General features: G+C 69.9%; 45 protein-coding genes, 1 tRNA gene and 1 pseudogene. 29 read left to right on the top strand and 18 right to left on the bottom strand.

Annotated features, from left to right (window positions below; translation table 11 throughout):
- Nucleotides 1-245, top strand: a pseudogene (locus tag ACFE87_RS17215) (recombinase family protein); the annotation flags it as partial.
- A gap of 276 nt (nucleotides 246-521) precedes the next feature.
- Here the strand turns inward: ACFE87_RS17215 and ACFE87_RS17210 are convergent.
- Both ACFE87_RS17210 and ACFE87_RS17205 read right to left on the bottom strand, forming a co-directional pair.
- Nucleotides 522-597 (bottom strand) — tRNA-Ala (locus tag ACFE87_RS17210).
- Nucleotides 598-756: 159 nt separating this feature from the next.
- Nucleotides 757-1,149, bottom strand: a complete 393-nt coding sequence (locus ACFE87_RS17205; RefSeq protein ID WP_375460878.1) for a TIGR02300 family protein — start codon at nucleotides 1,147-1,149, stop codon at nucleotides 757-759.
- 190 nt (nucleotides 1,150-1,339) lie between these two features.
- On the opposite strand from ACFE87_RS17205, the gene ACFE87_RS17200 reads away from it, so the two are divergent.
- From ACFE87_RS17200 to ACFE87_RS17140, 13 genes are all read left to right on the top strand, one after another.
- Entirely contained in the window at nucleotides 1,340-1,840 is a 501-nt protein-coding gene (locus ACFE87_RS17200) for a universal stress protein (RefSeq protein WP_375460877.1), read from the top strand.
- Nucleotides 1,841-1,942: 102 nt separating this feature from the next.
- The gene (locus ACFE87_RS17195; protein WP_375460876.1) at nucleotides 1,943-2,503 is read left to right on the top strand and encodes a NifU family protein; all 561 of its coding nucleotides are present in this window, start codon (nucleotides 1,943-1,945) and stop codon (nucleotides 2,501-2,503) included.
- A gap of 11 nt (nucleotides 2,504-2,514) precedes the next feature.
- Nucleotides 2,515-3,198: a tRNA (adenosine(37)-N6)-threonylcarbamoyltransferase complex dimerization subunit type 1 TsaB gene (gene tsaB / locus ACFE87_RS17190; protein WP_375460875.1), complete on the top strand. Its 684-nt coding sequence runs from the start codon at nucleotides 2,515-2,517 to the stop codon at nucleotides 3,196-3,198.
- Nucleotides 3,195-3,707 (top strand): GNAT family N-acetyltransferase, encoded by a 513-nt coding sequence (locus tag ACFE87_RS17185; protein WP_375460874.1) that lies wholly within the window; start codon nucleotides 3,195-3,197, stop codon nucleotides 3,705-3,707. The genes tsaB and ACFE87_RS17185 overlap by 4 nt, the downstream gene beginning before the upstream one ends.
- The gene (locus tag ACFE87_RS17180; protein ID WP_375460873.1) at nucleotides 3,704-4,594 is read left to right on the top strand and encodes a lysophospholipid acyltransferase family protein; all 891 of its coding nucleotides are present in this window, start codon (nucleotides 3,704-3,706) and stop codon (nucleotides 4,592-4,594) included. The genes ACFE87_RS17185 and ACFE87_RS17180 overlap by 4 nt, the downstream gene beginning before the upstream one ends.
- The gene (miaB, locus tag ACFE87_RS17175) at nucleotides 4,591-5,970 is read left to right on the top strand and encodes a tRNA (N6-isopentenyl adenosine(37)-C2)-methylthiotransferase MiaB (RefSeq protein WP_375460872.1); all 1,380 of its coding nucleotides are present in this window, start codon (nucleotides 4,591-4,593) and stop codon (nucleotides 5,968-5,970) included. Before ACFE87_RS17180 ends, miaB begins: the two co-directional genes overlap by 4 nt.
- 11 nt (nucleotides 5,971-5,981) lie before the next feature.
- Entirely contained in the window at nucleotides 5,982-7,085 is a 1,104-nt protein-coding gene (locus ACFE87_RS17170; RefSeq protein WP_375460871.1) for a PhoH family protein, read from the top strand.
- Nucleotides 7,082-7,582 carry an rRNA maturation RNase YbeY gene (ybeY, locus tag ACFE87_RS17165; protein WP_375460870.1) on the top strand — a complete coding sequence of 167 codons (501 nt, stop codon included), beginning with the start codon at nucleotides 7,082-7,084 and terminating at the stop codon, nucleotides 7,580-7,582. Before ACFE87_RS17170 ends, ybeY begins: the two co-directional genes overlap by 4 nt.
- On the top strand, nucleotides 7,579-8,613 hold the full coding sequence (locus tag ACFE87_RS17160; protein ID WP_375460869.1) for a hemolysin family protein: 1,035 nt from the start codon (nucleotides 7,579-7,581) through the stop codon (nucleotides 8,611-8,613). The genes ybeY and ACFE87_RS17160 overlap by 4 nt, the downstream gene beginning before the upstream one ends.
- On the top strand, nucleotides 8,613-10,220 hold the full coding sequence (lnt, locus tag ACFE87_RS17155; protein ID WP_375460868.1) for an apolipoprotein N-acyltransferase: 1,608 nt from the start codon (nucleotides 8,613-8,615) through the stop codon (nucleotides 10,218-10,220). The genes ACFE87_RS17160 and lnt overlap by 1 nt, the downstream gene beginning before the upstream one ends.
- A gap of 93 nt (nucleotides 10,221-10,313) precedes the next feature.
- Complete coding sequence (locus ACFE87_RS17150) at nucleotides 10,314-10,667, top strand: helix-turn-helix domain-containing protein (RefSeq protein ID WP_375460867.1); 354 nt, start codon at nucleotides 10,314-10,316, stop codon at nucleotides 10,665-10,667.
- A 106-nt stretch (nucleotides 10,668-10,773) separates the two neighbouring features.
- Nucleotides 10,774-11,964 carry a methionine adenosyltransferase gene (gene metK / locus ACFE87_RS17145; RefSeq protein WP_375460866.1) on the top strand — a complete coding sequence of 397 codons (1,191 nt, stop codon included), beginning with the start codon at nucleotides 10,774-10,776 and terminating at the stop codon, nucleotides 11,962-11,964.
- 15 nt (nucleotides 11,965-11,979) lie between these two features.
- Entirely contained in the window at nucleotides 11,980-12,681 is a 702-nt protein-coding gene (locus ACFE87_RS17140) for a tRNA (guanine(46)-N(7))-methyltransferase TrmB (protein ID WP_375460865.1), read from the top strand.
- On the opposite strand, the gene ACFE87_RS17135 is transcribed toward ACFE87_RS17140, so the two are convergent.
- Complete coding sequence (locus ACFE87_RS17135) at nucleotides 12,668-13,789, bottom strand: DUF2336 domain-containing protein (protein WP_375460864.1); 1,122 nt, start codon at nucleotides 13,787-13,789, stop codon at nucleotides 12,668-12,670. The two genes, ACFE87_RS17140 and ACFE87_RS17135, sit on opposite strands and share 14 nt — an antisense overlap.
- A gap of 238 nt (nucleotides 13,790-14,027) precedes the next feature.
- Between ACFE87_RS17135 and ACFE87_RS17130 the strand changes: the two genes are divergently transcribed.
- The 5 genes from ACFE87_RS17130 (at nucleotide 14,028) to ACFE87_RS17110 (ending at nucleotide 18,323) form a co-directional block, all read left to right on the top strand.
- A complete protein-coding gene (locus tag ACFE87_RS17130) occupies nucleotides 14,028-14,528 on the top strand; it encodes a YbjN domain-containing protein (RefSeq protein ID WP_375460863.1) in 501 nt (166 codons plus the stop codon).
- A 59-nt stretch (nucleotides 14,529-14,587) separates the two neighbouring features.
- A complete protein-coding gene (gene proC, locus ACFE87_RS17125) occupies nucleotides 14,588-15,355 on the top strand; it encodes a pyrroline-5-carboxylate reductase (protein ID WP_375460879.1) in 768 nt (255 codons plus the stop codon).
- Nucleotides 15,356-15,418: 63 nt separating this feature from the next.
- Nucleotides 15,419-16,237, top strand: a complete 819-nt coding sequence (locus tag ACFE87_RS17120; protein ID WP_375460862.1) for a TetR/AcrR family transcriptional regulator — start codon at nucleotides 15,419-15,421, stop codon at nucleotides 16,235-16,237.
- 101 nt (nucleotides 16,238-16,338) lie between these two features.
- On the top strand, nucleotides 16,339-17,331 hold the full coding sequence (locus ACFE87_RS17115) for a Bug family tripartite tricarboxylate transporter substrate binding protein (RefSeq protein WP_375460861.1): 993 nt from the start codon (nucleotides 16,339-16,341) through the stop codon (nucleotides 17,329-17,331).
- Nucleotides 17,331-18,323, top strand: coding sequence for a D-2-hydroxyacid dehydrogenase family protein (locus ACFE87_RS17110; RefSeq protein ID WP_375460860.1), 993 nt, complete (start codon nucleotides 17,331-17,333; stop codon nucleotides 18,321-18,323). The genes ACFE87_RS17115 and ACFE87_RS17110 overlap by 1 nt, the downstream gene beginning before the upstream one ends.
- 41 nt (nucleotides 18,324-18,364) lie before the next feature.
- Here ACFE87_RS17110 and ACFE87_RS17105 read toward each other — a convergent pair whose 3' ends face one another.
- A complete protein-coding gene (locus ACFE87_RS17105; RefSeq protein ID WP_375460859.1) occupies nucleotides 18,365-18,817 on the bottom strand; it encodes a hypothetical protein in 453 nt (150 codons plus the stop codon).
- 170 nt (nucleotides 18,818-18,987) lie between these two features.
- On the opposite strand from ACFE87_RS17105, the gene putA reads away from it, so the two are divergent.
- From putA to greA, 3 genes are all read left to right on the top strand, one after another.
- Nucleotides 18,988-22,746 (top strand): bifunctional proline dehydrogenase/L-glutamate gamma-semialdehyde dehydrogenase PutA, encoded by a 3,759-nt coding sequence (gene putA / locus ACFE87_RS17100; RefSeq protein ID WP_375460858.1) that lies wholly within the window; start codon nucleotides 18,988-18,990, stop codon nucleotides 22,744-22,746.
- 220 nt (nucleotides 22,747-22,966) lie between these two features.
- The gene (locus ACFE87_RS17095) at nucleotides 22,967-24,040 is read left to right on the top strand and encodes a hypothetical protein (RefSeq protein WP_375460857.1); all 1,074 of its coding nucleotides are present in this window, start codon (nucleotides 22,967-22,969) and stop codon (nucleotides 24,038-24,040) included.
- A 253-nt stretch (nucleotides 24,041-24,293) separates the two neighbouring features.
- Nucleotides 24,294-24,767, top strand: coding sequence for a transcription elongation factor GreA (greA, locus tag ACFE87_RS17090; RefSeq protein WP_375460856.1), 474 nt, complete (start codon nucleotides 24,294-24,296; stop codon nucleotides 24,765-24,767).
- 12 nt (nucleotides 24,768-24,779) lie between these two features.
- Here the strand turns inward: greA and ACFE87_RS17085 are convergent, their stop codons facing one another.
- From ACFE87_RS17085 to ACFE87_RS17070, 4 genes are all read right to left on the bottom strand, one after another.
- The gene (locus ACFE87_RS17085) at nucleotides 24,780-25,697 is read right to left on the bottom strand and encodes a transglutaminase N-terminal domain-containing protein (protein WP_375460855.1); all 918 of its coding nucleotides are present in this window, start codon (nucleotides 25,695-25,697) and stop codon (nucleotides 24,780-24,782) included.
- A gap of 12 nt (nucleotides 25,698-25,709) precedes the next feature.
- Nucleotides 25,710-26,228 (bottom strand): DUF2937 family protein, encoded by a 519-nt coding sequence (locus ACFE87_RS17080; RefSeq protein WP_375460854.1) that lies wholly within the window; start codon nucleotides 26,226-26,228, stop codon nucleotides 25,710-25,712.
- A 74-nt stretch (nucleotides 26,229-26,302) separates the two neighbouring features.
- Nucleotides 26,303-27,313: a WD40 repeat domain-containing protein gene (locus ACFE87_RS17075; protein ID WP_375460853.1), complete on the bottom strand. Its 1,011-nt coding sequence runs from the start codon at nucleotides 27,311-27,313 to the stop codon at nucleotides 26,303-26,305.
- Between the two features lie 139 nt (nucleotides 27,314-27,452).
- Nucleotides 27,453-28,412, bottom strand: coding sequence for a CobW family GTP-binding protein (locus ACFE87_RS17070; RefSeq protein ID WP_375460852.1), 960 nt, complete (start codon nucleotides 28,410-28,412; stop codon nucleotides 27,453-27,455).
- Between the two features lie 163 nt (nucleotides 28,413-28,575).
- Here ACFE87_RS17070 and ACFE87_RS17065 point away from each other — a divergent pair, with 163 nt between their 5' ends.
- Complete coding sequence (locus ACFE87_RS17065; protein WP_375460851.1) at nucleotides 28,576-29,007, top strand: hypothetical protein; 432 nt, start codon at nucleotides 28,576-28,578, stop codon at nucleotides 29,005-29,007.
- A gap of 16 nt (nucleotides 29,008-29,023) precedes the next feature.
- Here the strand turns inward: ACFE87_RS17065 and ACFE87_RS17060 are convergent, their stop codons facing one another.
- Both ACFE87_RS17060 and ACFE87_RS17055 read right to left on the bottom strand, forming a co-directional pair.
- Entirely contained in the window at nucleotides 29,024-29,422 is a 399-nt protein-coding gene (locus ACFE87_RS17060; RefSeq protein WP_375460850.1) for a VOC family protein, read from the bottom strand.
- An 18-nt stretch (nucleotides 29,423-29,440) separates the two neighbouring features.
- The gene (locus tag ACFE87_RS17055) at nucleotides 29,441-31,195 is read right to left on the bottom strand and encodes an IlvD/Edd family dehydratase (RefSeq protein ID WP_375460849.1); all 1,755 of its coding nucleotides are present in this window, start codon (nucleotides 31,193-31,195) and stop codon (nucleotides 29,441-29,443) included.
- 281 nt (nucleotides 31,196-31,476) lie between these two features.
- On the opposite strand from ACFE87_RS17055, the gene ACFE87_RS17050 reads away from it, so the two are divergent.
- Both ACFE87_RS17050 and ACFE87_RS17045 read left to right on the top strand, forming a co-directional pair.
- Nucleotides 31,477-32,397 (top strand): dihydrodipicolinate synthase family protein, encoded by a 921-nt coding sequence (locus ACFE87_RS17050; protein ID WP_375460848.1) that lies wholly within the window; start codon nucleotides 31,477-31,479, stop codon nucleotides 32,395-32,397.
- Nucleotides 32,398-32,434: 37 nt separating this feature from the next.
- A complete protein-coding gene (locus ACFE87_RS17045) occupies nucleotides 32,435-34,438 on the top strand; it encodes a capsular polysaccharide biosynthesis protein (RefSeq protein ID WP_375460847.1) in 2,004 nt (667 codons plus the stop codon).
- 33 nt (nucleotides 34,439-34,471) lie between these two features.
- Here ACFE87_RS17045 and ACFE87_RS17040 read toward each other — a convergent pair whose 3' ends face one another.
- Genes ACFE87_RS17040 through ACFE87_RS17030 form a run of 3 tightly spaced genes read right to left on the bottom strand, consistent with a single transcriptional unit; the run spans nucleotide 34,472 to nucleotide 37,105 of the window.
- Nucleotides 34,472-35,257, bottom strand: coding sequence for an ABC transporter ATP-binding protein (locus ACFE87_RS17040; RefSeq protein ID WP_375460846.1), 786 nt, complete (start codon nucleotides 35,255-35,257; stop codon nucleotides 34,472-34,474).
- A complete protein-coding gene (locus ACFE87_RS17035) occupies nucleotides 35,257-36,114 on the bottom strand; it encodes an ABC transporter permease (protein ID WP_375460845.1) in 858 nt (285 codons plus the stop codon). The genes ACFE87_RS17040 and ACFE87_RS17035 overlap by 1 nt, the downstream gene beginning before the upstream one ends.
- A 13-nt stretch (nucleotides 36,115-36,127) precedes the next feature.
- On the bottom strand, nucleotides 36,128-37,105 hold the full coding sequence (locus ACFE87_RS17030; protein WP_375460844.1) for an aliphatic sulfonate ABC transporter substrate-binding protein: 978 nt from the start codon (nucleotides 37,103-37,105) through the stop codon (nucleotides 36,128-36,130).
- A 497-nt stretch (nucleotides 37,106-37,602) separates the two neighbouring features.
- Between ACFE87_RS17030 and ACFE87_RS17025 the strand changes: the two genes are divergently transcribed.
- The 4 genes from ACFE87_RS17025 to ACFE87_RS17010 all read left to right on the top strand — a co-directional run bounded on the left by ACFE87_RS17025 (nucleotide 37,603) and on the right by ACFE87_RS17010 (nucleotide 42,570).
- On the top strand, nucleotides 37,603-39,363 hold the full coding sequence (locus ACFE87_RS17025) for a cache domain-containing protein (protein WP_375460843.1): 1,761 nt from the start codon (nucleotides 37,603-37,605) through the stop codon (nucleotides 39,361-39,363).
- 1 nt (nucleotide 39,364) lies between these two features.
- The gene (locus tag ACFE87_RS17020; protein WP_375460842.1) at nucleotides 39,365-40,840 is read left to right on the top strand and encodes a mechanosensitive ion channel family protein; all 1,476 of its coding nucleotides are present in this window, start codon (nucleotides 39,365-39,367) and stop codon (nucleotides 40,838-40,840) included.
- A gap of 99 nt (nucleotides 40,841-40,939) precedes the next feature.
- Entirely contained in the window at nucleotides 40,940-42,169 is a 1,230-nt protein-coding gene (locus ACFE87_RS17015) for a PLP-dependent aminotransferase family protein (RefSeq protein ID WP_375460841.1), read from the top strand.
- On the top strand, nucleotides 42,166-42,570 hold the full coding sequence (locus ACFE87_RS17010) for a carboxymuconolactone decarboxylase family protein (protein ID WP_375460840.1): 405 nt from the start codon (nucleotides 42,166-42,168) through the stop codon (nucleotides 42,568-42,570). Before ACFE87_RS17015 ends, ACFE87_RS17010 begins: the two co-directional genes overlap by 4 nt.
- Nucleotides 42,571-42,668: 98 nt before the next feature.
- Here ACFE87_RS17010 and ACFE87_RS17005 read toward each other — a convergent pair whose 3' ends face one another.
- The 5 genes from ACFE87_RS17005 to ACFE87_RS16985 all read right to left on the bottom strand — a co-directional run bounded on the left by ACFE87_RS17005 (nucleotide 42,669) and on the right by ACFE87_RS16985 (nucleotide 47,812).
- On the bottom strand, nucleotides 42,669-43,889 hold the full coding sequence (locus ACFE87_RS17005; protein ID WP_375460839.1) for an MFS transporter: 1,221 nt from the start codon (nucleotides 43,887-43,889) through the stop codon (nucleotides 42,669-42,671).
- Nucleotides 43,890-44,004: 115 nt separating this feature from the next.
- Complete coding sequence (gene rlmN / locus ACFE87_RS17000) at nucleotides 44,005-45,267, bottom strand: 23S rRNA (adenine(2503)-C(2))-methyltransferase RlmN (protein ID WP_375460838.1); 1,263 nt, start codon at nucleotides 45,265-45,267, stop codon at nucleotides 44,005-44,007.
- A 51-nt stretch (nucleotides 45,268-45,318) separates the two neighbouring features.
- The gene (locus tag ACFE87_RS16995; RefSeq protein ID WP_375460837.1) at nucleotides 45,319-45,534 is read right to left on the bottom strand and encodes a hypothetical protein; all 216 of its coding nucleotides are present in this window, start codon (nucleotides 45,532-45,534) and stop codon (nucleotides 45,319-45,321) included.
- A 248-nt stretch (nucleotides 45,535-45,782) separates the two neighbouring features.
- Complete coding sequence (locus ACFE87_RS16990; protein ID WP_375460836.1) at nucleotides 45,783-45,992, bottom strand: cold-shock protein; 210 nt, start codon at nucleotides 45,990-45,992, stop codon at nucleotides 45,783-45,785.
- A 260-nt stretch (nucleotides 45,993-46,252) separates the two neighbouring features.
- A complete protein-coding gene (locus tag ACFE87_RS16985; RefSeq protein ID WP_375460835.1) occupies nucleotides 46,253-47,812 on the bottom strand; it encodes a 2-isopropylmalate synthase in 1,560 nt (519 codons plus the stop codon).
- Nucleotides 47,813-47,922: the final 110 nt, after the last annotated feature.

The following is a 47,922-nucleotide window of genomic DNA, read 5'->3' as shown; positions in this document are numbered from 1 at the left end:
CAATCGCGACGGGACGATCCTGGAACGCAGATCTCCTCGCCTCCCGCATCGCTGGCACGGATGCGCTCGCCGCCCGCGAGGACCTCACCGAGCGGTCGGTCCGGATGACGGTTTCGCTCGCGAATCTCTCGCCGGCCATCGTCCGTGCCATCCTCGACGGCCGGCTGCCACGCGGCATCGGCATCGCCCGCTTGGCTGAGCTTCCAGCTTCCTGGGCCGAACAGCATCGAGAACTCGGGCTGTAGCATCGCGTCCGGTTCGCGCGCTGGACCGAGTCCGGGAACGCGCTCTTACGCCCATATCTGAGCTTCGCTGGCCAGAGGTGCTTGTCGATCCGAGCGCATCGCCTTCACATCCGCGGAAACGAGGATGCGAGCATCAGAGACACGGCCGCTTATCGGGCCGGATTGGTCGTCTGAGACGGGCAGAGACCGGTAGGAGAGCTACGAGCCCGAGCTAAGTTACGGATACTGCGGAGAAACTCCGGACCGCCACAAGCTAGCGAGTTTAGGTAGACTGTGTGGTGGAGCCAAGCGGGATCGAACCGCTGACCTCGTGAATGCCATTCACGCGCTCTCCCAACTGAGCTATGGCCCCGACCTCTGTGCGGCGTTGGGTCCGCACCGGCCGCCGCAGCGGCGAGGGGCCTCTATAGAGAGGCTGGCTTGCGGGTTCAAGCCTTACTCGAAGCGAAGAAGCTCCCGACGCCACATGCGATGACCGGCGAGGCCGGTGAATCCGAACCGGGCCGGATCGTCAGCTTTCCTCGTCGTCCTCGATGTCGCTGTCGACGAGACCGACGACGTCGCCGCCCTCGCCCTCTTCCTCCTCTTCCAAGAAGGTGTCGTCCGCCGCGCCCTCTTCGCCGAGGACGGTCTCGTCCTCCACGACGCCGGCGGTTTCCTCCTCAGCAGCGCCGACTTCTTCGAGGGAGACGGTCTCCGGTCCGGCAGGAGCCACCGCCTCGTCGTCCTCGACCGGAGCCCTGGACGCACGGGACGCACCCCGCGCCGGAGGCTGCGGTTCGAAACTCGCCCGGGAGAGCGCTTCGCCCGTATAGGGCGATACGATCGGATCCTGGTTGAGGTCGTAGAATTTGCGCCCCGTCGTCGGGCAAACGCGTTTTGTGCCGAGCTCTGGTCTGGCCACGGGGAAACCTTGGAATCGGGATGAGAGAGGCGGCCCGTTAGGCGGCCCCCTGGTTCATGTCAAATCGGCGATGCGGGGCTCCGGTGCAACCCCCGGGCCGCACCGGAGCCCCGTTTTCGCGCGATCGCGGTCGCCGGCTTGCCCCGCTCCGAGTGCTTCGCCATGCTCGCCGGCGCGGCGGAGCGGGACGATGAGCAGAGCGAAACGGCGGTCCTTCGAATCGGGACACCGGCCGAAATTCCTCGTCGTGGCGGATGGCACGACCGAGAGCGGACGCGCCATCCATTTCGCGGCCCGGCGCTCCGCCCGGACCGGGGCCAGCATGATCGTGCTCGGCGTCGTCACGCCGCCCGAGGGCTTCGAGTGGCTCGGCGTCGGCGACGCGATCCGGGCCGAGGCCGAGGAGGAGGTCGAGACGCTGCTCGACCAGGCGACGGCGACGGCCAAGGCCGCGGCCGGCGTCGACCCCGAACGCGCCGTGCGGGAGGGCGATCGGCCCGAGGCGATCCTCGCCCTCATCGAGGAGGATCAGGACATTTCGTTTCTGGTCCTTGCGGCCGCGACCGACAGCTCCGGCCCCGGCCCCCTGGTCGCGAACATCGCCGGCAAAGGCTCCTCCACCTTTCCGATCCCGATCGTGATCGTGCCGGGGAATCTCGCCGACGAGGAGATCGACGCCCTCGCCGGCTGACCACCGGGCGCTTGGATTCGGGTGCACGGGCGCACACATCAAGCGTGAGCCGTGCTATGGGCGGGCAACGCCGCTGCACAGCCCGCGACCAGAGGGTCCATCATGTTCATCCAGACCGAAGCGACGCCGAATCCGGCGACCCTGAAATTTCTCCCCGGCCGCGTCGTGCTGCCGACCGGGACTTTCGACGCGTCGAATGCGGAAGCCGCAGCGGGCTCGCCTCTCGCTTCCCGCCTCATCGCACTGCCCGAGGTGACGGGCGTGTTCCTCGGCTACGACTTCGTCACCGTAACCAAGCGCGACGGCGAGTGGCAGCAGCTGAAGCCCGCGATCCTGGGCGAGATCATGGAGCATTTCCTGTCCGGCGCGCCCGTGCTGGTCGAGGGCGGCGCGCAGCCGACCACCGACGCCGAGGAATTCTTCGATCCGGCCGACAGCGAGACGGTGACGACGATCAAGGACCTGCTCGAGACGCGCGTCCGCCCGGCCGTCGCCGGCGACGGCGGCGACATCACTTTCCGGGGTTTTCGGGACGGCGTCGTCTATCTCAACATGAAGGGCTCGTGCTCAGGCTGCCCGTCCTCGACGGCGACCCTGAAATACGGCATCCAGAACCTGCTCCGGCATTTCGTCCCCGACGTGCGGGAAGTCGAAGCAGTCTGAGCGGACGGACGATGCGGGTTCTGGCGATCGATACGGCGCTCGGTCAGTGCGGGGCCTGCATTCTCGAGACGGACGATCCTGAACCGCTGAGCGCCGAATCGCTCGCCATGGAGCGCGGCCACGCGGAAGCGCTTCTGCCTCTTATCGATCGGGTCGTTTCGCGGGTCGAGGGATCCTTCTCCTCCCTCGACCTCGTGGCCGTGACCATCGGACCCGGCAGTTTCACGGGATTGCGGGTCGGGATCGCGGCTGCGCGGGCCATCGGTCTCGCGGTGCCCTGCCCCGTCGTCGGCGTGACCACGCTTTCGGCCCTGATGGCGCCCATCCTCGAGGACGCGCCCCGTCGGCTCGTCGTCGCCGCCATCGATGCCCGCGGCGGCCGCGTCTATGCCCAAGCCATCGCCGCCTCGGGCCGACTGATCATCCCGCCCTCCGTCCTAACGATCCGGGAGGTCGTGCGCTCGCTCGGCTCCGGCCCCGTGATCGTGGTCGGATCGGGCGCGGCCGCGATCGTGACCGACGCGGTCGCCGTCGGGGTCGATGCCCGGGTCCATCCGGCGCTACCCGTGCCGGATCTTGCCTGGGTCGCGAGGCTCGGGGCGGTGGCGGATCCTGACGAGGCTCTGCCGCGTCCGCTCTACCTCGTCTCGCCCGACGCCCGCCCGCAGGACGGGGCGCGGCTTCCGCTTCAGTGAACTGGTTCAAGCGCTTCGGCGCGGCGCGCGGCGCCCTCCGAATCGGGCCGGTTTCGGACCATGCCGAGCGCCTGGCCGAAATTCACGCGGGCGCTTTCGCGAGGCCTTGGGGGGCGGACGAGTTCGAGACCTTCCTGGCCGACCGAGCCATCCGGATCGACGGCCTGTTCGTCGGGCGGGCCCGCCTGCCGGCCGGTTTCGCGGTGTCCCGGCTCGTGCTGGACGAGGCCGAGATCCTGAGCGTCGCCCTCGCCCGCCCATTCCGGGGCCATGGCCATTCCCGCACGCTCCTCGCCTATCATCTCCAGGCGCTTGCCCATGCCGGAATCGCCCGGGTCCATCTCGAGGTCGAGGAGGGCAACCTGCCCGCACTCGCCCTCTATCGCCGGCTCGGCTTCCGCCAGAGCGGGGTCAGGCCGGGCTATTACGCGCGGCCGGACGGGACGCGAGCCTCGGCCATGTCGATGACCAAGATCGTGTCGGGGCCGGCACTCGGGCCGTCTCCGTGAGGCTGCCCGGGATCGCTTGGCGCCTCGTCGTCCTGGGCCTCGTCTTCCTGGCGGTCGTTCCCCTGCAATATGCCGGCACCCGCTGGAACTGGCGCCTGGCCGGGCGGCTCCCGATCGCGTTTCACCGGCTCTTCCTGCGGCTGTTCAGCGTTCGGGTCACGGTTCTTGGCGCCCCGCCTTCCGCCGCGACGCCTTCGCTCGTGCTGGCCAACCACGTCTCCTGGCTCGACATCTCGGTGATTTCGAGCCTCGTCCCGCTCTCCTTCATTGCCAAGCAGGAGATCGCCGGCTGGCCCCTCGTCGGAGCGCTCGCCCGGCTGCAGCGCTGCGTCTTCCTCGACCGGGGTCGCAAGGCCGCGACCGCCGAGGTCAACGCGGTCGTCGCGCGCCGCCTTGCCGCCGGGGACCATATCGTCCTGTTTCCGGAAGGAACGACCGGCGACGGCCTTCGCCTGCTTCCGTTCCGGTCCTCGCTCGTCGGCGCTGCCCGAGCCGCCCTCTCCGAGCCGAGCCTCGACACGATCCGGCTCCAGCCGCTCGCCATCGTCTATACGGCCCGGAACGGGCTGCCGGTCACGCGGCGCGAGATGCCGGACATCGCCTGGTATGGCGACATGGAGCTCGCGCCCCACCTCTCCGCCTTCGTCCGCCATGGCCCGCTCGACGTGGTGGTGGTCTGGGGCGACCCGATCCTCTTCGACGCCGCGACCGACCGGAAGCGGGCGAGCGCCGAGGCGGAGAACGCCGTCCGGTCCGCCCTCCGGCAGGTCCGCACCGGCTCGCCGCTCGTTCCCATGCGTGCGGTCGGCAGCTATTCTCTTGAGGCCGGGGCTGGCGTAGAGATGAAGCGGATCGAGACCATCGGGACCAGGCAACGCCGCGCGTGAAAACCGTCTTCGTGAAATCCTATGGCTGCCAGATGAACGTCTACGACGCGGCCCGCATGGCCGACGTCATGGCCGGCGAGGGCTACGGGGAGGCGGCGAGCGTGGAGGAGGCGGATCTCGTCATCCTGAACACCTGCCACATCCGGGAGAAGGCCTCCGACAAGGTCTATTCCGAGCTGGGGCGCCTGCGCGTCCTCAAGGCCGAGCGTCGCGCCGAGGGCCGCTCGGCCGAGATCGTGGTCGCGGGTTGCATCGCCCAGGCCGAGGGCCGCGAGATCATCCGGCGCCAGCCGGCGGTGGATGCCGTCGTGGGCCCGCAGAGCTATCATCGCCTGCCCGCTCTCCTGGCCGAAGCCCGGCGCACCGGGTCGGCGGTCGACACCGATTTCCCGGCCGAGGGCAAGTTCGGCGCGCTGCCGCCCGTCTCCGCCGCGCGCCGGCGCGGCGTCTCCGCCTTCCTGACGGTTCAGGAAGGCTGCGACAAATTCTGCACCTTCTGCGTCGTCCCCTATACCCGAGGGGCGGAAATCTCACGCCCGGTCGCGGCGATCCTCGACGAGGCGAAGCGTCTGCTGGACGCCGGCATCCGCGAGATCACGTTGATCGGCCAGAACGTGAATGCCTATCACGGGCTGGACGAGGCGGGCCGGCCCGCGACGCTCGCCCGGCTCTTGGAGCGCCTGGCCGGCTTCCCCGGCCTCGCGCGGCTCCGCTACACGACGAGCCACCCGAACGACATGAGCGACGACCTCATCGCGGCCCATCGCGAGCTGCCGGTGCTGATGCCGTTCCTGCACCTGCCCGTCCAGGCCGGGTCCGACCGGGTTCTGGCCGCGATGAACCGCCGCCACACGGCGGACCATTACCGCCGCATCGTCGACCGGATCCGGGCGGTCCGGCCCGACATCGCGCTATCCTCCGACTTCATCGTCGGCTTCCCGGGCGAGACCGAGGACGAGTTCGAGGCGACGCTCCGGCTCGCGGCCGAGATCGGCTTCGCCTCGGCCTATGCGTTCAAATACTCGCCCCGGCCCGGCACGCCGGCAGAGGAGCGTGCCGGCCAGGTGCCCGAGGTCGTGAAAGCCGAGCGCCTCGCCCGCCTCCAGGCCGTGCTCGACGCCGACCGGAAGCGTCTCGACCGCGAGACCGTGGGCCGGCAGGTCGAGATGATGATCGAGAAGCCCGGCCGTCATCCGGGCCAGCTGGCCGGGAAGTCGCCCCAGCTCCAGGCCATCCAGGTCCAGGGGCTGGAGGCCGAGATCGGCGATGTGGTGCCGGTTCTCGTCACCGCGACGGGCCCGAACAGCCTGTTCGCGATTCCGGCGGTCGCGGGACGAGGCGAGGCCGTCCTGGCCGGCCTCACGGCGGCCGCGTGAGGCGAACCACCATGCGTCCCGGCGGAAACCTGCCTGTGCGCGATGCGCGCGGATTCGAGACGATCGTCCCGTCCGCGCTCGATGTGCCGGCGGGCCTTGCGCCGGCCGGTATCGGCGAGGTCGCGGAGATCACGCTCACCTTCGACGACAATTCCGCGGCCGGGCTCGTCTTCGGCCATTACGACCAGAATCTCGCCCACATCGAGCGGCGGCTCGGCGTGCTCCTCAACGCGCTCGGCAACCGCGTCGTCGTGAAAGGGCCGCCGGACCTCGCGGCCCGGGCGCGCCGGATCCTGGAAAACCTCTACGAGCGGGTCCGCAAGGAGGGCGCGCTCACGCTCGGCGACGTGGACGGAGTCATCCAGGAGAGCGCGCTCCAGGGCAGCCTGTTCCCGCAAGCCGAAGCGCCGCCCAGCACGGATCGGAGCCGCTTCGAGCAGATCGCGACTCGCAAGCGCGGGCCGGTCCGGGCCCGCAACGCCGCCCAGGACGCCTATCTCCGGGCCCTGCGCGAGAACGAACTCGTCTTCGCCGACGGACCGGCCGGGACCGGCAAGACCTGGCTGGCGGTCGGCTATGCCGTGTCGCTGCTGGAGGCCGGGCAGGCCGAGCGCCTCATCCTGTCTCGGCCCGCGGTCGAGGCGGGCGAGCGGCTCGGCTTCCTGCCGGGCGACATGCGCGACAAGGTCGATCCTTATCTCCGGCCGATCTACGACGCGCTCTACGATTTCATGGAGGCCCGTCATGTCGAGCGCGGGCTCCAGACCGGCATGATCGAGGTCGCGCCCCTCGCCTTCATGCGCGGCCGGACGCTCACCAATGCCGTGGTTCTTCTCGACGAGGCCCAGAACACCACTTCGATGCAGATGAAGATGTTCCTGACCCGCCTCGGCGAAGGCTCTCGCATGATCATCAATGGCGACCCGAGCCAGATCGACCTTCCGGCGGGGCAGCGCTCCGGCCTGATCGAGGCGGTCCGCATCCTCGAGGGGGTCGAGGGCGTAGGACGCGTCAAGTTCCGCGACGTCGACGTCGTCCGGCACGACCTCGTGCGCCGCATCGTCACCGCCTACGAGAGCGCGAGCCGGACGGATCCGGGACCCCCGCGGCCGTGATCGCGCTCGAGGTCGAGATCGAGGCCGAGAGCTGGAACGTGCTGAGCGACGTCGAGGCGCTGTGCAGCCGTGCCGCGACGGCGGCGCTGGCGGCGCTGCCGGACGGACGCTCCGGGGACGATCTCGCGGCGACGCTCCTCCTCGCCGACGACGCGGCCGTCCGCGAGCTGAACCGGGCCTGGCGCGACCAGGACAAGCCGACCAACGTCCTGTCCTTCCCGGCGCCGCCGCTGCCCGGTTCGCCGCGTCACCTCGGCGACATCGCCCTCGCCTACGAGACCGTGGCCCGCGAGGCGGAGGCGGACGGGAAGTCGGTCGCCGACCACGCCTCGCATCTCGTCGTGCACGGCCTTCTCCATCTCCTCGGCCACGATCACGGCAATGACCGCGAGGCCGAGATCATGGAGGGGATCGAGATCGCGGCGCTGGCCCGGCTCGGCATTCCGGACCCGTATCGCTCCGGTGCGGCCGTCGAAGATCGGCGCGCGGCACCATGAGCGACGATCGCGGCGAGCAGCGCCCGAACGAGATCGAAGTCCCCCGCGAGGGATGGCTCGAGCGCCTGATCGGACGCTTCGGCCACCGGCCCCGCGAATCCATGCGGGACGACCTCCAGGAGGTCCTGTCGGACGCGACCGAGGCCGCCGACCTCTCGCCGCGCGAGCGGCTCATGCTGAAGAACGTGCTCGGCTTCCATCGTATCCGGGTGAGCGACGTGATGGTGCCGCGGGCCGACATCATCGCGGTCTCGTCCGACATGACGCTGGGCGAGGTGCTGCAGATCTTCCGCACGGCCGGCCATTCCCGCCTTCCTGCCTATGGCGAGACGCTCGACGAGCCGCTCGGCATGGTCCACATCAGGGACTTCGTCGACCATCTCGCCAAGGCCGGCGTCGCGCAGCCTCCGCCCGAGACGGTCGGCCCCGAGCCGCCCCCGGCCGAGCTCTCCGTGGACCTCTCCGTGACGCTCGCCAGCGCCGACATGCTGCGCCCGGTCCTCTTCGTGCCGCGCTCGATGCCGGCGATCGACCTTCTCGGCCGCATGCAGGTGCAGCACACGCATATGGCGCTCGTCATCGACGAATATGGCGGGACCGATGGCCTTGTCTCGATCGAGGACCTTGTCGAGACGGTGGTCGGCGATATCGAGGACGAGCACGACGAGGTCGAGCATATGATCGTCGTCGAGGAGGCCGGCACCTTGCTGGCCGATGCCCGGGCCGGGCTCGACGAGGTCTCCGAGGCGCTCGGGGGCGAACTCGGCGTCGCGGCCGAACACGAGGGCGTGGATACGCTGGGCGGCTTCATCGTCGCCCGGATCGGCCGCGTCCCGGCCCGGGGCGAACTCATCGCCGGCCCGGACGGGCTCGAATTCGAGGTGCTGGACGCCGATCCGCGCCGCCTGAAGCGGGTGCGCATCCACCGCCGCTCGGCCGCGACCGAACCCGCTGCGACGACCGCAGGCGAGCCCGGCCCGGCCACGCGTCCGGACAACGGCCCTGCCGGAGACCGGGACCTGCGCAGCTGATGCGGGCCATCGCCGACCGCATCATCCTGCTCGCAGGATGGCGCCGCGCGCTCGTCGCCACCCTGGCCGGCGCCGTCGGCGCCCTGTCGATGCCGCCTCTCGGCATCTGGCCCGCCTTGGCGATCTCCCTGACGGCTGCCGTCTGGCTCCTCGACGGGTCGGCCGCCGGCAACTCGGCCGGCAGGGCCGCGACCCTCCGGCGCGCCGCGATCGTCGGCTGGTTCTGGGGGTTCGGCTATTTCGTGGCCGGGCTCTGGTGGATCGGTGCGGCCTTCCTGGTCGAGGCCGACGTCTTCGCCTGGCTGCTGCCGGCAGGGGTCCTCGGCCTCCCGGCGGTCCTCGCCTTGTTTCCTGCGTTCGGCTTCGCGCTCGCCCGGCTTCTCTGGTCGCGTGGGCCGGGGCGGCTCTTCGCGCTCGCTGTCGGACTGACCGTCTCCGAGTGGCTGCGCGGGCATCTCTTTACCGGCTTTCCCTGGAACACGCTCGGCCTCGCCCTTGGCCAGAACGAGTGGCTGATGCAATCGGCCTCGGTACTCGGCCTTTGGGGTCTGACCCTGGTCGCCGTCCTGGCGCTCGCGACGCCCGCCACCCTCGGGACCGAAGACACGCGGGCCGGCCGCGCCGCGGCGCCTGTCCTCGCGACCGCGCTCCTCGCCGTCATGGCCCTGCTAGGGGCCCAGCGCCTCGCCACGGGCGAGGTTCCGGCGGTCGCCGGCGTCAAGCTCCGTGTCATGCAGCCGAACCTGCCCCAGGATGCCAAATTCCGGCCGGCCAACGGCTCCAAGATCCTGCGCGATTACTTGGCGCTGAGCGACCGGGCCACCTCGCCCGACAGGACCGGGCTCGGCGACATCACCCACCTGATCTGGCCCGAATCCGCCTTCCCGTTCTTGCTCCATCGCGAACCGAACGCGCTCGCCCAGATCGCCGCAATGCTGCCGCGTGGTGGGATCCTGGTCACCGGCGCCGCCCGGCAGGGGGAGGGTCTCCCGGGGGAGGTCGGCGGCCGCTTCTACAATTCCATTCAGGCGATCGGGTCGGACGGAGCCGTGGTCGCCACCTACGACAAGGTCCATCTCGTGCCGTTCGGGGAATATGTTCCGCACATGCTCGATGCGGCTTTGCGCAGCATCGGCATCCGTGAATTCGTGAAGATGCCGGGCGGGTTCACGCCGGGCGAGCGCCGGGCGGCTCTGCGGGTGGCGGGGCTGCCGCCCGCGGCTGCCACGGTCTGCTACGAGGCGATCTTCCCAGACGAGGTCGTGCCGGATGGTCCCAGGCCGGGCCTCATCCTGAACGTCACGAATGACGGCTGGTTCGGGCAGACCGCGGGTCCCTACCAGCATTTCGCCCAGGCCCGGCTCCGGAGCGTCGAGACGGGGCTGCCGCTGGTCCGGGCCGCGAATACCGGGATCTCCGCGGTCGTCGACCCCTATGGCCGCATCTGGTCGTCCCTTCCCCTTGGCCAGGAGGGAATCCTCGATTCCGCGCTGCCCGCCGCGATCGCGCCCACATTACAAGCGCAATTTGGTAAGCTCATCGCGATTGTGTTGTGTACGTTTTGTGCCGCAGTCGCTATCGGAGCCCGAGGCAGGCTGCGGCGGTGAACCCGCAGCGGCGCCGGTTGGAGTTTCGGGATCATGAAGAAAGCGGCGAACGAGGTCGACCGGCATGTCGGTGGACGTGTCCGCATGCGTCGGATGCTGATCGGGATGAGCCAGGAAAAGCTGGGCGCGGCGCTCGGGCTAACCTTTCAGCAGGTCCAGAAATACGAGAAGGGAACGAACCGGATCAGCGCTAGCCGGCTTCAGCAATTGTCGGGCATTCTGGGCGTCGGTATCGACTACTTCTATGATGGATCTCCGGGCCACGAGAGTGCCGCGCCGGGTTTCGCCGACGGTGCCGCGGCCGGATATCAGGCCGAGGTGATGACTGCCGAGGGGCTCAAGCTCATCCGCGCCTTCCAGGCCATCCGGGAGCCGAAGGTCCGCCGCAAACTCCTGGACCTCGCTGTCGCGCTGTCGGGCGCCAAGGACGACCCCCGTTCGGAATAAAGAACACTCGTTCGCTTGACCGGGCGGCAGCCGGATGGCACATGCGCGCGTTCGCCGCCCGGACAGGGCGGACGACCCCTTTCCGGCATACGACGCGGAGTCGAGCGTGGCGCGACCAAATTACCTGTTCACCAGTGAATCCGTTTCCGAAGGTCATCCGGACAAGGTCTGCGACCGGATTTCCGACGAGGTCGTCGATGCCTTCTATCGCGCCGGCGCCACGGAAGGGCTGGATCCCTGGGGCATCCGGGCCGCCTGCGAAACGCTGGCCACGACGAACCGGGTCGTCATCGCCGGCGAGTATCGTGGTCCGAAGAGCGTCGACGAATCCGCCATCGACGAGATCACGCGCAAGGCGATCAAGGATATCGGCTACGAGCAGGACGGCTTCCACTGGAAGACGGCCAAGATCGAAGTCCTGCTGCATCCGCAATCGGCCGACATCGCGCAGGGCGTGGATGCGTCCGGCAATAAGGACGAGGGCGCGGGCGACCAGGGCATCATGTTCGGCTATGCCTGTCGCGAGACGCCGGAACTGATGCCGGCGCCGATCTACTACTCACACAAAATATTGAAGCTGTTGACCGATGCCCGGAAGTCCGGCGCGGCGCCGAAGCTCGGCCCCGACGCGAAGAGCCAGGTCACGGTGCGCTACGAGAACGGCAAGCCGGTCGCGGCGACCCAGATCGTGCTCTCGACCCAGCATCTCGATCCGGATCTCTCCTCCGAGGACGTCCGCGAGATCGTCGAGCCCTATATCCGCAAGGCGTTGCCGGAGGGCTGGATCTCGTCCGAAACAATCTGGCACGTGAACCCGACCGGCAAGTTCGTGATCGGCGGCCCGGACGGCGATTGCGGCCTTACCGGCCGCAAGATCATCGTCGATACCTATGGCGGGGCGGCCCCGCACGGTGGCGGCGCCTTCTCGGGCAAGGACCCGACCAAGGTCGACCGCTCGGCCGCCTATGCGGCCCGCTACCTGGCCAAGAACGTCGTCGCGGCCGGCCTCGCGGAGCGCTGCACCATCCAGCTCTCCTACGCGATCGGCGTTGCGAAGCCGCTCTCGGTCTATGCCGATCTCCAAGGGGGCCAGGTCGACGCTGCGAAGCTCGAAGCGGCGCTGATGGAGGTCATGGACCTGTCTCCGCGCGGCATCCGCAGCCATCTCGACCTGAACAAGGCGATCTACGCGCGCACCTCGGCCTATGGCCATTTCGGGCGCGAGCCCGATTCAGAGGGCGGCTTCTCCTGGGAGCGGACCGACCTCGCCGACCAGCTCCGCTCCGCGCTGAGCTGAGCGGCCCCGGTCGGCATGGGCGAGGAGCCGGAGCGGTCCGGCTCCTTCTTCGGACGCCGGAAGGGCAAGACCCTTCGGCCCGGCCATGAGCGGCTTCTCGGCGACGTCCTGCCGGCGCTGCGCATTGGCCTCGACGGTGACGGACATGCCCTCGGGTCGCGGCTCGACGAACAGTTCGGCAAGCCGGTTCGGGCCATTCATCTGGAGATCGGCTTCGGGGGCGGCGAGCACCTTCTCGCCGGAGCCCGGGCTCATCCCGACATCGGCTTCATCGGCTGCGAGCCTTTCGTCAACGGCATGGCGAAGCTGCTCGCCGTGGTCGAGGCCGAGGGACTCCGCAACATCCGAGTTTGGGACGAGGACGCGGCCGACCTCCTCGGCCGCCTGCCTGCCGCATCGATCGACCAAGCCTATCTCCTGTTTCCGGATCCCTGGCCGAAGCGGCGGCAGCGCAAGCGCCGTTTCGTCTCCGACCAGAACCTCGCCGCTCTCGCCCGCATCCTCGTGCCCGGGGCCGAGTTCCGCTTCGCGACCGACATCGACGATTATGCCGGCTGGACGCTGGCCCGCATCCTGCGCTCGCCGGATTTTCGTTGGCAGCCGAAGGGGCCGGACGATTGGCGTCGGCCCTGGCCCGGCTGGCCGGGGACGCGCTACGAGGCCAAGGCCCGGCGCGAGGGACGCCCGGCCTCCTACCTGACCTTCATCCGTATCTGATCCGCTCCGAGCGGGCGTGCCGGGCGCCATGGCCCGACGTTTCTCGCACTTTCAGGAAGTGCACCACCCGGGACGCGGTCGCCGAGGCGAGCGTGTCGAAGGTCTCCTCGGCGCGCCGGAAATGGTGGCGTTCCGACAGGTTCGGGTCGCGCAGGCGGAGCAGCGTCCGGACCGTTCGCCAGCTCCAGCCTCGGGCCTTGCCGATGACGAGGAGGAGATCGTTGTCGGGCTCCTCGATGATGCGTTCGACGCAGCCGATCGAGAGACCCGCGAGCGATGCCACCGCGGAGATCGTCTCGTCGATCCGGCCCTCTTCCGCCAGCCCGGCGATGTCCTCTTCGGTGATCGGCCGGCCGCGCAGCAAAGCGTCGACGCCCCTGGCCGCCGCCGCGTAGTTGCGGGGCGCGCGCCCGGGCTCCGAGCCGAACGAGGAGGCACCGCGTTCCACGGCGGCCTCGATCTCCCGCTCGGCGCCGGGAAGCGCCTCCAGCAGGCGGTGGCGCGCGAAGTCCTTGGCGAGGTCCATGACCTGCTTGCGCTCGAGCGGCGACAGGTCGGGCCGCTCGCCCAGGAGCGCTCCAAGAGCCTCGTCTTGCTTAGCATGCCCGATCAGGGTCGCGGTCCCTGTCGGCGAGAAACAGGCGCCGGGGTTGCTGACGATCGCATGGCGCACGACGCCGTCGCCTTCTGTCACGAGCACGTCGGTGACGACCGGCGACACGCGGGGTCGCTCGCAGATCGCCAGCATGTGGTCGCGGCCCTTCCCCAGCGCGATGGTCAGCAGGGTCTGGTCGTCCAGCCGGGGCGAGCCGGCGAGGACCGGTCGGGCGACCACGATCTCGTCGCTCGCGAGTTGCAGGATCAGGCGGGGCGGCGCGTTGGAAAGACTCGCCAGCCGTTCGGCCAGTTCCACCCGGGCCCGGGTCTCGATCGCGGTCGCGAAACGCTGGATCACCGTGTCGAAGAGGTCGACCTGCTCCGGCCCGAACGCGGACGAGCCGTTGACGAAGAGGTCGGTGATCCGGCGCAGCGTACGGGCGCGATCCTCGCCCGAACTCCGCCCGAGATTTCCCTCGACATCGCTGATCAGGCTGGAGATGGACAGCATCGTTCAAGCCTAGTCGACACTCCTCACCAGAGGGTGAACCGCACCGAAGCGGAGCACTCGTCCACAGGCCGCTGTGGAATTGTATCGGCCCGCTTTGAACCGCTGGACTCGTGGGGGATATAGTCGTCGGGAGGCTGATTCGCCGATCCGGTTCCCGGATCCGGCATGCGGGATGTTCTTGCCCGCAGCGCCTCGGCCGCCGTTGCGTGCGACGTCACCCCAACTCCGTCTGGACTCGATGCCCGAGATGATCTTCGACACGCCGCGATCCGAACACCCCCTCGACACGGTGGAGAGATGCGCCGCCATCAGGGAGTGGAGCTTCGACCGGGCCGAGCATGACGAGATGTCGGTCGCGGTGTCCGGGCGCTGGGCCGAATATCAGGTCGCCTTCAGCTGGATCGACAATGTCGAGGCGCTGCATGTCGCCTGCGCCTTCGACCTGAAGGTGCCGGACCGGCGCAGGCCGGAGGTGCTGCAGCTGATCTCGCTCGCCAACGAGCAGCTCTGGGTCGGGCATTTCGACTATTGGTCGTCCGAGAATGTCATCATGTTCCGGCACGCGCTGCTCCTCGCGGGTGGCGCCGAGCCGACGCAGGGCCAGTGCGAGATCATGCTGAAAGCGGCGGTCGACGCCTGCGAGCGCTACTTCCAGGCCTTCCAGTTCGTGCTCTGGGCCGGCAAGACCGCCCGAGAGGCGATCGAGGGCGTTCTCTTCGTGACCGAGGGAGAGGCGTGACATCGGGCAGCCGGGCCGGAGATTTTCCCGCCTCGGTCGTCCTTGTCGGCGCCGGCAAGATGGGCGGCGCCATGCTGGAGGGGTGGCTCGCCCGCGGGCTCGACCCGGCCGCGGTCACGATCCTCGACCCGAACGCGTCGGCGGACCTTGCCGCCCGCGGCCTGAGGGTCGCGCCGGAGGCAGGCGACCTCACGATCGCGCCGCCCGCGATCCTGGTCCTCGCGACGAAGCCGCAATCGCTCGATGCCGTCGCGCCCGGGATCGCTTCCGTCGCCGGTCCGGACACCCTCGTCGTCTCGATCCTGGCCGGGAAGACCATGGCCGACCTCCGGCGCGCGCTTCCCGACGCCCGGGCCATCGTCCGAGCCATGCCCAACCTGCCGGCCTCGATCGGCCGCGGCGCGACCGGCGCCTATGCCAACGAGGCCACCTCCGAGCGGCAGCGCCGGGAGGCGGATGCGCTCCTCTCCGCCAACGGCATGGTGGAATGGGTCGGGAGCGAGGACCTGATCGACGCCGTGACGGCCCTCTCCGGCTCCGGCCCGGCCTATATCTTTCACCTCGCCGAGGCGATGGCCGAGGCCGGCGCCGCGGCCGGCCTCGAGCCGGCCCTCGCCGCGCGTCTCGCCCGGGCGACGGTGGTGGGAGCCGCGGCGCTCCTCGGCGAGAGCCCGCTCGAACCCGCGCAGCTTCGCCAGAACGTCACCTCGCAGGGCGGAACCACCGCAGCGGCGCTGGACGTCCTGATGGCCGAGGATGGCCTGCGGCCGCTGATGCGGGAGGCCGTCGCGGCGGCGAAGCGCCGCGCCGCCGAACTCTCGGGCTGACGGCGCTTTGGCATCGGCTGCTGCCCGTCCTACATGAGGGGTTGCGGCACGGAGGAGCCTCCCATGAATTCCGAATCTGGCATGACTGATCCTGTCCGGCTCGGCAGCGCGGTAGCGGGCTTTCCGGCCGGAGCGGATACCTCTTCGCCTCCGCCCCGTCCCGAAACCGCGTCGGCGCCGCCGCCGGACAAGCGCAGCCGGGCCGTCGATGCCCTGATGCATCTCGCAGCCGACCGGCCCTGGAGCGACATCGAGATCACGGACGTGGCCGACGCTGCCGGTCTCACGCTTTCCGAGATGCGCGACCTGTTTCCCTCCAAGGGCGCGATCCTCGACGGCTTCACCCGCATGATCGACAAGAAGGTCATCGAGGGCACCTCCGCCGATCTCGTCGGGGAGCCGGCGCGCGAGCGCGTCTTCGACGTCGTGATCCGTCGCCTCGACGCGATGACCCCCTACCGGCGGGCGCTGCGGCGCATCGGCTACGCCATGCGGGGCGATCTCGGCTCGCTCGCGGCACTGAACCGCTCGGCCCTGAACTCGGCCCGCTACATGCTGGCCGCCGCCGGCGTGCCGAGCGAGGGTCCGCTCGGCTACGTGAAGCTGCAAGGCCTCGTCATCGCGCAGGCGAATGTCATGGAGACCTGGTTCGACGACGACGATCCGACCCAGGCCAAGACCATGGCTCGGCTCGACCGCGAGCTCGGCCGCGGCGAGCGGGTGCTGGAACGGGCGGAGGATTTCCGCCGGTTGACCGCGCCGCTCCGGGCCCTTGGCCAAGCTGTCCTCGACGGCCGCAACCGCATGCGCCGCCGGGGTCGCGACCGTGATACCGATGGGTTCGACGATGGCGAGACCAAGGATCCGGCCGCCGCGATCTGAGGCCGACGTCTGGGTTGCTTCGCTGCGCTCGCAATGACCGGCGCTGGCATGTGGTCCCGCAACTGCTACCGTCCCGGTCAATAAGAGTGGGAGGAAGCAGAATGGGGCAGATTACGCGCAGGGGCGTTGTGGCGGGCGCGCTCGTGGTACCGTTCGCCGGGCGCATTGCGGGGGCACAGGGTAGCTGGCCCGCCGGCGCCGGCGTCATCCGGATCATCGTCCCATTCCCGGCCGGCGGATCGGTGGACGCTGTCGCCCGGCTGGTGCAGGCCGGCATGCAGCAGCGGCTCGGCACCACGGTCCTGGTCGAGAACCAGCCGGGCTCGTCCGGCGCCGCGGCGACCGGCCGAGTGGCGAAGGCGGCCCCCGACGGTTCGAATTGGGTGTTCGTGTTCGATACCCACGCGGTCAATCCCGCCATGCAGCAGCTCTCCTTCGACACGGCCCGCGACCTCGAGCCCGTGATGCTGATCGGCACGGCGCCGAACGTGCTGGCGACCCACCCGTCTAAACCCTTTCGGTCGGTCGCCGACGTGATCGCGGCCGCCAAGGCAAAGCCCGACACGATCACCTACGCGACGATCGGCACCGGCAGCCTCGGCCACCTCACCATGGTGCGGTTCCGCAAGGAGACCGGGACCAAGCTGACCCACGTTCCCTATCGGGGTGGTGGTCCGGCCATGAACGACGCGCTCGCCGGGCATGTGGACCTCATCATCGGCAGCGCCGCCCTCATCAATCCTCAGCTCGAATCGAAGAGCCTCGTCCCGCTCGTCCAATTCGGCGGCTCCCGGATCGCCTCACCCAGCCTGAAGGATGTGCCGACCGCCGGTGAGGGCGGCCTCCCCGGGCTCGAATCCTATGCCTGGTGGGGCGTGTTCGCGCCCGCGAAGACGCCGAAGTCGATGATCGATCGCTTCGGCCAGGACCTCAAGGCCAGCCTCGCCGACGAGCGCGCGCTGCGGGTCCTGAAGGATACCCAACAGATCGAGATCCGGGCGTCCGGGCCCGAGGAGCTGCAGCGTTTTCTGGAGACCGAGATGAAGGTCTGGGGCGCGGTCGTGCGCGAGAACAACATCAAGGCCGACAGCTGATGGCAGCTCTTCCCCGTGTCGCGGTGATCGACGATACGCAGCGCCTTGCCGGTGCCAGCGCCGATTGGGACGCGCTCGCCGGGCGGGCCGACATCGTCGTGTTCGACGAATCCTTCGCCGACGAGGACGATGCGGCGCAGCGTCTCGCCGAGTTCGACGCCATCGTGCCGATGCGCGAGCGCACGGCCTTCCCGGCCTCCCTCGTGCGGCGCCTGCCGAAGCTTCGGCTCCTCGCCATGACGGGGACCCGCGCACCGACCTTCGACATCGCGGCGCTGACGGCGCAGGGCGTCCTCGTCTGCAACACCGGCATCAACACGAGTGCCGCGACCGCGGAACTCGCCTTCGGGCTGATCCTCGCCTGCGCCCGAGACATCCCGCTCGCCGACCGCACCATGCGGTCCGGGGGCTGGCACGAGGGCGTGCCGGTCGGAACCGTGCTCGACGGCAAGCGCCTCGGCATCCTCGGCCTCGGCAAGCTCGGCGCCCGGGTCGCCGGCTATGGACGCGCCTTCGGCATGGAGGTCGTGGCCTGGAGCCAGAACCTCACCGACGAGGCGGCAGCGAAGGGCGGGGCGCGGCGCGTCGACAAGGCGGAGCTGTTCGGCACGTCGGACATCCTGTCGGTCCACCTCGTCCTGTCCGACCGCACGCGCGGCATCGTCGGCGCGGCGGAACTCGGCGCGATGCGGGACGGCGCGATCCTGGTGAACACGTCGCGCGGCCCGCTCGTCGACGAGGCGGCGCTTCTCGCGGCCTTGGAGTCGGGCCGGATCCGGGCCGGGCTCGACGTCTACGACCGCGAGCCGCTTCCCGCGGACCACCCGCTCCGGACGGCTCCGAATGTCGTCCTGACGCCGCATCTCGGATACGGTGCCCGCCACGTCTTCGAGCAATTCTACCGCGAGAGCGTGGAGAACATCGCAGCCTGGCTCGATGACCAGCCGATCCGGGTCGTCAATCCGGAGGTTTTGGCCACCAAGGCGGGCTGACGCACCGTCACCCGCTCATCCCGGCGGAGAGTTGTTCCGCCTCATCGGCGGCGGGGAGGTGGCGCCCTCAGAACGTCTTCGATCTTGTCGAGCTTGTTTTCGAGCTTGTCGAGCTTCGCCAGGATCTGCGTGAGGATGTCCGGCATCACGCGAGTGTAGTCGACGGATTCGCGCGTCGCCTTCGCGGTCGCCTGGGCCGCATCGAGCAATTCGCGGATCTCGGCGGATGTCAGGGCGCCCTGCGGCTGCGCGGCGGCCGGATCGACGACAGGAGGCGGGCTGTACTGGACCTGCCCCGGCGTCGTGGCGCCCGGAGGCGGCGTGACACCGGCCGGCGGCCGTGTCGGGTTGTTGATGGCGTCGGTCGCCGCTGCACCGGGATTGGGTCCTGCAGCCCCGGGCACCGGGGTCCCGGACGATTGTGCCAGCACGGCCGGCGCAGGCGCAGCGCAGGCAAGGCCGCACCACAGAAGCAATGTCCAATGAGCCCGCATCACGCTCTCCCGAATCGCATGGCCGAGCGTTGCGGGAAGGGGGGGCCGAGGGCAAGCTGCGATGGCAGGCGTCCCAGGGCGATCGGCGCGGCCCGGCCGCAGGATGCCGACGTTCATCGACGTCCGGTGCAGACCTTGCGTTCGGACCGCCGGATGGTGAGGTAAGGCGAATGTCGGCAGCTCTCGATCTCGGCATCCCTCCAATGGCCGCTTCGTCTCCGCGCGGATTCGAGCCGTCGCCCTCGTCGCTGACGCCGCTTCGCCGAGCCATTCAGGCCCGGCATCGCTGCGACGAGAGCGCCTGGATCCTGGCCCTCGCGGACGAGGCGGAACTCGCCACGGCGGATCTGGCGCGGGCCAGCACCCGGGCGCGCCGGCTGGCCGAGGCCGTCCGGTCCGCGCGGCGCGGCGCCGGCGGTGTCGACGCGCTGATGCATGAATTCTCGCTCTCCTCGGAGGAGGGGATCGCGCTCATGTGTCTCGCCGAGGCGCTGCTCCGGATACCGGACGACGCCACGCGCGACCGGCTCATTCGGGACAAGATCGGCGGCGGCGACTGGTCGGCCCATCTCGGCCGCTCGCCCTCGCTCTTCGTCAATGCGGCAGCCTGGGGGCTGGTCGTCACCGGCAAGCTCATGCCGACGCATAGCGAACGCGCGCTCGGCGGCTCGCTCCGCCGCCTTCTGCAGCGGGGCGGTGCGCCCGTGATCCGCGGCGCGACCGATCTCGCCATCCGGATGCTGGGGCGGCAATTCGTGACCGGCGAGACCATCGCCGAGGCGCTCGAAGAGGCGGGCGGGCGCGAGGAGCGCGGCTACCGCTTCTCCTACGACATGCTGGGCGAGGCCGCGCTGACGGCCCGCGATGCCGAACGCTACATGCGGGCCTATGCCGAGGCGGTGCTCGCGATCGGCCAAGCCTCGGCCGGTCGCGGCATCTACGAGGGGCCGGGCATCTCGATCAAGCTCTCCGCCCTGCATCCGCGCTACACGCGGAGCCAGCGCGACCGCGTGATGGCCGAGCTCCTGCCCCGCGTCACCTCGCTCGCGCTCCTCGCCCGCACCTACGACATCGGCCTGAACATCGACGCCGAGGAGGCGGACCGGCTCGACCTCTCCCTCGACATCCTGGAGGCGCTCGCGCTCGACCCCGCGCTCGCCGGCTGGGACGGCATCGGCTTCGTGGTCCAGGCCTATGGCAGGCGCGCGCGCCCGGTGATCGACTGGCTGGCCGATCTCGGCCGGCGGTCGGGCCACCGGCTGATGGTGCGGCTCGTGAAGGGGGCCTATTGGGACAGCGAGATCAAGCTCGCCCAGCAAGGCGGCTTCGACGGCTTCCCGGTCTTCACCCGCAAGGTCCACACGGACGTGTCCTACCTCGCCTGCGCCCGCGCGATGCTGGCCGCGCCGGACGCGATCTTCCCGCAATTCGCGACCCACAACGCCTTCACGATCGGCGCCCTGCAGGTGCTGGCCGAGGGCTGCGACTACGAATTCCAATGCCTGCACGGCATGGGCGAGACGATCTACGACGAGATCGTCGGCCATTCCGGGACGGGCCGGCCGGTCCGGGTCTATGCCCCGGTCGGCCCGCACGAGACGCTGCTCGCCTATCTGGTGCGCCGCCTGCTCGAGAACGGCGCCAATTCCTCCTTCGTCAGCCAGGTCGTCGACGAGACGATTCCGCTGGAGAGCCTGATCGAGGACCCGGTCGCGGCCGTGCGCCGCGACGGCGGCCGGCCCCATGCCGGCCTGCCCGGCCCGGCCGATCTCTTCCCCGGACGCAGGAATTCGCGCGGCTTCGACCTCGCCGCGGAGCCGAGCCTCGCGGAGCTGGGCGAGGCGCTGCTTCATCCCTCCGTCATTCCGGGGCGGCGCACAGCGCCGAACCCGGAACCCACGGACATCCACCAGATCGGTCCGGCCGGCGCGGAGGATCGTGGGTTCCGGGTTCTCGCCTCCGGCGAACCCCGGAATGACGGAGTGGGCTCGCCGCCCAAGACGCTCATCCACAACCCGGCCGACCAGGACGACGTCGTCGGCACGATCCGCCAGGCGGACGAGGCCGAGGCGGGCTGGGCCGTCGGCCGGGCGGCCGCCTTCGCGCCGGACTGGGCCGCTACCCCGGTCGGGCGCCGTGCCGAGCTGCTTGAAGCCTGGGCCGACGCGCTCGAGCGCGATCGGCTCGCGCTCTACAGCCTTGCCATGCGGGAGGCCGGGAAGACGGCTCGCAACGCTGTCGCCGAACTTCGCGAGGCGGTGGATTTCTGCCGCTATTACGCGGCAGAGGCGCGGCGCGGGCTCGAGGGCGCGACGCCGCTCGGGCCGGTTGCCTGTATCTCGCCCTGGAATTTCCCGCTCGCCATCTTCACCGGGCAGGTCGCGGCCGCGCTCGTCGCCGGCAACCCGGTCCTGGCGAAACCGGCCGAGCAGACGCCGCTGATCGCGGCCCATGCCGTGCGGCTCGCGCACGAGGCCGGCATCCCGCCGGACACCCTTCAGTTCCTGCCCGGTCCCGGCGAGACGGTCGGGGCCGCCCTCGTCTCCGATTCGCGGGTGATGGGGATTGTCTTCACGGGCTCGACCGCGGTCGCGAAGGGGATCGAGCGCGCGCTGGCCGACCGGACCGACGACCCGGTCCTGATCGCCGAGACCGGCGGGCTGAATGCCATGATCGTCGATTCATCCGCCCTGCCCGAACAGGTCGTGGCGGACGCCGTCGAGAGCGCCTTCGATTCCGCCGGCCAGCGCTGCTCGGCGCTCCGCCTCCTCTGCCTCCAGGAGGACATCGCCGACCACGTCCTCGCCATGCTGGAAGGCGCCATCCGCGAGCTCCGCATCGGCTCGCCGCTCGACCTCGCAACCGATATCGGCCCGGTGATCGACGCCGATGCCAAGGTCGGGCTCGACGGGCACGCGGCCGAGATGCGGGGGCGCGGGTTCCGCGTTCTCTCGGCGAAGCTCGGGCGCGACACGGGTGCCGGTACCTTCGTCGGACCGACCCTGATCGAGATCCCGGATATCGAGGCGCTGACGCGCGAGGTGTTCGGGCCGATCCTCCACGTCCTGCGCTACCGGGCCGAGGCGCTGCCCGACCTGGTCCGCCGCATCAACGCCTCCGGCTATGGCCTGACGCATGGCGTGCATACGCGCATCGACGAGACGATCGACTTCGTCACCGGCACGGTGCGGGCCGGCAACATCTACGTGAACCGGAACATCGTCGGCGCGGTGGTGGGCTCGCAACCGTTCGGCGGCGAGGGCCTGTCCGGGACCGGCCCCAAGGCGGGCGGGCCGTTCTACCTGCACCGGCTGGTCCGTGCTTCGGCCCCGTCCTGGCCCGAGCAGGCAGGAGGAGCCGGCCCGGCCCTCGACGCCATCTGCCGCTGGATCGACGGCGAGCCCGGTCTTCCGTCCGAGGCCCGTGGCCCGCTGCTCTTGGAGGTCGAGGCTCTGGCCCGCCTCCCTCCCGTCGGCCAGGCGATCAGGCTGCCCGGCCCCACCGGCGAGGAGGACACGCTCTCGCTCCATCCCCGCGGCCGGGTCGCCTGCCTGGCCGAGGATGCCGCCGCGCTCACCGCCCAGGTTGCCGCCGTCCTGGCGACCGGCAACGTCGCCGTGCTTCCGGCGGGTGAGCCGGGGACGCGGCTCGTCGCGGCCTTGCCCAAGGGCGCGGCCGAGACCGCCGGCGACCCGGTCGCGGAAGACGTGCAGGCGGTACTGGCGGACCTTCCGGCGCGGCTGCTCCTCGCGCTGCGGCGCCGGCTAGCCCAGCGTTCCGGCGCCATCGTCCCGGCCATCGTGCCGGAGCAGCCGTTTCGCTACCCGGCCTGGCGGCTCCTGCTCGAAAGGTCGGTCAGCATCAACACGGCCGCGGCGGGCGGCAACGCGGCGCTGCTCGCGCTCGAGGATCGCGGCGCCTCTGCTTGACTCCGCCGTCGCGTCACGCCGTCCTCGACGCGGAGCAGAGTGCGGCCGGCCCTGGCGGCTCTGCCGGTCCGGCGCACCCTCGATAGACTTCGTGGCCCTGCTCGAAGCTCTTTCGCCCGACGAGCCAGCAAAGCTGCACCGTTCGAGAACATTCCCGTCGGAGCGCCGGTAACCATTTCGTAAAGCTGCATGGTTATCGAAGATTGAAGCTGATGCGGGAATGAGGCCGATGATAGCGTCGCGTTTCACGTCGAGATTCAAGCGCTCCGGCGAGTCGGCCGAAGCGCCGTCCACCCCCGAAGCCGCGACCCTGGATTCCGGGCCGGCACCTGCTGCCGCGGAGGCCCCGGCCGAGGTGAAGGCCGGCGACGCCGTGAAGGTGGACGCCGCCGCAGCCCAGCCCAAGAGCGACATGACCGCGTCCGACACGGCCGCCCCCTCCGGGCCGGCGCCCGCCGCTGCCCGGCCCCGCGCCTCGCGGCTGGTGGAAGCCGTTCGGGCCAAGCCCTTCGCGGGCAAATTCGACCGGGACGCCCTCGCCCGAAGTCTTCAGGCCGCGAAACCCGCCGCCATTCCGGCTGCTGTCGCGGCCGCCATCGTGCTCTCGCTCGGCCTCGGCTACGGGCTCGGCCTGACCCGGGTCGGCGACGGCTCCGCCCGCTGGATGGACGCGACCGCGACCGAGATCCGCCAAGCCAACCAGGAACTGGCCCGCTTCGCGTCCGAGCAGAAGGCCCTCAAGGCCTCCGTCGACGGCCTGAAGGGCGAGCGCGAGCGGTCGCGCGGCGAGATCCTGTCGCGGCAGGCGCAGCTCGCCGACAAGGTCGAGAAGGCCGGCCAGGACCACAATGCCCGGATCGGCCGCCTCGCCGAGCTCGTCGACCGGCTGGAGAAGACGCAGCGCGATCCCGCCCGTCTCCAGGTCCTGACGGAACGGCTCGACCGAATCGAGAAGGGTCTCGCCTCCGGCGCCACCGCCTCGGCTCCGACGCCCCCCCCGAAGCCGGTCACGTCCCTGAAGGAGGCGCCCGCCCCGGACGTCGCACAGACCGGCAGCATCGGCGAGCCGAAGGCTGCCGCGAAACCGGAACCGGATCCGCGGAAGACCCAGGTCGAGGGCTATTTCGTGCGCGATTTCGACAACGGCTACGCGCTCGTGGAGACCCGGGCCGGACGCTATCTCGACGTCGCGGTCGGCTACACGGTGCCGGGCGTCGGCCGGGTCGAGGCGATCGAGCGCCGCGGCCGCCAGTGGGTCGTGGTCACGAACAAGGGCTATATCGGCGAGCGCTGACTCGAGGGGCCGCGCCTGGGGCCGCGAGCCTCGCGAGGCTCTTGCGGACACGGGCCTGTTGCACCACACTCCGGCTTGCGGTCGCGGCCACGCAGCGTCTCCGGCCCCGAGGGGCGAAGACCTCGCGTCGCGAGCGCTCCGGCAGCATGTCGCCTGAGGGGGGAAGCTCCGGACGACGCGCTGTCCTGTCCATTGCCTCTCGTCTGCCCGCCCGTCAGGCCCGACCTCTCGGCCCACCAAGAGTTGAACCGCCATGGACAAGCTGCCCATCACGGCGAAGGGTCATGCGGCCCTCGAGGTCGAGCTGAAGCAACGCCAGCAGGTCGAGCGCCCGCGCATCATCGAGGCGATCTCGGAAGCGCGCTCGCATGGCGACTTGTCGGAAAACGCCGAGTATCACGCCGCGAAAGAGAACCAGTCCCTGAACGAAGGCCGGATCCAGGAGCTCGAATCGATGATCGCCCGGGCGGAGATCATCGATATCTCGAAGCTCGGCGGGACCACGGTGAAATTCGGCGCGACCGTGAAGCTCGTCGACGAGGATACCGAGGAAGAGAAGACCTACCAGATCGTGGGCGATCCCGAGGCCGACGTGAAATCCGGCCGCGTCTCGATCTCCTCGCCGGTCGCCCGCGCCCTCATCGGCAAGGGCGTCGGCGATACGGTCTCCGTGACCACGCCGGGCGGCGGCAAGAGCTACGAGATCGTCGAGGTCGCGTTCCGGTAAGCCGAGGGCCCATCACGAGGCCCCGCCGGCCGCCTCCCGGGCGGCGTCGGTCAAGGCCGGGGTGACCCGGACGTCGACCTCGATCCCGAGATAGTCCTCGGCATTCCCCATCCAGGTGCCGACGAGCGGCATCGCCTGGCGTGGATCCCGCACCGTCGCGACCCGGATCAGGTCGCGGTTGCCGACGATGCCGTTGGTCGGGTCGAAGGAGATCCAGCCCGCGCCCGGCACGTAGCATTGCATCCAGGCGTGGGTGGCGCCGCCGCCGACATGGCCGGCCCCGCCGGCATTCGGCGAGTAGATGTAGCCCGTGACGAAACGGGCCGCGAGGCCGAGGGCCCGCACGGCCTCCATCATCAGGAGCGCGAAATCCCGGCAGGTGCCCGAGCCGAGCCGCAGCGTCTCGACGGGGGCCTGCGTCCCCTCCTCCTCGCGCGCCTCGTACCGGAAGGTCGTCTTGATGGCGCGGGTCATCCAGACCAGCATGTCCACCGTCTCGGTCGGGGCGTCGATGCGCACGAAGCCCTTGGCCCAGCGGTCGACCTCACGCTCCGGGTCCGGGTAGTGCCGCTCGATGGAGCGGCCGAGATCGGGCGCCTCCTCCATGGCGTAGGCGAAGGGATAGGTGCGGGCGTAATCCTCGATCGGGTATTCCGGCAGCGCGTCCACGTAATGGACGAGGTCGAGCTCGCTCTCGAACACGAGCCGGTCGGACCGGGTCGCCCGGTCGAACCGGGCGATCGCGATCGAATTGCCGAAGACGTCGTAGACCCATCGAATTCCGGCCGGCTCGGGCTGTATCGACAGGCGCGTCGAGCGGAGCCGCAGGTCGTGGCTGTCGCGTGGCCGCACCATCAGCCGGTGCGGACCGAAGCTGACCGGGTTGCGGTAGCGATAGACCGTGCGGTGGACGACCGTCAGGTAGGGCAAGACGGCGGCCGATCAGGCCGATCTCAGGCCAGTGGCGCGCCGCCGCCCCGGGATCAGCCGGCGGCCGATGCGGGACAGGAAGAGAAGCAGGCCCCAGCCGGCCAGGAACCCCGCCCCGCCGGCCGTGACGCCCTCGGTCGTCGCCGGCCAGGCCGGCTCGTAATCGAGATACGTGGCGCGGGCGAGGCCGGGATCGGCGTCCCGGATGAAGATCAGGAGACGGCTGAACGGCCCGGCCTCCACGAAGGCCCGGCGCTGGGCCCCGAGGCGGCCGAGCCTCGCCGCGATCTCGTCCTGCGCCTCGCCCTGATTGCGGATCAGCGGGTCGGGATCGGCCGTGAGCTTCCGGATCGCGTCGGCCCGCCTCAGGCCGGAGGCCTGAGCGCCGTCGTCGAACCGGACCATCACGCGCCGCAATTCGTCGATCGCGCCGCCGAGCCGCTGTCGGTATTGCTGCGCGAATTCCGGGATCTGCGAGGCCGCGAGGCCGCTGAACAGCCCGATGGCGACGGCGAGGATTCGGGCGATCATCGGGGAGCCTCGAGCCTTGCTGCGAGTACAGCCCTTCGCACGATCCTGGCCGGCCTGTCGAACACCGGGCGGTTTCAGCCCGGAAGTGCCAGGAGGCCGGCGGCGCCGTCACGGCAGCCGAAGCCGAGATGGCCGCCGCTGGCGCTCCAGCCGAGCGCCGTGACGTCGCTGTCCGGGACGGCACGCCGCACCAGCAGCTCGGCGCCGTCGTCGAAGCGGATCAGCAGCACGCAGCCATCCTCGTAGCCGACCGCCAGCACGTTCACGTGGGGATGGAACGCGACGCGGGTGACCTTGGCGTGACGAAGCCCGCATTCGCGCGGCGCCTTGCCGGTCGGACCTTCCTTCGAATCGAAGGGCCAGACGATGGCGGCATCGGCCCCCGAGGTCGCAAGCCACGCCCCGCCGAAGGACCAGGAGGTCGAGCGCGGCTTCGCGGCGTAGCCCGACATCCGCATGTGGCCCTTGTCCGGGGCGAGCCCCCAGCCATGCAGGGAATTCTCCTGCATCGAGGTGACCAGGAAGCGCCCGTCGGGGGACCAGGTCACGTCGAGATGGGAGCCCTTCCATTCGAGGCTCTCGGGCTTCGGCTCGACATTCGGGTACCAGAGCGTGGCGCCGTTGTAATGGGCCAGCGCCAAGCGGTAGCCCTTCGGCGCGAAAGCGAGGCCGCGGACGGTGGAGGGTGCCTCGATCGTCTTCGTGCGGCCCTTGTCGTCGCGGGCCATGACGACGCGGCCGGCCGCATAGGCGAAGGCGCCGGAGGCGTGCAGCGCGAGCGCGTCGATCCAGGCGCCGCCCTTGGCCTCCGCGACGACGGCGGTCGCGCCGTCAGGCCCGGTCGCGGCGACCCTGCCGTCGTCGCCCCCCGTGAGGAGACGCTTCCCGTCGCAGGCCGCGACCAGGATCGCGCCATCCGGATGGGCCAGGCTTCGGTGGCTCGCGCCGTCCGCCTTGGCGAGCAGCACGTGACCGTCGGCGAGCGCGAAGGCGGCCGTGTCATTGAGCCAGCCGACGCCGGTGACTTCGGAGCCGGTGTCGAGGGACGTGACGGCGTCGGCGAGGGACGGGAGGGTGGTGGTCATGGCCTCCACATCCCCGCCAGCGTCATGCTGAGTAGCGCCGAAGGCGCGCCTCGAAGCACGCACGACCGTTGTGCGTCCTTCGAGACGGCCGGCTTCGCCGGCCTCCTCAGGATGACGCTGTCAGCGGAGTGCCGACCCCTCACGCTGCGCACGCCAAAAATCCCTCCTCGAACGCCTTCCGGTTCAGGTCGCGGCCGATGAACACCACCCGGCTCTCGCGCTTCTCCTCGGGACGCCAGTCGCGCTGGAGATCGCCGTCGAGGATCATGTGGACGCCCTGGAAGACGAAGCGGCGCGGCTCCTTCGGGAAGGCGACGATGCCCTTGCAGCGCAGGATGTTGATGCCCTCGCGCTGTGTCAGGTCGGAGATCCAGGGCATGAACTTGTCGGGATCGACCTCGCCGGCCCGGAAGGAGAAGGAGATCATCTCCTCGTCGTGATGATGGTGATGCCCGGCCTCGAGGAAGTCGGGCTCGACCTCCATGATCCGGTCGAGGTCGAAGGCCTTGCGGTCGAGCACCTCGGTGATCGGGATGTCGCAATTCTGCGTCCGGTGGATGCGGACGGTCGGGTTGATCGCCCGGATCCGGGCCTCGACCTCGTCGAGCTCGACGGGCGTGACGAGGTCGACCTTGTTCAGGAGCACGACGTCGGCGAAGGCGATCTGGTTCTTGGCCTCGGGCGCGTCCTTGAGGCGGTCCGTCAGCCACTTGGCATCGGCGACCGTCACGACGGCGTCGAGCCGGGCGCGCTCGGCGACATCCTGGTCGACGAAGAAAGTCTGAGCGACCGGCGCCGGATCGGCGAGGCCGGTCGTCTCGACGATGATCGCGTCGAACTTGCCGCGGCGCTTCATCAGCCCCTCGATGATGCGGATGAGGTCGCCCCGCACGGTGCAGCAGATGCAGCCGTTGTTCATCTCGAACACCTCCTCGTCGGCGCCCACGACGAGGTCGTTGTCGATGCCGATCTCGCCGAACTCGTTGACGATCACGGCGTAGCGCTTGCCGTGCTGCTCGGTGAGGATGCGGTTCAGGAGCGTGGTCTTGCCGGCGCCGAGATAGCCGGTGAGCACGGTGACGGGAATCTTGTCGGTCATGGGAGCCTGCGCGGGGTCGGGCGGCCGGGCGGCCGGCGGACGCGAATGGGTTGCCGCCTATATCGCCCTCCGGATGGCGCTTGAGAAGCCTGCCGGACGCCGTCCGGCCTTGTCCGGATCGCGGTCGGCCGCGATGGTGCCGCGTCAAACCCGGAGATCTTGAGTGACCCGCCTTCGCCTCCCTGTCGCAGCCCTCGCCCTTGCCCTCGCGGGCGCGCTTCCGGCCTCTGCCCAGCAGCCCGCCACCGCCCCGCCGATCGCGCCCTCGACCGGCGACGGCACCATGATGATGACCGTCTTCATGCGCCACGATCAGTCGAAGAACCTGAACGAGATCAACACGATCATCCACAAGCAGGGCTATTTCGACCAGTTCCCGCCGGCCGGGGTCGAGGTCGTGTCCTGGTATGTCGTGGTGGGGATCGGCCAGATCGTGACGCTGAGATTCCCGCCCGAGAAGCTGCGCGAGATCAACGTCGTGCTCGAGAACACGATGTGGGGGCCCTACCGGACCGACTTCTACCCGACCTACGACTTCAAGACTGTCTACGAGCAGCAGCGCAAGATGATGCAGGCCCGCCCGAAGCCGCAGTAACGCACCCGCGCCCGCCTCAGCCTGCCTGGGGCGGGGTCGCGTCGGGCGCGCCTTCCATGGCGAAGGCGTTGAGCTTGTTGCCGTCCGGGTCGCGAAAATAGGCCGCGTAGAAACCGGGGAAGCGCTCGCCCGGCCCGCCCTCGTCCGTGCCGCCTTGCGCGAGCGCGACCGCGTGGATGCGGCCGACATGGGCGCGGTCGGAGGCGGCGAGCGCCACCATGACGCCGTTGCCGACGGTCGCGGGCTGCCCGTCGAAGGGCGTGGTCAGGCCGATCCCGGTGTGGCCCGGCTTGCCCCAGGCGATGAACTGCTCGGTTTCCATCATCCGGGCCGCGCCAAGTTCGGCGCACACGGCGTCGTAGAAGGCAGCCGAGCGCGTGCGGTCGTTGGTGCCGAGCGTGACGTAGCCGATCATGTCCGCCTCCTTCCCTCGCTACTTGTCCGTGCCGTCGACGGCCGGGACCTGTTCGACGAAGGCCTGGTCGTTGCTCACGCCGCGCATGAAATCGAAGTCGCAGCCCTCGTCGGCCTGGGTGATCGTGTCGTGGAGGAGCCGGGCATAGCCCCGGGCCGCCCAGTCGGGGCGCTGGCGGGGCGGGGCGGCGGCGCGACGGCGTTCGAGCTCGGCCTCGTCGACCAAGAGGTCGATGCGGCGTCCGGCGACGTCGAGACGGATCCGGTCGCCGGTCCGGACGAGGCCGAGCGGCCCGCCGGCCGCGCTTTCTGGCGCGATGTGCAGCACGATCGTGCCGAAGGCGGTGCCGCTCATCCGGGCATCCGAGATGCGGACCATGTCCTTCACGCCGGCGCGGCCGAGCTTCTTCGGAATCGGCAGGTAGCCGGCCTCGGGCATGCCGGGCGCGCCGATCGGGCCGGCATTGCGGAGGACGAGGACGTCGTCCGGCTCGACGTCGAGGTCGGGATCGTCGACCCGCTCCGTCATGTCCTCGACGCTCTCGAAGACCACCGCCCGACCCTCGTGCTGGAGCAGCCGCGCGGTCGCGGCGGAATGCTTGATCACGGCGCCGCGCGGCGCGAGGTTGCCGTGCAGCACCGCCATCGCGCCCTCGGGCTTGATCGGGTTCGCGGGCGAGCGGATCGCATCCTGGCCCGGCACCTCCTCGGCCGCGGCCACGATCTCGCGGAGCGTGCCGCCGGCGACGCTCCGGGCGTCGAGGTCGAGATGGTCGCCGAGCTCGCGCATCAGCTTCGGCACCCCGCCCGCATGGTGGAAATGCTCCATGTAATGCTGGCCCGAGGGCTTCAGGTCGATCAGCACCGGGACGTCCCGGCCGAGCTGGTCGAATTCCGCCATGTCGATCGCGTGCGGCGTCCGGCCGGCGATCGCGGTGAGGTGGATCAGCCCGTTGGTCGAGCCGCCGATCGCCTGGAGCACGACCTGGGCGTTGCGGAAGGCGGCCGGCGTCAGGAGGTCGGACGGGCGCGGGCCATCCTCGACCGCCATCGCGGCGGCGCGCCGGCCGCTCGCCTCGGCGATCCGGATCCGCTCCGCATGCGGCGCCGGAATGGTGGCGGCCATCGGCAGCGACAGGCCGAGCACCTCGGTGATGCAGGCCATGGTCGAGGCCGTGCCCATCACCATGCAGGTGCCGACGGACGGGGCGAGCCGGCCCTCGACGACCAGCATCTCGGCCTCGTCGATCTGGCCGGCCCGGTGCGCCGCCCAGTAGCGCCGGCAATCGGTGCAGGCGCCGAGCACCTCGCCCTTGTGGTGGCCAACCACCATCGGGCCGACCGGCACCACGATCGTCGGCAGGTCGACGGAGGCGGCCGCCATGATCTGGGCCGGCAGGGTCTTGTCGCAGCCGCCGATGATCACGACCGCGTCCATCGGCTGCGCCCGGATCATCTCCTCCGTATCCATCGCCATCAGGTTGCGGAGATACATCGAGGTCGGGTGCGAGAAGCTCTCGTGGATCGAGATGGTCGGAAAGGCCATCGGCATGGCGCCGGCCAGCATCACGCCGCGCTTCACCGCCTCGACGAGCTGGGGCACGTTGCCGTGGCAGGGATTGTAGTCGGAATAGGTGTCCGTGATGCCGACGATCGGCCGGTCGAGAGCGTCGTCGGAATAGCCCATCGCCTTGATGAAGGCCTTCCGGAGGAAGAGCGAGAACCCCTCGTCGCCGTAGCTGGTCAGCCCCTTGCGCAGGCCTCGCTTGGTCATGTTCCGCTCCGCTGGCCCGCCCGGTGTTGCCCACCTTGGGACGGCTCGAGACAGCGGACTAGCCCGCGGGGTAGGGTCGGACAAGCGACGCTCGGCAACTTCGTGTCACCTGAGCCCCTGCGCTTGCGCGGCGAGGGCGTGCGTGCTTCGAGACGCGGGCTGGCGCCCGCTTCTCAGCATGACGCCGGTGGTGGATTCCAGAACGGCGTCATGCTGAGGAGCCGACCGCGACGCGGGCGGCGTCTCGAAGCACGCACGAACGAGCAGGCGGAGGAACGACCATGATGACCGACGCGATCTACGGGGGCGTGAACGCCGCCGTCCTCACCCCGATGCGGGCCGACCTCTCGGTCGATCTCGACCGCATGGCCGGCCATTCCCGCTGGCTGTTGGCCAATGGCTGCAACGGGCTCGGCGTCCTCGGCACCACGGGCGAGGCGAATTCGATCGGCCTGTCCGAGCGGATCGCCGTCATGGAAGGGCTCGTCGAGCGCGGCATCCCGGCCCGGGCGATGATGCCGGGCACGGGCGTCCCGGCCATCACCGACACGGTGATCCTCACGAACAAGGCGGTCGAGCTCGGCTGCCCGGGCGTGCTCGTGCTGCCGCCCTTCTTCTACAAGAATCCGAGCGAGGACGGGCTCTTCGCCTATTATTCCGAGGTGATCCAGCGCACCGGCGGCAAGGCGAAGATCTACTTCTACCACTTCCCGGCCCAGTCGGCGGTGCCGATCACGGTCGCGCTGATCGGCCGGCTGCTGAAGGCCTATCCGGGCGTCGTGAAGGGCCTGAAGGATTCGTCCGGCGACTATGCCAACACGAAGAGCTACGTCGACCATTTCGCCAAGGACGGCTTCGAGGTCTTCTGCGGCGACGACAGCCACCTGCACCAGCTCCTGAATGCGGGCGGCGCGGGCTGCATCACGGCCGCCTCCAATGTCGGCTCGGCGGTTTCGGCGCAGGTCTATTCCGGCTGGGACCAGGCCACAGGCGCGGCCGCGCAGGAGACGCTGACCGCCATCCGCAAGGCCGTGACATCGGCCGCCCTGATCCCGGGCCTCAAGGCGCTCGTCGCCCGCAATACCGGCGACGATGCCTGGCTCAACATGCGGCCGCCGCACATGAAGCTCTCGGGCGAGGCCGCCCAGACGCTCTACGCCACCTTCGATTCCTGCGGCGTCACGCTCGCCAAGGCCGCGTGACGACCGTCGCAGGCTCGTCCCGGATCGGACCAGCCCGTTGAGCAAGCTGAAACGCGTCGAGCCGCGGGATCCCGGCAGCGAGGTGCCGCCGCCGGCGCCGCGTCGCGGCCGGCAGCGCCTCGCGAGCGAGCCGACCTCGCACCGCATCCGGCAGAGCGACCGCTGGGAGCCGGGCTTCCTGCGCCTGCCGGAGGAGACCGGCGGGCGGGCGCTGAGCTACGTCATCGACGGGCTCGGCATCTATTACGATGCGACCGCCCCGAGCGAGCTCACCGTGATCCTCGAAGAGGGGGGCTGGGAGGCCGACGACCTCATGCGGCGCGCCGAGGCCGGCATGGCCGAACTCCGGCGCCGCCGGCTCTCCCTCGACAACGATCCGCGCCGCCTCACCCTCGACGAGGCGCTGCTCCGGCTCGCCTCCTCGCGCCGGCCGGATTCCGCCTCGGCCCGCTCGGCCGCGGAGCGGGTGGTCGTCGTTGACCAGCCGCGCGGCGACCTCGGCCCGGGCTTCGCCTTGGCCGGCCCCGGCCGGTTCCGGCGCATGCTGGAGGCGGCCCAGGGCGAGAATCCCGGCGCCGAGATCGTCGTCGTGATGGATCCGGCCGCGCCCTTCGGGGCCGGCCCCGGCCATCTCGACGAGCTCGCCACGGCAACCGGCGCGGTCCTCGTCCGCGACCCGGTCGAGGGCTGGTCGGTCGCCGAAGGCTGCCGCCGCCTCTACACGGTCGCGACCCATGTCGGCTTCGAGACCTGCCTCGCTGGCGGCGCGGTCACCTGTTTCGGCGTCACCTTCTATTCCGGCTGGGGTTTTACCGACGACCGTCTCCTGACACCTCGCCGGACGAGCCGCCGCAGCGTCGCCGAGGTCTTCGCCGGCGCTTACCTGCTCTATTCGCGCTATTTCGACCCCTATGAGGGCCGGCCGAGCAGCTTCGAGGAGGCGCTCGAGACGCTCGACCTCGTCCGGACCCGGCATCGCGAGAACGCGACCCGCACGGTCTGCCTCGGCTTCGCACCCTGGAAGCGGCCCTGGCTCGCACGCACGCTCTCGGCCCCGGGCTTCCAGCCCGTCGTCTCCGATGCCGCGACCATCACGGCAGCGGAACTCCGCCGGGCGGACCGGGCCATCGCCTGGGCCAGCCGCGCCCCGCCCGGGACGGAGGAGGCCTGCCGGGCGGCCGGGATCCCGCTCCTCCGCATGGAGGACGGCTTCCTGCGCTCGATCGGGCTCGGCGTCGCGCTTCGGCAGGGGGCCTCCTACGTGCTCGACCGGACCGGCGTCTATTACGACGCGACCGGCCCGAGCGACCTCGAAACCCTGCTCGAGCAGCATGGCTTCGACGCCGCGCTCCTCGCCCGCGCCGCGAGGCTCCGCGCCCAGATCGTCGGCGCCCGGCTCAGCAAGTACAATGTCGGCACGGCCCCGATGCCGAACCTGCCGCGCGACCGCCCGGTCGTGCTGGTCGCCGGGCAGGTCGAGGACGATGCCTCGATCCGGCTCGGCGCCGCGACGGTGGTCGGCAATGCCGGCCTCCTTCGCCGGGCGCGCGAGCGCAATCCCGACGCCCTGATCGTCTACAAGCCCCATCCCGACGTCGAGGCCGGGCTGCGACCGGGCCAGCTGCCACCGGGCGAAGCCGCGAGCCTCGCCGACGTCGTGATCCGGGACGTCGCCGCCCCGGACGCGATCGACCGGGCCGACCGGGTCGAGGTCGCGACCTCGCTCCTCGGCTTCGAAGCCCTGCTCCGCGGAAAACCCGTCACGACGCATGGGCTGCCCTTCTATGCCGGCTGGGGCCTGACCGAGAGCCCCGCCTCGCCCCGCCGCACCCGGCGCCTCTCCCTCGACGAACTCGTGGCCGGCGCGTTGATCCTCTATCCCCGCTACATCGACCCGCCGACCGGCCTCCCCTGCCCGCCCGAGACGCTGGTGCGCCGTCTCGAGGCCGGCGATCCGCGCCTCACCCGCCGCGAGCGCACGGTCGAGGGCTATCTAAAGCAGGTCTGGTCCTTCGCCTGGCGCCGGCTGAACCGGAGCTGAGAGGACGACGCCCGCACGAAGACGACGGAAACACTACCACCACAAAGCCGCCGCCACGGGAGCCGGGACCGCGGAGGCGGTCTCGGCCGGTTGCAGCGAGCGGTCGAGAACCGTGAGAACACGGCGGGTGGCGGCGTCGAAGCCCTGCGCCAGAGGGTGGCGCGGACGGCTCAGGGCGAGCGGGATCTCGTCCTCGAGGCGGCCCGGCTTGGGGCGCATCACCAGCACGCGGTCCGCCAGCGTCACGGCCTCGGCGACGTCATGCGTCACGAGGACCACCATCGGCCGATGCTCCTCCCACAGCCCGAGCAGATGCTCGTGCAGGCTGGCGCGCATGAACGGGTCGAGCGCGGAGAAGGGTTCGTCGAGGAGGAGGAGCCGGGGCAGGGTCACGAAGGCGCGGGCGATCGCGACGCGCTGCTGCTGGCCGCCGGACAAGTCCTTGGGCCAGCGTCCGGAATGGCTGCCGAGTCCGACCTTCTCGAGCGCGTGCGCGGTGCGGTCTCGCCGCTCCGCCGCCGGCAGCGCGGCGAGGCCGAAGCCGACATTGTCCGCGACGCTGAGCCAGGGCAGCAGCCGGGGCTCCTGGAACACGACGCCGACCCCCGGATGCGGGCCCTCGATGCCTTCGTCGTCCAGGCGCATCGCCCCGCCGCTCGGCCGATCGAGCCCCGCGATCAGCCGAAGGAGGGTGGTCTTGCCGCAGCCGGACCCGCCGAGCAGCGCCACGATCTCGGAGGGCCGGACGGCGAGGGTGATGCCGCCCAGCGCGACCGTGCCGTCGGCATAGGTCTTGGCGACGCGCTCGAGCCGCAGCATCAGAGCCTGTCCCGCCGGACATCCTGCCATCGCAGCAGCGGGCGCGTCGCCAGCACGAGAAGCGCATCCGCGGCCTTGCCGAGGAGCGCGAAGGCGACGATCGCGGCCAGGATCTGGTCGGGCTTGCCGAGCTGCTGCCCGTCGACCAGCAGGTAGCCGAGCCCCTCCGAGGCGCCCATGAATTCGGCCGCGACGACGAACATGAAGCCGAGCCCGAGCCCCGACCGGAGCGCCAGCACGGCTTCGGGCAGGACCGCCGGCAGGAGGATGCGGCGCGCCAGTTCCGGCTCCGACAAGCGGAACACGCGGCCGATCTCGATCAGCTTCCGGTCGACGGAGAGGATGCCGCCGGCCACGCCGAGATAGACGGGAAAGAACACGCCGGCCGCGATCAGCGCGACCTTGGACGCCTCGAAAATCCCGAGCCAGAGGATGAAGAGCGGCACCCAGGCGATCGACGGGATGGCCCGCAGCGCCTGGATGGTCGGGTCGAGGAGGCGGCGAGCGATCTCGCTCGCACCCGAGACGACGCCGAGCAGGATGCCGGCGGCGGCCCCGAGGGCGAAGCCGACCGCGATGCGCCAGCCCGTCGCCCAGACATGGGTCGCGAGGTCTCCGGAGGCGGCGAGCCGGCCGAGTGCCGCGAGCACACGGCTCGGCGGCGGCATCAGCCGGCCACTCGCCCAGCCGAGGCCGACGGCCGCCTCCCAGCCGAGGCCGAGAAGGAGGGGCAGCGCCAGCGCCAGGACGAGGCGCGCGGTCGGCGGGCGCCATCCGACGCCGCCCGGCGGGCTCGCCTCGTCGGCGAGGTCAATCGCCCCGCGTCCGGCTTCGGCCGCGAGTTCCCCCGACATCATTCAGAAACCGGCTTCAGTGAGTGGGTTTCGCGAGATAGGCCGGTTCGATCAGCGCGTCCACCGCAGCCTGAACGTCGACATTCTGTTCGACGACGCCGGCTTTCTGCAGGGCGAGGCCGGCGGCCAGGATCGATGCGCGCTGCGGCGCCCCGATCGCGCTATGCGTCAGCTCGGTACGCTGGTCGATCTGCCGGTCGACCACCGCCGGCGGCAGCCTCGTGGCGGCCGCGAAGATGCGTTTCAACTCGGCCGGATGATCGAGGGACCAGCGCCGCGCCTCCTCGTAGATCCCGAGCACGCGGCGGACGAGCGCCGGGCTCTTGGCCGCGAAATCCTCCCGGACATTGAGGATGCCCCAGGTATTCGCCTCGGGCCTGCGGAAGAACAGGACGGCCCCGGTCTCGACCTCCGCCGCGGCCATCATCGGGTCGAGCCCGGCCCAGGCATCCACGTCGCCCCGCTCGAGCGCGAGCCGCCCGTCCGGATGCTGCAGCAGGACCAGCTTGACGTCCTTCTCGGTCAGCCCCGCCTCGGCCAGCGCCCGAACGAGGAAGATGTGCGGGTCCGTCCCGCGCGTCACCGCGACCCGCTTGCCCCGCAGCTCGGCGACGGAGGCGATGCCGGTTTCCTTGCGGGTCACGAGCGCGGTCCATTCCGGGCGCGAATAGACGTAGACCGCCTTGATCGGGTTCCCGTTGATCCGGGCGAGCAAAGCGGCCGAGCCGGCGGTCGAGCCGAAATCGATCGAGCCGGCATTCAGGAATTCGAGCGCTTTGTTCGAGCCGAGCGTCTGAACCCAGCGCACCGCGATCCCGTCCTTCTCGAAAGCGCGTTCGAGAAGCTTCTGCTCTTTCAGGACAAGACTGACGGGATTGTATGTCGCGTAGTCGATCCGGATTTCGCGCGGCACCTGCGCGTCGGCACGGCCCGCGACCAGCAAGGCCGAGGACGCAGCCACGGAACCCAGGAAAGCACGACGTGAGACGGCCATTACACGGCTCCCCGGACAACACACTGGCCGCGGACGATCCGGCCCAGGAGGATCACCGAGCCCGCGAGGCGAAGGGCGCCTCCGAGATGGGCCGGCCGAAAGGACGCCGCAGCTCTGGGCCAAAAGGCCTGATTCAGCCGTCTTGCTGCGTGCATAATAATGATCCGTCGAAAGAGGCCGGAATGTTGATCAGTTCTGCGGCGCGGGCAAGACGCAGATCGTTCTCTATTCTGACGCTTGCAGGAACTTTATTCTTCTACGTTGCACGGATCGGAGACGATCTCACCCGATTGCTGCGCGCCTGTTGCACAGGCCGGCCTCGAACCTGGTGAACCCGGCTTCCCGCAAGGGGCGGTACGGAAAGTTGCCAGGAGGGAAGACCGGGCAAGGCCTTTCCTGCCCGATGCCCGAGACGAACAAGTGCCGGGAAAATGTCTCGTCTCGTCTCGTCACGCTGCCTTGGCCTCGCTAAGCCCAGGCTCTCGGAGGAGAGCATCGTGGCGGCGCAGGCTTTGGGAACGCAGGCGGGAGTGGCGGAGCAAGAGGCGACGTCGGGGCCGAGGCGCCAGTCACTTCTCGCCGTCGCGGCCGTCATGCTCGTGGCGGGGGGCGGTCTTCTTGCAGCAGTCAGCCAATATGCAGGGGCAAAGCGGCAGCTTGTGGCGGAGCTCGAAACCGGCGCGGACCGTTTCGAGACCGTGTTTCGCGAGGCCGTAGAGTCCAGACTTCAGTCGCTCCGACTGGGCGCGGACATCCTGGCGCGCGACGAGAGCATCGCAGGGGCGCTGGCACGCCGCGACCGGACCGAGCTTTCCCAGCGCACCGTGAACTTCTACAACGATGTTCTCGCTCCCCGCTTCCGACTCTCCATTCTGGGCTTCCAGACCCCGGAGGGCATCACGTTCTTCCGGGCGCATCGGCCGTCGCTCCTGGGGGACGACGCCTCTGCGCGCACCGCGGTCGCGACGGCGCTCAAGTCACGCGTGTCGATCGCAGGCATCGAGCTCGGACGCATCGGTCCGGAATTGCGTGCGGTCACACCCATCGTCCTGGACGACAAGCTGGTCGGAAGCGTCGAGCTCGGCAGCGGCGTCCTCGAGCCGCTCCAGGTGGCAAGCCGAGCCACGGGCCTCGATTTCGCATTCGCGGTCGACGAGAAGGCCTCGGAGGCGCTCGACCGGCCTTACAATCCGCGGACCGACGTCCTGCGAACTGGCGCGCTGTATTTCGCCTTCTCCCGTCCCGAAATCCGCGAGATCCTGCAGGGCGCGGCCTTCGACCCTGCATCACCCGAGCCGCGGATCTTCGAGGCATCGGACCGAACGACTTTCGCCCAGACCATTCCGGTGAACGACATCGGCGGCCGCCCGATGACACGCATCACGCTCCTGCGCGATCTCACGGCTCAGCTCGCTGATCTCAGGACCTCGATCGCGCTGCGGACCACGGCCATCGGGACCTCGATCCTTCTCCTGGTATTGTTCGGCCTGTTCCGCTTCCGCAGCCTTCGGGCCGGCCTGGAACGGAGCTTCTCCGGCCGTCTGCAAGAGTTGCGCGAGAAGGCCCACGCTTACGACGCCCTTCGTCAACGCCTGCGCGACGTGGATGCATGGAAGATCGCCATCGTCAACGAGCTCGTTCTGCTGCTGAAGGATCCGCTCGTCGCGATCCAGGGCGCGCTCGAGACGGCCGGCGGTGCGCAACAGGCAAGCCGGACGCCGCTCCAACCGACCTCCTCGGCGCTCACCTTCGCGGCCGCGGAGATCCGGCGCCTTCGCGCGGCCCTCGACAGCCAGCTGGAGGTGATCGGCCTTCGCAACGGCTGGCGCTCGGTCGCGACGGAGCGGGTGACGCTCGGCGCGCTCGCCGGCAATCTGCCGGGCACGCTGCCCGGGGGGACGCCGGTGACGATCGTCGGCGAGACCGCGGATCTGCAGGTCGCCGGGGATCGTGCCCTGCTTCGCTCGGCCTTCGCGGCGGTCACCGCGGCCCTGGACCGGCTCACGGAGGCCGACACGCTTTCCTTCCAGGCCGAGCTCCGTGGAAGCGAGATCGTCGGCCGGCTCGCCGGGCCCGGCCGGTGGCGGGCGGACACGCCCCGGCTCGACGACACGGCGCCCCTCGGCTCCCTCGCGGCCGGTGAGCCGGACGACGGGCTCGCCGCGGCTCGGGCCGTCTTCGAGCGGCTCGGCGGGAGCCTCGACGTGGTAGCGACGCCGGGCGAGGTCGGCTTCAACTTCACCCTGCGGCCCGCCTGAGATGCTGCCGCAACTGTTCCGTCCCTCCGCCGCGCTGGCGCTTGCCTTCGTCGCGCTCTCCCTCCTGGTGCTGTTCGAGGGTCTGCTGGCGCAGCCGCTGACATTCCTGACAGGGCTCCCGCTCGCGGAGGTCAAGCGGGGCCAAGTCGCGACGCTGGCCTTCGTCGCAGCGCTGATCGTCGCCCGGGCCGTCCGGCGGGACTTCGTCCACGGCATCCTGGAGGCCCGGGCCGGCAAGGCTCTTCCGGCCCTTCTCGGCGACATCATCTGGATCGTGGTCGTTCTCACGGCGGCGATCCTGATCATGCTGCTCGTCTACGATCGGGACGTCACCGCCATCGTGGCGACGGGCGGCCTCGGCCTCGCGGTGCTCGGCATCGCGCTTCGCGACGTGATCCTCGCCGTCTTCACCGGCGCCGCGTTGAGCGTCGAGAACACGTTCACGGTTGGCGATCACGTCAAGATCGGCGAGGTGGAAGGAACGGTGGTGCAGACGACGTGGCGCAGCACCACGATCCTGACCTCGGCCCGGCGGCTCGTCTCCATCCCGAACGCGGCGCTCGGGGCCACCCTGATCACCAATTTCGACAAGCCGGACAGGAGCGAGCAGCGCATCCTGGAGGTCTGTCTCGACTACGACGTTTCGGCCGACTCTGCCGAGCGCCTGCTGCTCGCAGGCGTGCTCGGCGCGGCGGGGGTCTCGCTGGTGGAACCTCCGCGGGTCCACGCGGTCCGCCTCGAACAGGACGGCGTGATCTATGCCGTCCGCTACGTGATCGCCGACAATCGCCAGGGCCTCGCCGCCGACCACGCCATCATCAAGGGGGTGCTCGCGCGCCTTCGCGATGCCGGCATCGGCGTCGCCTATCCGAAGCAGGAGGTCGTCAACACGGACCGGCGGGTCCGTGTGGCCGACCGGCGCCTCGACCGGACGCTTCTCGTGCAGCAATGCGGGCTGTTCCAGGGATTGTCGGCCGAGGTGCAGAAGCGCATCGCCGACGCGCTGATCGAGTTGCAGGTGCCCCCAGGCGCCGAGATCGTGCGGGCAGGCGATCGCCGCGCCTCGCTGTTCATCGTCGGCGAGGGGCTGATCGCGCGCAGGCGGGCACGCCCGGATTCGGTCGGCTTCGTCGAGGAGCGCTTCGTCGCGACGCAGGCTTTCGGTCGCCGAGCGCTGTTTGCCGCCTTGCCGCATTCCGGCCAGACCTACGCGGCGACGGCGAGCCTCGTGTTCGAGCTCACGAGAGTCGCCTTCTCCGAGATCATGGCCGAACATCCGGAGATCAAGCCTATCCTTGCGGAGGCTCTGGCGACGGCGCCCCCGACCCAGATCGACGATGGGTTCGACGTGAGATCGCGGCGCGGACGACGTGGCCGGCCGGCGATTTTCTATCTCGGCCAGATGGAGGCGCTCGAAGCCGACCGCACGGTGCGGGATCAAACGCCGGTGCGTGACGCTGCGTCCTCGGCCGTGTGAGCCGAGCCAGCAAATCCCCGACCGCCTGCTCTAGCCCAGCAGCCCGCGCCCCTGTTAGCTATCGAGACAAGGCCCAGGAGCGGCCGGGTGGGAGGATTTGTGAGCCAGACCGTCTTCTCGAATGCTGAGACCTTCCGGCCCAACGCCCCCGTCCCGGCGCCGCGCTTCGCCGGGCTGCCGCGGCTCAACTTCGTCTACGGCCACAACGACCCGGAGCAGGTGCCGGCCGCCGAGCTCGCCGACTGCGCCGCCAAAGTCCTGGCGGAGAACGGCCATCTGCTCGGGATGTACAATCTCGGCCAGGCGCCGCAGGGCCATGACCGGCTGCGCCAATTCGTGGCCGACAAGCTCGGAAAACGGAGCGGCATCCGCTGCGCATCCGACGACGTCCTGATCACCTCGGGCTCGCTCCAGGCCATGGATCTCATCAATGCGCTGCTCGTCGGGCCGGGCGACACGGTGATCCTCGAGGAATTCACCTACGGGGGCGCGATCACCAAGGTGCAAAAACTCGGGGCCCGCGTGGTCGGGGCGCCGCTCGACGAAGGCGGGATCCGGATGGATCGGCTCCGGGCGATCCTGGAGGAACTGCGGAGCGAGGGCGTGCGGCCACGCTACATCTACACGATCCCGACCGTGCAGAATCCCACGGGCTCGATCATGGACCTCGGGCGGCGGCACGAGCTCTTGGCCCTGTCGCGCGAGTTCGGCGTGCCGATCTTCGAGGACGAATGCTATGCCGACCTGGTCTGGTCGGGCGAGCGGCCGCCGGCGCTCTACGGGCTCGACCCGGAGCGCGTCATCCATATCGGGTCCTTCTCGAAGTCGCTCGCGCCTGCCCTCCGCATAGGCTACGTCGTCGCCCCCTGGGACGTGCTCGGGCGGCTCGTCGCGTCCAAGACCGATGCCGGATCGGGCGCGCTCGAACAGATGGTGGTCGCCGAATACGTGACGCGCGAGTTCGACCGCCATGTCGACGCGCTGCGGGCGGGACTCGGGGCGAAGCTCGCCGTGCTGGTGGACGCGATCGAGCGCGAATTCGGCACCGCGGCCGAGATCTTCCACCCGAAGGGCGGCATCTTTCTCTGGCTGAAGCTGCCCGACGGCGTCGACGTGCGGAGCTTTGCCCAGGCGGCGCTCGACCAGGGGCTCGCCTTCAATCCGGGCCCGGACTGGTCCTGCGATCCCGAGGCGGCGAAGAGCCATATGCGGCTCTGCTACGCGCTCCCCTCCGAGGGCGTGATCCGCGAGGGCGTGGCCGAACTGGCCCGGATCTCGTTCGAGCATACGGGCGTCCCGGCCCGCAGCGCCAACCGGGCCCGGGCATGAGCGAGCCGCCCGAAGACGTGACCGAGGCTGCCGTCGCAGCCGGGATCGCGAGCTTCATGCAAACCTTCGGCCGGGTGCCGGAGAATTTCCGGCTGATGGCCGAGCATGCGCCCGGCGCCTTCGCGGGCTACGGCCTGATGCGCAGCTTCGCCATGCGGGGCGAGGCTGAGGGCGGGGCGCTCGACCTCAAGACGAAGGAGCTCGTCTTCGCGCTCCTCGACACGCTGGTCGGCCAGACCGAGGCCGCCAAGCGCCACGCCGAGGCGGCGATGGAGCATGGGCTCACGGTGCCGGAACTGGCCGAGGGGCTGGTCCAGGTGATGATGGTCGGCGGCATCACGACCTGGAATAGGTCGGGCGCCGAGGTCTTGCGGCATGCGGTGGAGCGGGCGGAGCGCTGAGCCTGAAGGTGCGCGGGCCGGGGCGGACGACCTCTCCGGCGAGCGCGTCCCCCTCACCCTGCCCTTCTCCCCCTCGGGGAGGGTTCCCGCGCAGGCCGTCAGCGCGCGACCGGCGGACTCCGCGGCAAGAGGAAGGTGAGGAGCCCCAGCGCCGGCAGCCAAGCGGTGAGCCGGAACACCTCGAGGATGCCGATCCGGTCGGCGATCACGCCAAGCCCGGCCGCCGCGACTCCGCCAAGGCCGAAAGCGAGCCCGTAGAACAGCCCGCCGACCAACCCGACCCTGTGCGGCACGAGGTCGATCGCGTAGATCAGGATGGCCGAGAAGGCGCTCGCCATGATGAAGCTGATCACCACGCTCAGCACGCCCGTCCAGACGAGGTCCGCATGCGGAAGGGCGAGCGCGAAGGGGAGCGTCCCCAGGATCGACAGCCAGATGACGCGATCGCGGCCGATCCGGTCACCGATGATGCCGCCCAGGATCACGCCGGCCGCCCCGACGACGAGGTAGAGGAAGAGCATCACCTGCGCAGTCTGGATCGGCACGCCGAACCGCTCGATCAGGTAGAAGGTGTAGAAGGAGGTGAAACTCGCCGAATAGGCGTTCTTCGAAAACAGCAGCACGACCAGCACGCCCATGGCGAAGACGACGCGGCCGGAGGGCAGCGAAACGGCCGCCGTGTCGTCGGCAGCGGACCTCGCCTTCGCGGCTGCGACCTGCTCCCGGCGTAACGCCGCGTAGCGCCCGGCTGTCCAGGCCATCAGGACCATGGCGGCGAGCGCGACCACAGAGAACCAGGACAGGCTCTCCTGCCCTTGCGGGACCACCACGGCGGCCGCCAGAAGCGGACCGATCGCGTAGCCGGCATGGCCCCCGACCTGGAACACCCCCTGGGCGAGCCCCTGCCGGCCGGCCGCCGCGTGGCGCGCCATGCGGGTGGCCTCGGGATGGAACACGGCCGAGCCGAGCCCGACCATGCTGGCCGAGACGAGGACGGAGCCGTAGCTCGCCGCAAAGGAGAGGCCGAGCAGCCCGGTCAGGGTCGCGCCCATCCCGACCACCATCGCGTAGGGCCAGGGCCGCCGGTCGGTAACGTAGCCGAGGAGCGGCTGCAGTAGGGACGAGGTGACCTGGAAGGCGAGCGTGATCAGGCCGACCTGGGTGAAATCGAGCGCGTAGGTTTCCTTGATCAGCGGATAGGTCGCCGGGATCATCGACTGCAGCAGGTCGTTCAGCAGATGCGCCACGCTCAGCGCCACCAGCACGGGAATCAGCGGCCGGCTCGCGGCGGTATGAGGCGTTACGGCGATCGTGGACATGGAGACGCCTTGAGCCCGCTGCGGTCGCTGGTCAACGTCGCCCGGTGGAGGGCTGGCTTGCGGGCCAGGCTTGCCCCGATGCCGGCGATGCAGGCGCGGCCGGGTCCGGCAAGCGTCAGGTCCGGCAGGCCCCTTCGAGGGCAGACGCCTCGGCCGCCATCATCCTGGCCCGGGCCGACAGCTTCTCGGTCTCGCTCTTCAGCTGGCCGCAGGCGGCCAGGATGTCGCGGCCGCGGGGCGTGCGAACCGGGGAGGCGTAGCCGGCCCGGAAGACGATATCGGAGAAGCGCTCGATCCGCTCCCAGGGCGAGCATTCGTAGGCCGTGCCGGGCCAGGGATTGAACGGGATGAGGTTGATCTTCGCCGGGATGCCGCGGAGCAGCCGAACGAGTTCGCGCGCATCGGAATCGGAATCGTTCACGCCCTTCAGCATCACGTATTCGAAGGTGATGCGGCGGGCGTTCGAGACGCCCGGATAGTCGCGGCAGGCCTGCAGCAGAGCCGCGATCGGGTAGCGCCGATTGAGGGGCACGAGTTCGTTCCGGAGATCGTCCCGGACCGCATGGAGCGAGACCGCCAGCATCGCGCCGGCCCGTTCGCCGAGCCCGGGCAGTTCCGGCACGACGCCAGAGGTCGAGACGGTGATGCGGCGGCGAGACAAGGTGAGCCCCTCGCCGTCCGCCATCACCTCGACCGCGTCGACGACATTGTCGAGGTTATAGAGCGGCTCCCCCATCCCCATGAAGACGACATTGGTGATGGCGCGATCGCCAGCCTCGGGCACGAGCCCGTCGGTCGGCCGGATGCCCCCCGGCCAGTCGCCGAGCCGGTCGCGGGCGACCACGACCTGGGCCGCGATCTCGGCCGCGGTCAGGTTGCGGACGAGCCGCTGCGTTCCAGTATGGCAGAAGGAGCAGGTCAGCGTGCAGCCGACCTGCGAGGAGACGCAGAGCGTGCCGCGATCTGCTTCGGGAATGTAGACGCACTCGATCTCGGCCGCTCGGCCGCCGTGATCCTGCGGATGGGACGGCATGCGCAGCACCCATTTCCGGGTGCCGTCGCGAGAAACCTGTTCGGTCACGACCTCCGGCCGGGCGAGTGACGCCGTCGCGACGAGGCGCTCTCGCAAGGCCTTGCCGACATTCGTCATCTCGTCGAAGCGCGTGATGCCCCGATGGTAGATCCAATGCCAAAGCTGCGCGCCCCGCATGCGCACTTCGCGCTCGGAGACGCCGGACGCAACGAGATGAGCGGCGAGGCCTGACCGGGTCAGGCCGACGAGCGAGGGAAGGCCCTGCACCGGCGAGAAGCCACCCTCGGTCGGCGTCGAGGGTGGGGCGATGCGGGGTTCCGCCGTCGAAGATAAGGAGGAAAGCATGTCGGGCGGTCCTGCCGGAAAAGGCTGACAGCCCGCATCGGCGGGCCTCGTTCAGGTGCCGGCCGCCATGGCCGTTTCGAGGGCTGAGAGCTGGCTCTCGCTCGCGGCCCGCTCCTGGCCGGCCGGGTTCCTGACGCGATAGTGGAATTCGCCGTTGGGCGTTTCGGGCATGAGCCGAACCACCTCGTAGACTGCGCTGCCGGCAGGATCGGGGTAGCGGTGCGTCATGCGAACGTGCTGTCCAACACGGAAGCGATGCTCTGCCATGGCATACTCCTGTACTGTCCCGAGGCTCCGCACTGGTCAGGAAGGCTCGGGAAATGGGGTCGGGCGCCCAGACGGGCTCGCGCAACCGGCGCATCCAGGCAAGAGACGCCGGGACGGCAGATACGTTGACGCCAGCATAGCATGACGACCAACGTATGTCTTGCAAAACGGCCCGGTCCAGCCGGGCCTTGAGCGGCCCGGGATCCCGGGCCGCGACCGGCTCCGCGTGAGGCGAAGCCGAGGCTGGATCAGGCCGCCTCGATCTTCGAGACGGCCAGCTTGCCGGAGCGCCGGTCGGTCTCGGTCTCGAAGGAGACCTTCTGGCCTTCGGCCAGGCTGCGCAGGCCGGCACGCTCGAGAGCGGTCGCATGGACGAACACGTCCTTGCCGCCGCCATCCGGCGAAATGAAGCCGTAGCCCTTGGTTTCGTTGTAGAATTTCACCGTTCCGGTGTCCATGACGTCTATCCTCTTACATTCCATGCCGGGATGACCCGCGACGTCGCGGGCTGCCTCGGCAAACCGATATTTGGGGGGAGTCTGAACGTCTGCCGATCACGAAGAAGGCGAAACGGCCCAGCTTCGGCGGCCAAAATCGATAACAGGGAGATAGGCCGGCCAGAGGGCAGGCGCAAGCCCGATCGGAAAATCGGAGCCTAAGGATCGCCCAGTCGCGCCTTTCGGCCGCGCCTTCGCGGCGCGACCGGGAGCCCTGGGCGCTACTCGGCGGCGTGTTGGGCGTGCAGCCGGGCCCCGCCGGCCAGGAGCTTGTTCAGGGCGCCGAGATAGGCTTTCGCCGAGGCGACCAGAGTATCCGGGTCGGCCCCGCGCGCCGTGACGCTGCGGCCCTCGGCACCGAGCCGGACCGAGACCTCGGCCTGGGCGTCGGTTCCCTCGGTCACGGCATGGACCTGGTAGAGTTCGAGCAAAGCCTCGTGCGGGACCAGCACCTTGATGGCGTTGAACACGGCGTCGACCGGTCCGTTGCCGTCCTGCTCCTCGGTCGCGTGGCGGCCGTCGATATCGAGCCGGATCGTCGCGCGCTGCGGCCCGCGCGTGCCGGCGATCACTGTCAGCGAGACGAGCCGCACGCGGTTGTGCAACTCCGCCACGTTCTCGTCGACCAGCGCCTCGATATCCTCGTCATAGACGGTCTTCTTGCGGTCGCAGAGGTCCTTGAAGCGCACGAACACGTCCTGGAGCTGGTTGTCGGACAGCCGATGTCCCATCTCCTCGAGCTTCGACCGGAAGGCGGCCCGGCCCGAATGCTTGCCCATGACAAGTGTCGTCTTCGACACGCCGACCGAGGCCGGGGTCATGATCTCGTAGGTCTGAGTGTGCTTCAGCATCCCGTCCTGGTGGATGCCGGATTCGTGCGCGAAGGCGTTCCGGCCGACGATCGCCTTGTTGTACTGGACCGGGAACGAGGTGGCGGAGGCGACGGCCTTCGAGACCCGCGTCAGCATCGTGGCGTCGATGCCGGTATCGTAGGGCAAAACGTCGGAGCGCGTCCGGATCGCCATCACGATCTCTTCCAGGGCCGCGTTGCCGGCCCGCTCGCCGATCCCGTTGATCGTGCATTCGATCTGGCGCGCGCCGCCCTCGACGCCCGCGAGGGTGTTCGCCACCGCCATGCCGAGATCGTTGTGGCAATGGACCGAGAAGATGGCCTTGTCGGAATTCGGCACGCGCTCCCGCACTGTCCGGAACAAGGCGCGATACTCGTCCGGCGTCGTGTAACCGACGGTGTCCGGGATGTTGACGGTAGTGGCGCCGGCCCGGATCACGGCCTCGACGCAGCGGCAGAGATAATCGATCTCGGTCCGGGTGCCGTCCTCGGCCGACCATTCCACGTCTGCGACGAGGTTCCGGGCGCGCTCCACCGCCGCGATCGACATCGCGAGCACCTCATCGGGCGATTTCTGCAGCTTGTACTTCATGTGCACCGGCGAGGTGGACACGAAGACATGGATGCGGCCGCGCTCGGCGAAGCGCACGGCGGCCCCGGCCCGGTCGATGTCGTTCGCGGCGGTGCGGGCGAGGCCCGCGACGATCGCGCGCTTGGTCCGGCGCGCGATCTCGGCCACGGCCTCGAAATCGCCGTTCGAGGCGGCCGGGTAGCCGGCCTCGATCACGTCGACGCCCATCGTGTCGAGGAGGTCGGCGACCTGGAGCTTCTCCTCGAAGGTCATGGTCGCGCCAGGGCATTGCTCGCCGTCGCGGAGCGTCGTGTCGAAGATGATGACGCGTTCAGGGGTGCGCGGGGTCGTGTCGGTCATGTTCCTGGCCTTCTCGCTGGCGGCGCCCGCAGGGCGCCCTCGGGCTGAACCTCGATCCCCTGAGCGCCCAGGCGCTCGCGCCCGGCCGGCCCTCAGGGGCGGCTAAGAAG

Origin of the sequence: uncultured Enterovirga sp. (genome assembly GCF_964242715.1) — a bacterium.
GTDB lineage: Bacteria > Pseudomonadota > Alphaproteobacteria > Rhizobiales > Beijerinckiaceae > Enterovirga.
The sequence above is the reverse complement of the archived record's forward strand: the minus strand, read 5'-3'. Positions and strand labels throughout refer to the sequence as shown.

Coding starts and splice junctions, on each gene's coding strand:
- ACFE87_RS17200 (WP_375460877.1), top strand. CDS start 1,340: ATGAGCAGAGCGAAACGGCGGTCCTTCGAATCGGGACACCGGCCGAAA.
- ACFE87_RS17195 (WP_375460876.1), top strand. CDS start 1,943: ATGTTCATCCAGACCGAAGCGACGCCGAATCCGGCGACCCTGAAATTT.
- tsaB (WP_375460875.1), top strand. CDS start 2,515: ATGCGGGTTCTGGCGATCGATACGGCGCTCGGTCAGTGCGGGGCCTGC.
- ACFE87_RS17170 (WP_375460871.1), top strand. CDS start 5,982: ATGCGTCCCGGCGGAAACCTGCCTGTGCGCGATGCGCGCGGATTCGAG.
- ACFE87_RS17160 (WP_375460869.1), top strand. CDS start 7,579: ATGAGCGACGATCGCGGCGAGCAGCGCCCGAACGAGATCGAAGTCCCC.
- lnt (WP_375460868.1), top strand. CDS start 8,613: ATGCGGGCCATCGCCGACCGCATCATCCTGCTCGCAGGATGGCGCCGC.
- ACFE87_RS17150 (WP_375460867.1), top strand. CDS start 10,314: ATGCTGATCGGGATGAGCCAGGAAAAGCTGGGCGCGGCGCTCGGGCTA.
- ACFE87_RS17140 (WP_375460865.1), top strand. CDS start 11,980: ATGGGCGAGGAGCCGGAGCGGTCCGGCTCCTTCTTCGGACGCCGGAAG.
- ACFE87_RS17135 (WP_375460864.1), bottom strand. CDS start 13,789: ATGCTGTCCATCTCCAGCCTGATCAGCGATGTCGAGGGAAATCTCGGG.
- ACFE87_RS17130 (WP_375460863.1), top strand. CDS start 14,028: ATGCCCGAGATGATCTTCGACACGCCGCGATCCGAACACCCCCTCGAC.
- proC (WP_375460879.1), top strand. CDS start 14,588: ATGGGCGGCGCCATGCTGGAGGGGTGGCTCGCCCGCGGGCTCGACCCG.
- ACFE87_RS17120 (WP_375460862.1), top strand. CDS start 15,419: ATGAATTCCGAATCTGGCATGACTGATCCTGTCCGGCTCGGCAGCGCG.
- ACFE87_RS17115 (WP_375460861.1), top strand. CDS start 16,339: ATGGGGCAGATTACGCGCAGGGGCGTTGTGGCGGGCGCGCTCGTGGTA.
- ACFE87_RS17110 (WP_375460860.1), top strand. CDS start 17,331: ATGGCAGCTCTTCCCCGTGTCGCGGTGATCGACGATACGCAGCGCCTT.
- ACFE87_RS17105 (WP_375460859.1), bottom strand. CDS start 18,817: ATGCGGGCTCATTGGACATTGCTTCTGTGGTGCGGCCTTGCCTGCGCT.
- putA (WP_375460858.1), top strand. CDS start 18,988: ATGTCGGCAGCTCTCGATCTCGGCATCCCTCCAATGGCCGCTTCGTCT.
- ACFE87_RS17095 (WP_375460857.1), top strand. CDS start 22,967: ATGAGGCCGATGATAGCGTCGCGTTTCACGTCGAGATTCAAGCGCTCC.
- greA (WP_375460856.1), top strand. CDS start 24,294: ATGGACAAGCTGCCCATCACGGCGAAGGGTCATGCGGCCCTCGAGGTC.
- ACFE87_RS17080 (WP_375460854.1), bottom strand. CDS start 26,228: ATGATCGCCCGAATCCTCGCCGTCGCCATCGGGCTGTTCAGCGGCCTC.
- ACFE87_RS17075 (WP_375460853.1), bottom strand. CDS start 27,313: ATGACCACCACCCTCCCGTCCCTCGCCGACGCCGTCACGTCCCTCGAC.
- ACFE87_RS17070 (WP_375460852.1), bottom strand. CDS start 28,412: ATGACCGACAAGATTCCCGTCACCGTGCTCACCGGCTATCTCGGCGCC.
- ACFE87_RS17060 (WP_375460850.1), bottom strand. CDS start 29,422: ATGATCGGCTACGTCACGCTCGGCACCAACGACCGCACGCGCTCGGCT.
- ACFE87_RS17055 (WP_375460849.1), bottom strand. CDS start 31,195: ATGACCAAGCGAGGCCTGCGCAAGGGGCTGACCAGCTACGGCGACGAG.
- ACFE87_RS17050 (WP_375460848.1), top strand. CDS start 31,477: ATGATGACCGACGCGATCTACGGGGGCGTGAACGCCGCCGTCCTCACC.
- ACFE87_RS17040 (WP_375460846.1), bottom strand. CDS start 35,257: ATGCTGCGGCTCGAGCGCGTCGCCAAGACCTATGCCGACGGCACGGTC.
- ACFE87_RS17035 (WP_375460845.1), bottom strand. CDS start 36,114: ATGATGTCGGGGGAACTCGCGGCCGAAGCCGGACGCGGGGCGATTGAC.
- ACFE87_RS17030 (WP_375460844.1), bottom strand. CDS start 37,105: ATGGCCGTCTCACGTCGTGCTTTCCTGGGTTCCGTGGCTGCGTCCTCG.
- ACFE87_RS17020 (WP_375460842.1), top strand. CDS start 39,365: ATGCTGCCGCAACTGTTCCGTCCCTCCGCCGCGCTGGCGCTTGCCTTC.
- ACFE87_RS17010 (WP_375460840.1), top strand. CDS start 42,166: ATGAGCGAGCCGCCCGAAGACGTGACCGAGGCTGCCGTCGCAGCCGGG.
- ACFE87_RS17005 (WP_375460839.1), bottom strand. CDS start 43,889: ATGTCCACGATCGCCGTAACGCCTCATACCGCCGCGAGCCGGCCGCTG.
- rlmN (WP_375460838.1), bottom strand. CDS start 45,267: ATGCTTTCCTCCTTATCTTCGACGGCGGAACCCCGCATCGCCCCACCC.
- ACFE87_RS16995 (WP_375460837.1), bottom strand. CDS start 45,534: ATGGCAGAGCATCGCTTCCGTGTTGGACAGCACGTTCGCATGACGCAC.
- ACFE87_RS16990 (WP_375460836.1), bottom strand. CDS start 45,992: ATGGACACCGGAACGGTGAAATTCTACAACGAAACCAAGGGCTACGGC.
- ACFE87_RS16985 (WP_375460835.1), bottom strand. CDS start 47,812: ATGACCGACACGACCCCGCGCACCCCTGAACGCGTCATCATCTTCGAC.